Origin of the sequence: Parasphingomonas halimpatiens, from assembly GCF_036663795.1 — a bacterium.
In the GTDB taxonomy this organism is placed as follows: Bacteria; Pseudomonadota; Alphaproteobacteria; order Sphingomonadales; family Sphingomonadaceae; genus Sphingomonas.
Genome location: NZ_JAXOJP010000026.1, coordinates 1 through 55,180 on the forward strand (window position 1 = coordinate 1; position 55,180 = coordinate 55,180).

Consider the following 55,180-nt stretch of genomic DNA (forward strand, 5'->3'; position numbering starts at 1 on the left):
CTATGTTGCCGGCGGGCGGTATCAGTCCAGGCCATCTGCTTCTCCTATCGTCTCGACAACGACGGTGAATCACAACCTACTGATATCGCTCAACCACTTTCCGCTCGGGCTCTTAGACAATCAGGGGATTGCGCTAACGGCGAGAGCCGGCGCCGAGCTACCCGAGAAGAGCTTTGGCTACTTCTCAAACGGGCTGATGAAGCTGTTGGTGTAATATCATGCATTGGGGGCTTGCCGAGCGACCGCTATAGCAGACTGTGCACCGGGCCGACCAACCCGCACAGCTCGATTCAACATTCGCCGCATCGGCGCAAACCGTGGTGGTACCGTGCCTCGACTCGATGCATGGCCGCTCTTTCGCATGGTCCGGCCCGAAAAATATGACCCCTGCATTGCGGGCGGTATTCCCCTGGGAGGCGCGCTTTCCTCCCCTGCAAACGGCGCAATTCTACCCTGCTTTTTCGGAGCAGGGGAGCGGGTTCATAACCGTATGTAACGGAACGTAAAAATCGGCGCGAAAAATGGTAGGAGCAGGGGAGATTTTCCCCTGCTTCGGAATCGCTCGATGGCGACGACGCGGATCGCAACTGCGAGGCGCCAGGATTGGGGGGATCGCCATCTTCTCGTCACCCCGGACTTGTTCCGGGGTCCACCGGCCCACAAGCTCTGCAATCCGAGAGGTTCTCAAAACCCGGCCCGGTGGATCCCGGAATAAATCCGGGATGACGAAGGTGTTCGCAACCCCGCGCGCCGTACTTCGCTCGAACACGCCTAGCGAAAATGCTCCGACGGCCCGAGCACCAGCGCGAAGCCGGCCAGCACCACCGCGCCGGCAACGATCACCGGCCAGTTGCGCGCAATCACGAAAGGCTTCGTCTCCACACCCGACGGCACCGTGAAACCGACCGAGATCATCCCCGCATTGCCGCCGAATGACGACGCTGCGGCCGACATGATGGTAATGAACACGCCCAGCGGGTTGAGTAGGCCGACCAGCACCGCGGCGCAGCCGATCGTCGCATAATAGCCATGCGCGATGATGCGCCGCGCCGCCACCGTCGCGGGGGAATCGCCGAGCATCGCGGTCAGCGTGCGGATCGCGGCGCGCACCAGCAGCACATAGGCGGCGATGCCGATCGCCAGTTCTCCGGCGCGCCACAAATAGGGCAGGGGCAGCGGGCCGATTCCGCCGCCGTCGCCCGGCCCGAGGTCGCCGACCCCCGTCGCGCCCGAGAAGCAGAAATAGCCCGCCGCGACGAACGCCTTGGTCACCCAGATCAGCCACAGCACCAGCCGCGCGAGATCGCTCCGCGCGCCACGCCACAGCGCGAAGGCGAGGAGTGCCAGAACGCTATCGACGGCGACGCCGGCGATCGCCACGACGATGCGCGGCAAACCCTCGAGCCCTTCGCAGTCGACATAAAAGGCGCCGATCGTCACCACCTTGCCACCCTGGACGGCGCAGGCCGCCGCGTGCCCGCCAATCTCGTGCCACATCGTCAGCAGCGGCATCAGCAGCATACCCAGCCCGACAACCGTCGCGATATCGATGCGTTGCGTCTCGTTCGTCATGTGCTGCTCCCGCGCCGTGCGTCAGCCTATCGCGTCACGCCGGAGATGCGAAGCCGCCGCGTCACAGGGTCAGGTTTCCGCGCGCCCGCGATCGGCCTATGCTGCTGCATGCCGACTCGACGGGGGACGGCTGGGCGGAGGCGTTGCCATGGCCACCGGATGGAGAGTTGCAGCATTCTGGCTCGCTGTGGCCGGCAGCGTGGCGCCGGTTGCCGCGCAGATCGATCCGCTCGCCGAACTCGATTCGCTGTCGCAGGCCAGCGTGGATCCGGCCGCCGGACTGGTGCTGGCGCGGCAACAGGTTGCGCGCGGCGATCTCGTCGGCGCGGTCGCGACGACCGAGCGCATCATCGCGCTGCATCCCGAATCCGACGATGCGCTGCTGTTCCATGTCAGCCTGTTGTGTCGGCTCGACGATCCCGCCGGCGCGCGCGCCGAGCTCGCCGAATTGCCCGCCGGCCGCATGCGCGGCGACTGGTCGCCGGTCGTCGCGGCGTGCGGTCCCGGCATCCGGGGGAGGGGCTGACCATGGCACGAAGCTTGCGACTCGCGCTCGGTGCCGCCGTCGTGGCGACGGCATCGCTTGCGCTCGGCGGCGTCGCGATCGGCGCCGACAACGCCAATACGATCGGTATCAACGCCGTGGTCTACAACAATGTCCGGCTGAAGAGCGCGGGCGCGCCCCAGGCGCATGTCGCGGTGGTGCGCGAGCGGGTCGGCCTCGGTGACGAGGTGCAGACCGGCGGCCGCAGCCAGCTCCAGGTCCTGCTGCTCGACAAGACCGTCTTCACCGTCGGCTCGGGCGCGCGGGTGACGATCGACCGATTTGTCTATGACCCGGTGCGCGGCGCGCGGTCGATGAGCGCGTCGGTGGTGAAGGGGGCGTTCCGCTTCATGTCGGGCCGCACCGATCGGCCCGGCACGACCAGCATCAACACCCCAATCGCCTCGATCGGCGTGCGCGGCACGATCGTCGAGGGCGTGGTCGGCCAGGCCGCGGCGGAAATCGCCGCAGGCGAGGACGCGGTCGGCCCCAACGTGCGCAGCGACCCCGCAACCGCCTCGCTGATCCTGCTGCGTGGTCCGGGTGCTCGAACTCAGGGCCGGCTCGGCCCCGGCGCGATCGACGTGACCGCCGGCGGTCGTACCGTGGCGGTAACCCAGCCGATGCGCGCGGTGTTCGTCCCCGCCGCCGGCCAGCCGCCGATCGGGCCGTTCCTGCTGTCGGAGCGCGGCTATGGCCAGTTGCGCGCCTTGCTCTTCCCTTTGCTCGCCCAGCGACTCGGCATGCCGATCCCCGGCGAGCGCCCGTTCACCCCCTATGGCAATGGCGATCGCGACCACGGTCGCCTCCTGCCGCTGCCGCCGGGTGCAAATCCGGGCTATCCCAGTTTCGATCAGCCCGGTGGACCGTCCGTGCCCTTCGGGACACCCGGCATCCCCGACCGTTTCCCCGATCAGTCTGCCGGCTCGCCGGCCAAGCCGGCCCAGAGCCCCGCAGCCCAGAGTCCTGCGGCCCAAAGTCCCGCGGCAGGCTCCCCGCAACCCTCGCAGGATCCTGTGGCGCCGCCCCCCAAGGACCCGGGGAAACCCTGATCAGGTTGCCGCGGCGTTCGCGATCACCGAGCGCACTGCCTTATCCCACCCCGCCAATCGCGCGTCGCGCCGCACCGAATCATAGTCGGGCGTGAAGCGCTTGACCGCACCGCGCATCGCGCTCGCCGCCGCCAGGTCGTCGAACAGCCCGCAGCCGACGCCCGCCAGCATCGCCGCGCCGAGCGCGGTCGTCTCGGCCATGGCCGGCCGCTCGACCGCGACGTCGAGCATGTCGGCAAGGTCCTGTGCCATCCAGTCATTGGCGACCATCCCGCCGTCGATTCTGAGTGTCGTCCAGTCGACGCCGTCGGCGGCGAAGGCGGTCTTCAGGTCATGCGCCTGATGCGCCATCGCCTCCAGTGCTGCGCGCACGATATGCGCTCGCGAACTGGCAAAGCTCAGCCCCGATATCGCCGCACGCGCCTCGGCCTCCCACCACGGCGCGCCAAGGCCCGACAGCGCGGGCACGAGATAGACGCCGGCATTGTCCGCGACCGATCGCGCCAGCGCCTCGGTCTCGCCCGCCGTGCCGATCAGCCCGACCGCGTCGCGCAGCCACTTGATCAGGCTGCCGGCGACGAACACCGATCCTTCCAGCGCATAGGCGCGCCGCCCGCCGATCTGCCACACCACGGTCGACAGCAGCCGGTTGCGCGATACCGGCGGGGTCGCGCCGGCCTGGGTCAGCACGAACGCACCGGTGCCGAAGGTCGCCTTGGTCTCGCCGACCGCGAGGCACGACTGACCGATCGTCGCCGCCTGCTGGTCTCCGGCGATGCCGCAGATCGGGATCGCGTCGCCAAACAAGGTCGTCTCGCCGAACCGCCCGGCGCAATCGATGATTTCGGGCAGCGCGGCGCGCGGCGCGCCGAACAGCTCGATCAACCCGTCGTCCCAATGCCCGCTGCCGATTGCCATCAGCGCGGTGCGGCTGGCATTGGTCGCGTCGGTCACGTGCAGCCCGCCGGTCAGCTTCCAGATCAGCCAGCTGTCGATCGTGCCCACCGCCAGCCGTTCGCCGGCCTCGGCCAGTTGCGGCCAGTTGCTCATCGCCCAGCCGATCTTCGAGCCGGAGAAATAGGGGTCGAGCAACAGCCCGGTCTTGGCCTGTACCCCCGGCTCTTCGCCATCGTCCTTCAGCGCGCGGCAGATCGCGGCGGTGCGCCGGTCCTGCCAGACGATCGCCGGGGCGAGCGGTTCGCCGCTGACCTTGTCCCAGAACACCACCGTTTCGCGCTGGTTGGTGATGCCGATCGCGGCGATTCGTTCGGCGCCGCCGGCTGATTCGATCGCGGTGCGACAGCAGCCAAGCGTGCGGTCCCAGATTTCCGTCGCGTCATGCTCGACGCGGCCGGCCGCGGGATAATGCTGGGTAAGCTCCATGCCGTGCGTCGCACGGACGGCGCCGTCGGGGGCAAAGATCATTGCCCGTGTGGAGGTGGTGCCTTCGTCGATGACGAGAATGAGGTCGCGCATGAAACGAAGCTAGCGATCATTGCGCGCGAGGGGAATGCCGCTAGGACAGGAGACATGGTGGATCAGAACGACAATAGCGGTTCTTTCGGCTTGCCCCATGACGAGCAGGGCGCGGATGCCGAGCGCGTCGCCCAGCGCCGCGATCGCCTGTTCGCCGCGCTCACGCTGATCGCCGGGCTCGGTCTCGCCATCGCCATGCCCTTCGCGCTCAAGGAAGGCGCGGAATTCTTCCTGCCGACCACCGCTGCTTTGGTCATCGCCATCGCGCTGGTGCCGATTCTCGAATGGCTCGAGCGGCACCGCATCCCGTCGCCGATCGCCGCCTTCGCCTGTGTGCTGTTCTTCGTCGCGGCGGCGGTCCTGGCGGTCGTCGCCATCGTCATCCCCGCGACCGAATTCTTCCGCAAGCTTCCCGAGCGCATCGACCGCATCCAGATGAACCTCGCGCCACTGATCGAGCTCTACGCCTCGCTCGAAAAGAGCGTGAACCGCACGGTACGCCACCTTGCCGCGACCGGCCCGGTAAAGCCCTCGCCCACCGCGGCGGTGAGCCCGCCGGGCTCGATTCTGGAACTCGCCGCGACCACTGCGCCGGGCATTTTCATCCAGATCTTCTTCGGCATCCTCGTTGTCTATTTCTTCCTGTCGCACTGGACCAAGCTGCGGCGCCAGACGATCAACAACCGCGCCAGCTTCGGTGGAGCGATGGCCACCGCCCGCGTCATCCAGGACGTTGTCGACGATACCGCCGCCTATCTCGGCACCATCACGCTGATCAACGCCTCGCTCGGCGCGATCATCGCCTTCGCGCTGTGGCTGATCGGCATGCCCTATCCGGTGATGTGGGGTGGCATCGCTGCGCTGCTCAACTATGTGCCCTATTTCGGCCCGATCGCCGCTGCCATGCTGCTCGCGGTCGGCGGGCTGATGACCTTCAGCGACATCTGGGTGGCGGTGCTTCCCGCCGCGATCATGATCGGCTGTCACCTGCTGGAGGCCAATGCGATCACACCGCTGATCGTCGGCCACCGTCTGACCATCAACCCGGTGCTGATCCTCATCTCGATCAGCTTCTGGAGCTGGGTGTGGGGCACGCCTGGCGCGGTGCTCGCCGTACCGCTGCTGATCATCCTGCAGACCGTCATCGGTGCCGCCGGCAAGCCCGATATCGCCGGTTTCCTGTTCGAGCACGGCACGCTGACGCAACAGCGCCGCGCGCGTTTCGGGCGCAGGGACGATACGGATGACGGCAGCGGTTGACAGGGTATGGCGGCTCGCCTAGTTGCGCCGCCTCACGCTTTCCAAGCGGGTGTAGCTCAGTTGGTTAGAGCGCCGGCCTGTCACGCCGGAGGTCGCGGGTTCGAGCCCCGTCACTCGCGCCATTCCCCTTTCGGAATGAAGTTCACCGCTCGGTGCCGGCTTCCATCCACGCCAGGATGCGCCGCATCGGCAGCAGCCAGATCCACACGATCCCGGTGATCAGGTAGAAGCCGAGCTGCACCAGCGTCGGCCAGTTGCCGACGATCCGCGACAGGCTTGCCACGCCGATCACCCACAGCGCGATGATCAGCAGGATCAGCAGCATGCCAAAGGGTTTGCGCCAGCTCGGGGTCATCGTGTGATCCATTCCTGTTCGGTCGCGACCGCGTCGAGCGGCACGTCCCATGCTTCGGTGGCCAGCGCGTCGACGCGCTGGATCGACCAGGCGATACCGATTCGCCACGCCTGCGGGAAGGCGGCGAACGCCCGGTCATAATAGCCCGCGCCTTGGCCGAGTCGGTTGAGCGCTGCGTCGAACGCCACCAACGGCGTCAGCACGATGTCGGGCGCCAGCGCCGGTGCGTCGTGATGCGGCTGGTGCAGCCCGAACGGGCCGGGGACGAGATCGACCTCGCTGTCCCACGCCAGAAAGCGCAGCGGCGCGGCGCGCGTCGTCACGTGCGGCAGGGCGATCACGCACCCGGCATCGGCTGCTGCACGCGCCAGCGCGGCAGGATCGGCCTCGCCCGTCATCGGCACATAGGAGGCGACGGTCAGGCCGGGAGCGAGTCGAGAGAGAAAGGCGGGCGAGGGGACCGGCGCACGATCGGCGTGCGCGGCAAAGGCGATTCGCGCCGCCCGCATCCGCGCGCGTAGCGCCACCTTGTCCTCGATCATGGCGATATCCGTGAAGAAGCGGTGGCGGGACCGCCGTGGCCGTTTGCCGGGTTATCCTCTGACGCACGGTACGTCAGGTGGGGACCATGTGCTTCGGACCAGGATCCGGGCAGGGACAGCCCCCTTGGATGATGAATAGCCTCAGGGATAATAAAGGCTCGTACCGGGCAGTGCCCGCCACCTACCCATCTAGGGATTCGCGGCGCTTTTCTCAAGGGTCGCGACGAGCGCCTCGAGCTTCTCCGCAATGCGGACGGCAACGGCGCTTTCCGCGGCGCCGGGCGGGCGGCGCTCGGCCTCGTCGAGCGCGTCGGCGAGCATCAGCGCGACGAACAACATCGCGCGTTCGCCGCCGACATTGCCGGCCGCGCGCTGGGCCGTCGGCCAATGCGCGTCGAGCATCGTGCCCAGCCGGCGCAGCTGGTCTTCCTCGCCATCGCGGCAGGCGACGGTATGGCGGCGGTCGCCGATGGTCAGCGTGACATCGGCCATCAGGCGTCGGATCCCTGATCGATGAGCGTGTCGAGCGCGGCGATTGCCTGGCTCACACGATGGCGCAGTGTTTCATGGCGGCGCGATAGCGCGGCGTCAGCCTTCGCTTGCCCTTTGACGATCGATTCGATCCGCGTGATCGCGCGATCGATCCGGTCGAGCGCTGAAATATTATTGTCATCTGCCACGGCGGTCGGGATAGCATGGCTTTCAGGGCGGGCAAGATCGATTTGCCTCGTCGCGGTTGACGTGAGGCGCAGCCCACCGCAAAGACCGCGCGCTTTACAGAATCGCCGACCATCGTCGCGCCAGAACCCTTTTGCGCGCGACCCCGTCGGCATCGCCACGGCGAGGGGAGTCACGATGACGGTCAAGGTTGCAATCAACGGTTTCGGGCGCATCGGTCGCCTTGTGGCACGCGCGCTGCTCGAGCGCGGCGATACCGGGCTCGAACTGGTCGCGATCAACGACCTCGCCGACGCCAAGGCCAATGCCTGGCTGTTCTCGCGCGATAGCGTCCACGGCAAATATCCCGGCAAGGTCTCGGCCGAGGGCAATGACCTCGTCGTCGATGGCAAGCATATCCGCGTCACCGCCGAGCGCGACCCCGCGAACCTGCCGCACAAGGAACTGGGCATCGACATCGTGCTCGAATGCACCGGCTTCTTCACCGATCGCGAGAGCTGCCAGAAGCATCTCGACGCCGGCGCCAAGAAGGTGCTGATCTCCGCGCCGGGCAAGGGCGTCGACCTGACGGTCGTCTTCGGCGTCAACAACGACAAGCTCGAGGCCGGCCACACCATCGTCTCGAACGCCTCGTGCACCACCAACTGCCTCGCGCCCGTCGCCAAGGTGCTCAACGACGCGATCGGCATTGAGCGGGGGCTGATGACCACGGTGCATGCTTATACCAACGACCAGAAGATCCTCGACCAGATCCATCCCGATCTGCGCCGCGCCCGCGCCGCAGCGATGTCGATGATCCCGACCACCACCGGCGCCGCCCGCGCGGTCGGCGAGGTGCTGCCCGAACTCAAGGGCAAGCTCGACGGCTCGGCGATCCGCGTGCCGGTGCCCGATGTCAGCCTGATCGACCTGACCTTCACGCCCAAGCGCGACACGACGAAGGAAGAGGTCAACGCCATCCTCAAGGCGGCGTCCGAAAGCGGGCCGCTGGTCGGCATCCTCGATTACACCGACGAGCCGCTCGTCTCGATCGATCTGATGCACACCTCGGCCAGCTCGACCGTCGACAGCCTCGAGACCGCGGTGCTCGACGGCAAGCTGGTCCGCGTCGTCAGCTGGTACGACAATGAATGGGGCTTTTCGAACCGCATGGTCGATACCGCCGGGGCAATGGCAAAGTTCATCTGACGCGGTGCGCCGTCAGCTGATTCCGTCGCGCCCGCGAGAGCCGGCGTCTCCCGGGAACGGAGATAGTCCGGCTGTCGCCGGCGTCGCGGCGCAGCAACGATGACTGGCAGGCTGGCCGGGATCGCCCGCCATCCGCGTCCCAAGGCGGCGATGGAGTTGATCGATCATGCCGATGTCACGCTGGACGCCGGCATCGCTGGCGACTTCCGTGGCGCGGTCAAGCCCGGCGGCAGGGGCCGACGCCAGATCACGCTGATCGAACGGCGCCAGTGGGACGCTGCGATGGCGGAACTCGGGCGTGACATTCCGTGGCAGGAACGCCGCGCCAACCTCTTGGTCGAGGGCGTTTCCTTACCGAGGGAACGCGGTGCGCTGTTGCGTATCGGCGCAGACGTCGTCGTCCGGATCACCGGCGAATGCGACCCGTGCAGCCGCATGGAAAGCATCGCGCCTGGCCTCAAGGCCGTGCTTTTGCCCGACTGGCGTGGTGGCGTGACGGCCAAGGTGTTACATGGCGGCAGGATCGCCATCGACGATGAAATCAGGATCGAGGAAGTATGACCAAGGCCTTCAAGACGCTCGACGATATCGGCGATATTCGCGGCAAACGCGTGCTCGTCCGCGAAGATCTCAACGTGCCGATGGTCGATGGGGTGGTCAGCGACGATACCCGCCTTACAGCGACTTTGCCGACCGTTACCGAACTCGCCGACAAGGGCGCGATCGTGCTGATCCTCGCGCATTTCGGTCGACCCAAGGGCCAGCGCGTCCCGGAAATGTCGCTTGCTCCAGTCGTGCGTCCGTACAGTGAAGTAGTTGGACGTCCGGTCAGTTTCATCGATGACTGCCAGGGCGATACCGCCGCCGCGGCGGTCGCGAAGCTGCAACCCGGTGATATCGCGATCCTCGAAAACACCCGCTTCCACGCCGGCGAAGAGAAGAATGATCCTGCGTTCGTCGCGGCGATCTCCAAACTCGGCGATATCTACGTCAACGACGCCTTCTCCGCCGCGCACCGCGCCCATGCGTCGACCGAGGGGCTGGCGCATGTCTTGCCTGCTTATGCCGGCCGCGCGATGGAGGCCGAACTCGTTGCGCTCGACAAGGCGCTCGGCAACCCCGAACACCCCGTGGCAGCCGTCGTCGGCGGCGCGAAGGTGTCGAGCAAGCTCGACGTGCTCCAGCATCTCGTCACCAAAGTCGATCATCTGATCATCGGCGGCGGCATGGCCAATACCTTTCTCGCCGCGCGTGGAGTCGATGTCGGCACGTCATTGTGCGAGCATGACCTGACCGGCACCGCCGAGGCGATCTTCGACGCCGCCGAGCGCGCCAACTGCACCATCCATCTTCCCTATGATGTGGTCGTCGCGAAGGAATTCCGCGCCAACCCGCCGACGCGCACGGTCAATGTGCACGAGGTAGCGGCCGACGAGATGATCCTCGATATCGGCCCCGCCGCGACCGAAGCGCTCGCCGACGTGCTCAAAAACTGCCGCACGCTGGTTTGGAACGGTCCGCTCGGCGCGTTCGAGACTCCGCCCTTCGATACGGCGACGGTCGCGCTGGCCCGCACCGCAGCAGCCCTGACGCGCGATGGCTCGCTCGTCTCGGTCGCCGGCGGTGGCGACACGGTCGCGGCGCTCAACCAGGCGGGTGCGGCCGGCGACTTCACCTTCGTCTCGACCGCCGGCGGCGCGTTTCTCGAATGGATGGAGGGCAAGGATCTGCCCGGCGTAGCGGCGCTGACTCGGGGCTGAGCGTCGCGAGTCGCCATCCTCACACGCGCGCTGTATCGACGTCGCCATGGGGAGCGACGCGGCCGCAGGACCTGACATATCCGCGCGTAATGCGACGCTGTGCACGGCGTGCGGCCTTTGCTGCGACGGGTCGTTGTTCGAAGCGGTAAGGGTCGATGCCGTCGAGATTGCGCCGCTAGAACAACTCGGCCTGGCGATCGAGCGCGGCGACGAGCCCCGTTTCAGGCAACCATGCACGAAGCTCATTGATCGCTGCTGTTCGATCTATGCGGCGCGTCCGCGCATCTGCCGTAATTTTGCCTGCGCACTGCTGAAGCGGCTGCACAAGGGCGACGTCACCCTCGACCAGGCGCGCGGCGTCGTCGCGACGGCGCAAACGCTGCGGGCGAGAGTCGCTGGGGCAACGCCTCATGCAATCGGCATTGCCGCATCGCTGGCGGCCGCGCCCGACCAGGACTGGGTCGCGATTGTCGACCCTGCCATGCGGCGATCTGCCGCCCATAGGCACCTCGATCAAATGGTCTTGCGCGACTATCTCGCAACCCATTTCCGGCTGCCGGGAGACAAGCCCGGCGCAGGTGCCGGCGAGCCCTGACGCGGTAGCGGTCGTTGCGGCTACGCCACGGCTTGCGTCGAAAGTCCAAGTGACTGCGAAAACTTGCCTTGCTGTGCAGAGCGTCGACCTGACCTTCGCGCTGGCCGAGCGCGTTCTGGTGTCCCGCTGCCGATAACGCAGGAGCGCGTAGCGCAATCCCTGTCACGTAAAAGGGGCGGCCCTTTCGGACCGCCCCTCCCACATATCGTTCCTGGCCAGGCTGCGCCGGGCCGGTCGGAAATTCAGAACTTAAACGTCGCGCCCGCGCGGAACTGGCGGCCGATCAGGCCGGCATAGTGCCACGTGGTCAGGAAGTTCGGCGCACTGGCATAGGCTGCCGGCGCGATCGGGGCATGCGCGTCAAACAGGTTCTTCACGTTGAAGAAGAACGTGAAGTCGTCATGCACCCGTGCGGTGAAGTTCAGGTCGGTCGTGATGAACGGACGAACGTAGCAGAAGCTGTTGCCCGTCGCATCGCTCGGCGTCTTGTAGAGGTTTGCCGAGCAGTCGGTCGACAGGTTGCCCTGGTCGGTCCCGACTTCCTTGATCCGGCCAACATAATAGGCGGTCAGGCTGAGCGAGTACGGTCCGGCCGCAAGGGTGTTCTGCCAGTTGCCGCGCCAGCTCGGCGTGCCGTTGCCGGACGAAAGATCGTACGGCCCGAGTGTGCCGGCATAGTGCTGAACGTCGCCGCTGTTGGTGTGGAGATCGTATTTGAGGGTGTGCGTGACCTCGATCCGGCTGGTGAACTTCACGTCGCCGCCGAGCGGGATGCTCGCCGTTGCCGCGAAATCGATGCCCGACGTGATCGCGTAGTTTGCGTTCACATAGGGCACGTTGATGATCAGCACGCGGGGCAGCGCTGACGGGAACAACGGATCGGCACCATCAGCGGTATTGACCGAATAACCCGGGCCAACGGCAGCGACAGCTGCGGCAGCAGCGGCCGGATTGGCAGCGGCGAAGTATGCCGAGACGGCCTTGCCGATGTCCGGGCCAGCAACGATCAGGTTCGACTTCTTCACGTTGTAATAGTCGACCGTCAGGCTCAGCCACGGCACCGGCTGGATGATCGTGCCCAGCGTGAAGCTGCGCGAGGTTTCCGGCTTCAGGTTCGGGTTGCCCGCCACGCCGCGGCCCAGCGAATAGGCGTTGTTGTAGGGGTTGCCGTTGGCCGAGCAGCTGGCCAGCGTACCCGAACCGCCATGCGCCAGGATGAAGGCGCACGGCGGGGTCGTGGTCACGAAACCGGCATATTGGCTGCGCGGGCCGGATTCAGCGAAGGTCGGTGCGCGGAAGCCCTGCGAATAGGTGCCGCGGAACGCGATCTGCTTGATCGGGGTGAACTTCACGCCGACCTTGGGCGAGAAGTGGCCGAAGCCTTCCGAATAATGATCGTAGCGGCCCGACAGGTTGACGTCGAGTTGCTCGAACACCGGCGCGTCGAGTTCGAAATAGGCGGCGGCCACGGTGTGCTGGCCAAAGGCCGATGCCGTGGTCAGGCCATAGGTATCGAGATTGACGTTCTGGTTATTGTTCTCGAGCTTTTCGCGGCGGACCTGCCCACCCAGCGCCAACTGAAGCGGACCGCCCGGAAGGGTTGCCAGAACCTTGGTGATCGACGCATCGAGGCTGTACATCTCCGAGAAGGACGGCGTCGTCTTGTCCGGCGAGAGCGCCGCACGAACCGCAGCGCTGTTCAGCGACGGGTTGACGAAATTATACGAGCCCGTGTTGATCGCCTTTGCCAGCGCGGCGATGTTGATCAGGCCGTGCTGCGTGATGCTGAGATTGTCGCGCGCATAGACGGCATCGATCTGCCAGTTCCAGTCACCGGCAAAGCTACCCTTCAAGCCGCCCGTGAAGCGATAGACCGAGTTGGTCCGATCGCTACCCGCCGGGATGTCGCTGAACAGATAATAGATGCGTGCGGCGCCGTTGGACGGATTGGCGGCAAAAGCTGCGGCGTAGGGGTTGTTCGGGTTCAGCGTGCGATCGGCTGCGGTCGAGCAATTGACGCCGCTCGAGCAGATATAGACCGGAAGCACGATGCCCGGGTTCGACGATGCGACGAGCGGCGCGGCGCCGAACGGCTGCGTCTGGCGGATGGCCGAAGGCGGGCTGTGAATGCTGACATAGCTGCGGCTGTAGCTGCCGGTCACATAACCTTCGATATTGTCCGACAGCCGGAAGCTGATTCGACCATTGACCGAATAACGCTCCTGCAGCGGCTGCAACTCGCGATACAGGTCGGTGATGTCATATTTGCAGCCCGTGCCCTGCGCGCTGCCGCTGGTTACCGTATAGGTTTCGCGGGCGCAGTTGTTTAGCCCAAGCGCCGTGTATTGGTTGGTAAGCGGCGAGCCGACCATGCCACTCAGCGGATTGTTGAGGTCGCTCTGGGTGACGCGGGTGACATAAGCCGTTGGCGTGTTGACCACCAGGGATTGGTCGGCCGTGTTGTTGTCGGCGCCGCCAATCGAGGTCAGGTCCTGCGTGTTGTACGGGAAGCCGCGGCTGCTGCTGGTGACGCGGCCGTCGCGCTGATATTCGCCGTTGATATAGACGTTGAAGCCCTTCTCGGCATAATCGCCATAGCCGAGCGTCAGCTCGGCGCGCTGGTGCGCCGCATCGCCGCGCGAGGCAACACCGCCCTCGACCAAGCCGGACACACCGGTGAAGTGCTTCTGGAGCTTGATGTTGACCACGCCGCCGATCGCATCGGCACCATAGGTCGACGAGGCGCCGTCCTTCAGCACTTCGATGCGGTCAACCAGGCTGAACGGGATCGAGTTGAGATCGACATAGGCGTTGTGGCCGTCGTCGTTGATCGGGAAGTTGGTCGAGCGCAGGCCGTCCACCAGCACGAGCGTCGACGAAACGCCGAGGCCGCGCAGCGACACGGCGGAACCACCGGCGGAGAAGCCGGTCTGGAAGCCCGTGCCGATCGAACCGGCGCGGTCAGCCGAGATCGAGCGGATCGCGTCGGTCGCGGTCGTGATGCCGGCGCGCGAGAGGCTTTCCGACGTAAGAACCGTTACGGGTGAAGGAGTCTCGGTATTTGCGCGACGAAACAGCGAGCCGGTGACGACGACGTCAGCGGTGTTGTCGTCCGCGCTGGCCTTGGCCGCTGCCGGGGCCGGAGTCGCAGCCGTCTGGGCAAAGGCTGGTTGCGCTGCGATCGCAAGCACAAGCACAAGCGCGAGCGGCGCGACACCGCTGCGGAATCAAAGCGTGCGGTTCCTTTGCGAAAAATTCATCTGTATTGACTCCCCAAATGTACAATCTGTCGGCCCCTCGCCGACGACGTGTGGCGACAACGACGCCAGCCACATCATGGGTTGACGCTGCAACGCAGCGTAAGCCGTGTAAATGGCCGAAACGGAATTTTCTCGCGTGTTGCAGTAGGGCAACACACGTCGCGGCCGTTCATTTTATCAGGTCGGCGCCGCCGAACTGCGGTCGTCATGACAGCAGAATCGACCATCGCCGCAGTGATCGTCGTCTGCCCGCGACCTCTATCCGGCCGCCGGCGGAATGGGCACCGGCTCATTCAGCAGCGGCACGATCTCCCGATTGAGATCGTCAAGGTCGAACGCCGCTGCCTTGGCGTAGCGAATATGGCTCGATCGATCGATGACATAGTTGGTCGGCACGCCCTGCAGTACCGGATAATTGCCCTTGATCCGCTTTGCCGATGGCATGTGCATCATCGCGAACAGCTTTTTGAGCATATAGGGCGGCAACGAATCCTCGGTCGCGATGGCATAGACCTTCAGGCCATGATCCTTCTGGATGTCGTAATATTTGTCGAGCAGCGGCAATTCCGCCTTGCACGGCCCGCACCAGGTCGCCCAGAAATTCAGCACGACGACCTGGCCGCGTAGCTGGTCGAGCGTCACTTTCGAGCCGTCGATCAGCGTCAGTTCGAAAGGGGGGGCGACCGTGCCGACCTTGGGTGGTCCTGCGCCGATCGACAGCGCCGCGCCGATGACCAGCGCGAGCGCCCTGATACCCCTTGGCAGAAATCGTCTCATGTCACAGCCCCTTGTTTTGCCAAGGATTGCCGGTAGGCCGCCCGCGGTCAAGCGACATCGCAGTCATTCAGGACCTGATCGTGTCGTGGCATGATTCAAGCGTTGGCTCGCCACTCATATTCGTGTTGCGTGTTCGTATCCTGCCTCCGTTCGATGCTCGCCGGCGACGCGGTGCGCTCTGTTCCCGCCCGTGATCCTTCTGTTCCGGATCGCGCTATTCTCTGTTCGCGCTTCTGTTCTTCTCGACCGGCCGAATCGATTCAAGAGTTTGATCGAAAAGGAAAAGCTGGCTCATATCGGCATCGTCCAAGGGCCAAAAAATTCTCTCGCCCTGTTATCGCCCCTGTTATTCGCGCAAAACAGGCGAATTGCAGGGTTTTTCGCAGCCTGTTCCCGCCGGCTCGACAACGTTGCCCCGGCAGCAGGTCCCGGCTAACAGCCGCGCCAACCACCACGTTCGTCCTGCACAGGGGATCCCGATGACGCCGACGGTCAAAGCCATTCTCGACAAATATGAATCCGACAGCCCCGGCGTTAAGGCCAACCTCGCGCGCATCCTGATGCAGGGGCGGCTCGGCGGTACCGGCAAGCTGATCATCCTGCCGGTCGATCAGGGTTTCGAGCACGGCCCGGCGCGGAGCTTCGCGATCAACCCGGCGGCTTATGACCCGCATTACCACTATCAGCTGGCGATCGACGCCGGCCTGTCGGCCTATGCCGCACCGCTCGGCATGATCGAGGCCGGGGCCGAGACCTTTGCCGGCCAGATCCCGACGATCCTCAAGCTCAACAGCTCGAACAGCTGGGCGACCTCGATCGACCAGGCCGTCACCGGCGGCGTCGACGATGCACTGCGGCTCGGCTGCGCCGCGATCGGCTTCACCATCTATCCCGGCTCGGACAATATCTTCGAGATGCTCGAGGAATTCCGCGAGCTCTCGGCCGAAGCCAAGTCGGTCGGCATCGCCTCGGTGCTTTGGTCCTATCCGCGTGGCGGCGACCTGTCGAAGGATGGCGAGCTGGCGCTCGATGTCGGCGCCTATGCCGCGCACATGGCGGCGCTGATGGGGGCGCACATCATCAAGACCAAGCTGCCGACCGCGCATATCGAACAGAAGGAAGCCGTTGCGGCGTACAAGGACGGCGACTGGTCGACCCAGGCCAAGCGCGTCGCGCATGTCGTCCAGTCGAGCTTCGCCGGCCGACGCATCAACGTCTTTTCCGGCGGCGCGGCCAAGGGTGCCGACGCGGTCTATCAGGACGCGCGCGACATTCGCGACGGTGGCGGCAACGGCTCGATCATCGGCCGCAACACCTTCCAGCGCCCGCGCGACGAGGCGCTGGCGATGCTCGACAAGCTGGTGCGCATCTACAAGGGCGAGGAATAAGCCGATGGCCGTCGCCCGCCGTGTTCTGCTGGGTGGCGGCCTCGCGCTCGCCATGCTCGGCAAGGCAGCGGTGGCGGCGGCATCGACCGGCATTGAGACGCCGGCGATGTACGGCATGATCGGGAAAATGAAGGCCAAGCCGGGCCAGCGCGCCGCGCTTGCCGCGATCCTTGGTGAGGGCTCAGGCACGATGCCCGGCTGCCGCGCCTATATCATCGCCGAAGACCTCGCCGATGCCGACGCGCTGTGGATCGCCGAGATCTGGGACGACAAGGCCGCGCACGACGCGTCGCTCGCCCTGCCGCAGGTCAAGGACGCGATTCGTCGCGGACGCCCGCTGATCGCCGGTTTCGAACTCGGTGCCGAGCTTCGACCGCTCAGTGGGGTCGGGCGATGAGCGATCCGCGCTGGACCGCGGTCGACGACTATATCGTCGGCCATCTGCTCGGCGACGATCGGGTGCAGGAAGCGACGCTCGCCGCCAACGCGGCCGGCGGCCTGCCCGAGATCGACGTATCGGCAACGCAGGGCAAGATGCTTCACCTCTTCGCCCGCATGGCCGGCGCGCGGCGCATCCTCGAGGTCGGTACGCTCGGCGGCTATTCGACGATTTGGCTCGCCCGGGCGCTGCCGGACGACGGCGTGCTGGTGACGCTGGAACTGGAGCCGCACCATGCCGCCGTTGCCCGCGCCAACATCGCGCATGCCGGTTTTGACGAGCGCGTAGATGTCCGTGTTGGCGCGGCGGTCGATACGCTCCACGCGATGATCGCGGCCGGCGAGCCGCCGTTCGATCTGATCTTCATCGACGCCGACAAGCTGAGCAACGTCGCCTACCTCAACGCCGCGCTCGCCCTTTCGCGCCCCGGCACGACGATCGTCGTCGACAATGTCGTGCGCGAGGGCGGCATTCTCGATGCGTCCGGCACCGACGATCGCATCGAGGGTTCGCGTCGTCTGTTCGAAGCCGTCGCCGTCGAACCACGGCTATCGGCGACGGCGGTGCAGACGGTCGGCGCGAAGAAGTGGGATGGTTTCTTGCTCGCGCTGGTCGGCTCGTGACGGCTGCACAACCCTTCGCCTATCATCGCAGTATCGCGCCGCTGATGTGGGTGTTCGTCGCGATCGCCACGGTCGAACTGGTCGTGGTGCACCTGTTGTTGGTGCTGTGGCGGCCATGGGTCGCGCTGACCTTGTCGGCGATAAGTCTTGCAAGCATCGCGTGGCTGATCGCAGCCATCCGTTCGTTCCGCACCTTGCCGGTGCTGGTTGCCCCAGAACGCATCGTGTTGCGCGCCGGCCGGCTGCGCAGCGTCGAGATCGCTCCCGGCAACATCGCCGGGTTTCGCGGCCAGTGGGACCGCGCCGCGCTCAAGGCGCCAGGCGTCGTCAACCTCGCACTGCTCGCCTATCCCAATGTCGTGCTCGACCTGCGCGAGCCCATTGCCGGGCGTCGCCGTCCGGTGACCGCCGTGGCGCACCGACTCGACCACCCCGCCGCTTTTGCCGCCGCGATCGAGGCGCTAGGACAAGTTCATGATTGACGACGATCCCCTCGGCCCGCTCGACCCCGATTTCGCGCGCGCCTTCACGCGCGACCAGCGCCGGCCGCCGTGCCAGCTCTATCTCGTCTCGCCGCTCGATGTGGGTGGTAGCTTCCCCGATCGGTTGGCGCGCGCGCTCGATGCCGGCCCGGTCGCCGCGTTCCAGTTCCGCGTGAAGGACATCGACCAGCACGCTGCCGCCGCGCTTGCCGAACCGCTGCAACGCGTCTGCGCCGACCGTGAGGTCGCTTTCCTGATCAACGACAGCATCGCGCTCGCCAAGCGCCTCGGCGCCGACGGCGTTCATCTCGGCCAGGGCGACGGCGATCCGCGCGAGGCGCGTGCCATTCTCGGCCCGGAGGCGCAGATCGGCGTGACGTGCCACGACAGCCGCCACCTCGCGATGGAAGCAGGCGAGGCGGGTGCCGATTATGTCGCGTTCGGCAGCTTCTACTCGACCACCACCAAGGCCGTCGATCATCATGCCGATCCGGTGATCCTGAGCTGGTGGTCGACCGTGTTCGAACTGCCCTGCGTGGCGATCGGTGGCATCACCCCCGCCAACGCCGCGCCGCTCGTTGCCGCCGGTGCCGACTTTATTGCCGTGTCGCACGCGGTGTGGAGCGGCGACGAGGCGGCGGCGGTAAGGGCGTTTGGTGACGTGCTGGGGTGAGCGTCGCGGCCGTCGCTCCGCTAGAACCGCGTCCGGCCGGCGCGTATCTCGACCTTGGCGGTGAACAGCTTGCGCGCCTTCACCCCCGAATCGCGCATCAATACCAGCACCGCGTCGTCTGCCTGGATGATCTCGTCGCTCGCAGGGCGGGTGATGACCTCGCTGCCGCGCTTGATCTGCACGATGAAGAAGGCACCTGCCGCCTGGCGTTCGGCCTGGCCGACCGAGAGGTTGCACATTGCCGAACCGGCATGCGCGGGCACCAGTTCGAGATCGAGCCCCAGCTCGCCGAGGTCGCGCTGCACGCGCACCAGTTCCTCATGCGAGGAAAGGTCGGCGCTGGCCGGGAACAGGATCATCCGCGCGATCCGTTCGGCGCCGATATGGGTCGGCATGACGACCTGGTTGGCGCCGGCGCGTAGCAGCTTGCGTTCGGTCGTCGGCGCCTCGCCCCGCGCGATGATCTCGAGCCTGGGGCTGAGGTTGCGCGCGCTCAGGGTGATGAACACATTGGCGGCGTCGTCGGGCAGCACGGTTGCCAGGACGCGGGCGCGTGCGATCCCGGCGGCGTACAGCACCTCTTCCTCGGTCGCGTCGCCGGCGATGCAGAGATAGCCCGCCGCCTCGGCCTCGGCGAGACGCTCGGCGCCACGGTCGACGATGACCAGCGGCATGCCCGCCGCGGCGAGATCGCGCGCCAGCGTGACACCGATCCGGCCGAAGCCGCAGATGATGACATGGCCCGACAGCTTTTCGATGCGGCTCTGCATGCGGTTGGCTCCCAATATCTGCCTGAGTTGCATGGCGGTGAAGAACTGCACAAGCACGCCGGTGAGCAGGATCATGCCGGTGCAGCCGAACACCATCGTCGCCACGGTCACGCCGTGGAGATAGGGCGTATCGATCGGCCGCACCTCGCCATAGCCGACGGTGTAGACGGTGAGCAGAACCATGTAGCTGGCGTCGGCAAAGCTCCAGCCCGCCGCCATATAGCCGAGCGTCGCGAACACCATGACGGTGAGCACGAACGCCACGATCGCCGCGAGATTGCGGGCGGGAGAGGCAAGGACGCTCTCGGCGTCGGCATATATTCTGCGCACGGGTCGGGACTGTGACCGAGCGCCGTGTCACTGTCCAGTAAGGGAAAGGTTCAGATCGTCATCCGGTCCGCCGCGTGTCCGACTACCAGCGGCGCACGCGGCCGGTATCGACATGGACGAAGCCATCGCGCGGGTAATAGCCGACCCCGCCGCCGCCGAGCGACAGCGCGGCGGCGTGCAGCCGGTCGAGCGGCACGCCGGAGACCATGATGTCGGAGGCTTTGCCCAGCATGTGCTGGCTCTGGCTTGCGACGCCGGTGTGGCTGCCGCCGGCCGCGCGCAGCGCCGCATTGGTCTTGGGCGAACGATAGCCCGAGATCAGGTCGATCTTGCGGTTGCCCGGCAGATCGAGCCGCTCGCGCAGCGTGACGAGCAGTGCAAGCAGGCGGCGATCCATCGTCGTCGCCTCACCGGTGCGCCAGTCGCGCAGCCCGTGATTCAACTCGTCGATGCCCGCCGCTACGAACCGACCGTCGCGCGCGAACACGGTGTCGACGCTTTCGTTGGTGTGGACGTTGCGGATGGCGAGGCGCCATTCGCCGGTGGCGGCAAGGGCCGGGAAGGGGAGGGCAAGCGCAGCGCTGCCGGCGATCGCGCCGCCGATGAGCTGGCGGCGGGTCGGTGCGGCGGAAACAACCCGCCGGTGCATCGTTATGTCCATGTCTTCTATTTAGGAATTTGAATTGTCGAGAAAACTACTGCGTGGCGCGGCCTGCCTCGTTTTGGCCCCGCTTTGTCTTGGAGCCGCCAGCGCGCCGGGAACCAAAGTGTCGGTGGTCAATCTGCCGGTACTCCACGTCCAGGTCATTCTCGACCATCTCGGCTTTGCCCCGGGTGTCCTTGACGGGAAACGCGGCCAGTCGCTGACGGCAGCACTCAAGGGATTTCAGGAATCGCACGACCTGCCGGTGACGGGGCTGGTCGACGAAGCGACGCTGGTCGAGCTCGACAAGTATCAGGGCTTGCGCGCAACGCGCACCTTGCGGCTCACTGCGGAGGCGCTGTCAGGCCCCTTCGTCAATCCGTTGCCGAAATCACCGGCCGAGCAGGCGAAGCTGACGACGCTCGCTTATCGTTCGGCGATGGAGAAGCTGGCGGAGATGTTCCATACCACGCCAGCGGTGCTGGTCGCACTCAACGGCCCCGACACGCCGCTGCGCCCCGGTACCGCAGTGGTGTTTCCCAACGCGTTGCCGACCTCGCGCGACTATGACGCCAAGCTGCCGGCAGCGTGGCGCAAGACACTGGCCGATCTCAACGTCGATGCGCAGCAGCCGCACGGCACGCAGGTCGTCGTCGACAAGTCGGACCAAGTGTTGCGCGTGCTCGATGCGCAGGGCAAGCTCGTCGCGCAGTTCACCGCGACGATGGGGAGCGAGCATGATCCGTTGCCGCTCGGTCGCTGGAAGATTCAGGGGTTCACCTACAATCCGCCGTTCCACTATAATCCGGCCTTGTTCTGGGATGCGCGCAAGAGCGCCAAAGAGGCATTGCTGCCACCCGGCCCCAATGGTCCGGTCGGCGTGATCTGGCTTGACCTGTCCAAGCCGCATTACGGCATTCATGGCACGCCCGAGCCGAGCACGATCGGCCGCGCCGAGAGCCATGGCTGCATTCGCCTGACCAACTGGGATGCGGCGCGGCTGTCGCTGATGATCAAGCCCGGCACGCCGGCGATCTTCCAGGAATGAGCGCGTGCGCATCCTGATCGGCCTTGGTGGATTGGCGGTTACCGTGATCCTGTTGTGGATCGCGGCGCTGACCGTATTGCCCGATGCGCGGGTCGAAACCGCGCGCACGGTCGCGCGGTCATCGCCAACGGCGGCAGTACCACCGCGTGCATCGGTCACCGCGGCGACACTTTCAACGGCGTCCCCGCCTGCTGGTGGCGGTGCCGAACTGGCCATGCCGATCGCGGGACTTGCCCCCGCCGCGCTGGTCGACAGCTGGGGCGATCCGCGCGAGAACGGCATGCGCGCGCATCACGGCATCGACATCATGGCGCTGCAGATGACGCCGGTACGCGCGGCGGCGGCGGGCACGATCGAGAAGCTGTTCGAGAGCAAGGCGGGCGGTACGACGATCTACCTGCGCACCGTGCCGCGCGACTGGACGCTCTATTACGCCCATCTCGCCGGCTACGCGCCGGACCTGCATGAGGGCCAGGCGGTGCAGGTCGGTGACGTCATCGGTTATGTCGGCGACACCGGCGATGCGGGGCCGGGCAACTACCATCTCCATTTCGGCCTGACCCGCACCACGCCCGAGCAACATTGGTACCAGGGCGAGGATGTCGACCCTTACCCCTACCTTGCCCGAAGCCAGCCCCTTCGCTAAAGGCCCGCCTTCGCTCTTTCCAGCAGGTAGACCATGAAGATCAACGCGGTCGAGATTCGTCCCGGCAATATCCTTGAATATGAAGGCGGCATCTGGCGTGCGGTCAAGATCCAGCATACCCAGCCCGGCAAGGGCGGCGCCTATATGCAGGTCGAGATGAAGAACCTGATCGACGGCCGCAAGAATAATGTGCGCTTCCGCTCGGCCGAGTCGGTCGAGAAGGTCCGGCTCGACACCACCGACTTCCAGTTCCTGTTCCGCGAAGGCGACCAGCTGACCTTCATGGACAAGATCAACTACGAGCAGATCGTGCTCGACGCCGGCATCCTGGGAGATGCCGCGGCCTTCCTGCAGGATGGCATGGATGTGGTCATGGAGCTGTGGGAAGAGCGCCCGATCTCGGTGCAGCTGCCCGACACGATCGAGGCGCTGATCGTCGAGGCCGACGCGGTGGTGAAGGGGCAGACCGCCTCGTCGAGCTACAAGCCGGCACTGCTCGAAAACGGCGTGCGCGTGATGGTCCCGCCGCATATCGGCGCCGGCACGCGCATCGTCGTCGATGTGTACGAACAGACCTATGTGAAGCGCGCGGACTGACCTTCTTCTCCCCCTCCCGTATGCGGGAGGGGGCCGGGGGGTGGGCACCCGCCCTCCATGTTGCGCATCGTTGATAGCGCGAGCCCACCCCCGACCCCTCCCGCAAGCGGGAGGGGGGAGACTATAAAGATGCCATCCCATTCCGGCCTGATGACGATCATCGATCGCGCCGCGCGCAAGGCGGGGCCGCGGCTGCGTCGCGACTTCAACGAGGTTCAGCAGCTGCAGGTCAGCCGCAAGGGCCCGGCCGACTTCGTCACCATGGCCGATCAGCGCGCCGAGCAGACCCTGTTCGAGGAACTGAGCCGCGGGCGCCCCGATTGGGGTTTCCTGATGGAGGAGCGTGGCGAGGTCGCCGGTGATCCGAACAAGCCGCGCTTCATCGTCGATCCGCTCGATGGCACGACCAACTTCCTCCACGGCATCCCGCATTTCGCGATCTCGATCGCGGTCGAGGAGCCGATGCCCAACGGCAAGCGCGAAATCACCTCGGCGATGGTGTATCAGCCGCTGACCGACGAAGCGTTCTGGGCCGAAAAGGGCAGGGGCGCCTGGGTGCAGGAACAGCGTCTGCGCGTTTCGGCGCGGCGTGACCTGTCCGACGCGCTGATCGCGACCGGCATCCCGTTCCTTGGCCATGGCAACTTCGCGCAGTGGAGCCGCATCTTCGGTGCGATCGCGCCCGAGGTTGCCGGCATCCGCCGGCTCGGCTCGGCGGCGCTCGATCTCGCCTGGGTCGCGGCGGGCCGCTTCGACGGATTCTGGGAAGCCGATCTCAAGCCATGGGACGTCGCGGCCGGCCTGTTGCTGGTCAAGGAAGCGGGCGGCTTCGTCACCGACTTCCGCGGCGGCGACAAGATGATGGAACGCAGGGAATTCCTCGCCGCCAATGACGGGTTGCAGTCGCGACTGCACAAGCTGTTGGCGGGCGCGCTGCGCTAGGCCGGGCATAGCCAGGCAAGCTATTGTGACAACAATGGAATGAGTCTAGCCTTTGCTCATTCGGGAGGAACAGGCAGATGCATCCTATCACCGGACTCTTCGCGATTGTTGCCGTTGCCGCTTCAAGCCCCGCTGTCGCCAGTGCGCCGAAGATCGCTTTCGAGGTGCCGGCCCAGTATCGCCTGATCGACGGCATCGCCACCGACGGTTCCACCTTCTGGTTGAGCAGCGTGCAGGACCGCGTGATCGGCGTGCATCGGGGCGATGGTTTCCGGGCGATCAAGCTGCCGGCCGATGCCGGGCGCCCGCGCGGGCTGGACTTCGACCTGCGGCGCAACCTGCTCTGGATCGCGACGGACTGACCGGTCGGCATCGACGCCGGCGGTTGCACCACCGGCATGCTGCTGGTGATGGATCGCAACGGCATCATCAAGAAGCGACTCGTGCCCTCCAGCGGTAAGCCGGCCGATTTCGATCAGGTCGGCGTCAGTAGCTATGGCGATGTTTACAAGGTTGGCGACCAGACGACCGAGCAAGTGACCGTCACCGACATACGCAGCGGCATCACCTATGTCTGCCGCGACGAATGCACGTCGCTCGACGACATCGCGCAACTCATGGCGGCGGGTCAGTTCCGCAATCTCAAGGACAGCGGGGTCAAGGTCGCCCCCGCGCCGACGCCGCCAGTGCACGCCGCCGGCAACGACGTCGCCGGGATGGCCTTTGCCGGCAGTTATGTGATTGCAACGCAACGGCAGCCCGGCGGCGGTCGCGTCATCGCTTTTCAGCGTTACGAAGGGAGGGTCCACAATGCGCGACAGCTGGCTGACGCCAGCGTGGTTCCCGAGCCCGGTCAGGTCACCACCTTCGGCACGCGGGCATGGGTCGTCGCCGACTCGCAATGGTCCAGCTACGCCGGCGCGACGCCCGGCGTGCAACGACCAACCCCCGTCGTGGTGATGAGCGTTCCGCAATAGGCGGCGCCAGCGCGTGTTGGCGGGGCGAAGGCGAAGCCCCGCCCCGCAACCTCACTTGCCGATATGCTTCTCGAACGCGGCCATCGTCGCGACCCAGAACTGCAGATTGTCCTCGAACAGGCCGTAGCTCATGCCGCCATCGTCGAGATCGACGTCCATCTCGATCCGCGACGAACCCTTGTCGCTGATATAGGCGCGGCCGAAGCGATGGTCGGAGTTCCAGCCGTTGATGACGCTGAGCGAGGCGGTCTTGTCGGGATAGCCGGCAAAGAACTGGATCGTGCGGCAATCGGTGTGGTTGGTGCAATTGTAGAAGAACACCGTGAAGCTCGATCCGCTCGACGATGAGGTGATCATCGGGTCACCGCTCGTATCTTTGGTGAGCTGCGCAGCGTAACCGGCTTTCTGCATCGCAGCGGACACACTTGCCGGGTTCTGCGCGGTGATCTGGGCATGGGCGGTGGCGGGCACGACGGCCATGGCGAGTGCGGCGAGGTAATAACGGATCATAACAAGGTCCCCCAGGTGATGGCGCCCCGAGCTTATGCGCCCTGTGAGCGTTGCCAAGCCAAAAAGCGGCTGATTGCGATTCGCGACCGATATGGCGGCACTGCCCGACGTGCGGGCGCCTTGCATAGAAGGTATCGTCACTTTCGTGCGATCGGTCATTTCACCGCGGTCAGCATCGCAAGGCGAGGTCGGCCGGATTCGGTACATTCGCATGCTCCAATTGCGAATCATTCTCACGCCCTCCACGCCTTGCCCGACTCCCCGCTTGCTCCTAAAGCCGCCGCATCACTTCGCAGTTGCGAGATACCCTTGGTCGATCTGTCAGAATATCTCCCGATCCTGCTGTTCCTGGGGGTCGCGCTTGCCATCTCGGGCGTGTTCGTGTTCGCGCCGATCGTCGCGGCGCGCTTCACCGGTGCGCACAAGCCGTCGCCGGAGAAGCTCAGCGAATATGAATGCGGTTTCCCCGCCTTCGAGGACAGCCGCAGCCAATTCGACGTGCGCTTCTATCTCGTCGCGATCCTGTTCATCGTGTTCGATCTCGAAGCGGCGTTTCTCTACCCCTGGGCGGTCACCGTGTTCAAACTCGGCTGGGTGGCGTGGATCGCGATGATGGTGTTCATCGCCGAACTCGCGCTCGGCCTGATCTATGCGTGGAAGAAGGGAGCGCTCGAGTGGGAGTAGAACTCACCGCGGCACCCGGCGGCGCGATCATCCCGCCCGACCAGTCCTTTTTCGAGGGGCTGAACGGCGAGCTGGGCGACAAGGGTTTCCTCGTCACCTCGACCGAAGACCTGTTCCAATGGGCGCGCACCGGCAGCCTGTGGTGGATGACCTTCGGCCTGGCGTGCTGCGCGGTCGAGATGATCCACGTCAACATGCCGCGCTACGATCTCGAACGCTTCGGCGCCGCGCCGCGCGCGTCCCCGCGCCAGTCCGACGTTATGATCGTCGCGGGAACGCTGTGCAACAAGATGGCCCCGGCGCTGCGCCGCGTTTACGACCAGATGTCGGAGCCGAAATACGTCATCTCGATGGGCAGCTGCGCCAATGGCGGCGGCTATTATCACTATAGCTACAGCGTCGTGCGCGGCTGCGATCGGATCGTGCCGGTCGACATCTATGTGCCGGGCTGCCCGCCGACCGCCGAAGCGCTGCTCTATGGCATCATGCAGCTGCAGCGGAAAATCCGTCGCGTGGGGACGATTGAACGGTGAGGGCGCCTGCTCCGGCTTATGCCGCGAATGACGGCATCATCGACGCTGCGACCGCCGTGCTCGGCGGCCATCTGCTGTCGGGCGTCGACGCGGTCGGCGAGGTCGCGCTGCATGTCGATCGCGAGTCGCTCGTTGCGACGATGACCGCGCTGCGCGACACGCCCGGCCTCGAATATCAGCAGCTGATGGAAATCGCCGGGGTCGACTATCCCGACCGGCCCGACCGCTTCGAGGTGGTCTATTGCCTGCTCAGCCTGACGCGCAACCACCGCATCCGCGTCCATGTCGCGACCGACGAGGTCAAGCCGGTGCCGTCGGTGACGGGGATCTGGCCGGTCGCCGGCTGGCTCGAGCGCGAGGTGTACGACATGTACGGCGTGCTGTTCGCCGGCAATGCCGATCTGCGTCGCATCCTGACCGATTACGGCTTCCGCGGTCACCCGCAGCGCAAGGATTTCCCGCTCACCGGCTATGTCGAGCTGCGTTATTCCGAAGAGCAGAAGCGCGTGGTCTATGAGCCCGTCCAGCTGGCGCAGGATTTCCGCAGTTTCGACTTCATGAGCCCGTGGGAAGGCGCCGCCTATATCCTGCCCGGCGACGAGAAGGGCATGGTGCCCGAGGCCAAGGGCGCGCCGACGCCGCTCAAGGCCGACGAAATCGTCAAGGCCGATGCGGCGAAGTCCGCGCCGGCAGCGCCGGCCGCTACGCCAAAGGTGTCCGAGAGCACGGCGCAGACCGGCGCCGGCAAGGCTGGCCCCGAAGCCGGGCCGAAGCCGGCCGAACCCAATGTGGTGAAAAAGGCTGCCAAGCCGCGTGCGCCGCGCAAGCCGAAGGGTGCGGCATGATGGGCGAGATTAACCTTATTTCCTTCCCCGGCGAAGGCCGGGGCCCAGTTGGGAAAGCAGAAATAATGATGCGCGCCGCCAACCAATTCGCCGCTCCCAACTGGGCCCCGGCCTTCGCCGGGGAAGGTATGGTTGTTGTTGCTTGCGGTGGCGCAAATGGCTGACACGCTCGACAAGATCGAGGGCCTGTCCGACGCCGCCGACCCGACCACGGGCGACGTCGCGATCCAGAACTACACGATCAATTTCGGCCCGCAGCACCCAGCGGCACACGGCGTGCTGCGGCTCGTCATGGAGCTCGACGGCGAGATCGTCGAGCGGGTCGATCCGCATATCGGGCTGCTGCACCGCGGCACCGAGAAGCTGATCGAGTACAAGACCTATCTCCAGGCTTTGCCCTATTTCGACCGGCTCGATTACTGCTCGCCGCTGTGCATGGAGCATAGCTATGTACTCGCGGTCGAGAAGCTGCTCGACCTCGAAGTGCCGATCCGCGCGCAATATCTCCGCGTGTTCTTCGCCGAGCTGACGCGTATCTCGAACCACATGCTCAACCTCGGCAGCCATGTCATGGACGTCGGGGCGATGACGCCGAACCTGTGGCTGTTCGAGATCCGCGAGGATTGCCTCAATTTCTTCGAGCGTGTCTCGGGCGCGCGCATGCACAGCGCCTATTTCCGGCCCGGCGGCGTGCACCAGGATGCGCCGCTCAAGCTGCTGACCGACATCGCCGACTGGCTCGACACGCGCCTGCCGCGCCTGTTCGAGGATGCGATCAGCCTCGTCGCCGACAACCGCATCTTCAAGCAGCGCAATGTCGACATCGCCGTGGTCAGCCGCGACGATGCGGTGAAATGGGGCTTCTCCGGCCCGATGATCCGCGGCTCGGGCATTGCCTGGGATCTGCGCAAGTCGCAGCCCTATGACGTCTACGCCAAGATGGACTTCGACGTGCCGGTCGGCACGCGCGGCGACTGCTATGATCGCTTCATGGTGCGCGTCGAGGAAGTCCGCCAGTCGGTGCGGATCATGAAGCAGTGCCTCGCCGAAATGCCCGAAGGGCCGATCGCCAGCCTCGACCGCAAGGTCGTCCCGCCGAGCCGCGGCGAGATGAAGCGCTCGATGGAAGCGCTGATCCACCATTTCAAGCTCTACACCGAAGGCTATCACGTACCGGCCGGCGACGTCTATGTCGCGACCGAGAGCCCCAAGGGCGAGTTCGGGGTCTATCTGGTCTCGGATGGCAGCAACAAGCCGTACCGCTGCAAGATACGCCCGACCGCGTTCAGCCACCTCCAGGCGATGGACTTCATGTCGCGCGGACACATGCTCGCCGATACGACCGCCATCCTCGGCGCGCTCGATATCGTGTTTGGGGAGTGTGACCGGTGAGGGCCACAAATTCTATTTTTGGCGCTGGGCTTTTTTGTGCGGCCAGCGCCTCGTTCGGGCAGGCAGCCCCGCCAACTGCACCCGCAACGGCCACCTCCGTGTCACCGGTCCGGTCGTTCTTAGTTGCCGCCGATACCAATAACTTTGAAGCCATGTTGCCGCTGATCGTCGGTAAGGTTTTGGTAGGTGGCGCGCAAAATATCTCCGGTCAGGATTTCCTGAAGAAAATAGCACCCTGTTATTTGCGTCGCGTCTACAAGAATGATCAGTCGGGTGAGTTGCTCGCGACATGGATGTGCGCTGAAGGTCAGAGTAAATCGCGTGTTGTCATCGCCAAGGTCGCGGAGGCAACTGCCGGGGTCGCGCTGACCGTTGAACTGGAACAGCGCAATGCGCGACCCGCTCCAGCGCGCGTGGAATCCGCATTCGCTAATGAGCGCAACTGATGGCTGATGCACCCAATCCCCGGATCGACACCGCTCATCGCATGATCGCGCTCTACAATGCGCAGGATGCGGACGGTTATGTCGAACTGATGACCGACGCCGCCTGTGAGGCGACCTATCGTGGCGCCGTGCTGCGCGACGGCAAGGAAGGCGTTCGTTCCGGCCTGAAGGCGATGTTCGCACAGTTTCCAGAGAACAAGGCGGACATCCTCTCATCCTATGTGCTCGGTGAGACGGTGATGCTGCACGAGAAGGTCTCGCGGGCGCCCGACGGCGACCAGTTCGAGGTCATGTCCATCTATTCCTTCAGCGGCGACAAGGTCGATCGCGTGGAGTTCATTCGCTAATGGCCGACGCACCCCAAATCCCCGACGAGGCCGAGACCCGCGCGCGCTGGGGCGCGTTTGCGTGGTCAGTCGAGAACGCCGCCAAGGCGAAGGAAATCCTCGGTCGTTATCCGGCCGGACGGGCGCAATCGGCGTCGTTGCCGTTGCTCGATCTCGCCCAGCGCCAGGTCGGTGCCGAGACGCAGACGCAGGGCTGGTTGCCGGTGCCGGTGATCGAATTCGTCGCGCGCGAGATCGGCGTGCCGTACATGCGCGTCTATGAGGTCGCGACCTTCTACACGATGTTCAACATGGCGCCGGTCGGGCGCTATCATGTCCAGGTGTGCGGCACGACGCCGTGCATGCTCGCCGGATCGGACGATGTGTTCGCGGCGTGCCGGAATCACGGGCTGATCAAGGGCAAGACCACGCCCGACGGGCTGTTCACGCTGACCGAGGTCGAGTGCCTCGGCGTGTGCGCCAATGCGCCGATGGTACAGATCAACGACGACAATTTCGAGGACCTCGACTACGACCGCACCACCGCGATGCTCGAGGCGCTGGCGCAGGGCAAGACGCCGACGCCGGGCTCGACGGTCGGCCGGCGCGCGAGTTGCCCCGAGGGCGGCCCGACCAGCCTCAAGGACATGGTATCCGAGAACCACGATTACCGGGGGGAATGGGCATGAAGGACGTGAATCCGATTATCGCTGTGCTGGCCGTCATTGGCGGCCTGGTCGTGCTGGGTTGGCTGCTGCGCATCACTTTCACGCTGCTGCCGCTGCTCGTGCTGATCGCGATCGGCGTTGGGGTTTATCTGTTCTTCCAGCAGCAGGCGGGGCGGCGATAGTGGCCTTGCCTCTCATCCTGCGTCACCCTGAACTTGGTTCAGTGCGCGAGCTTTGGCTTGCCCCCGGCAAGCCAAGATTGTGTTCGGGGAACACAATCTCGCTCGCACACATGCGCGTTCGCTTCGGCACAAACGACGCTCCTGGGGCGACTGACCGCGCATGGATGCTGAAACAAGTTCAGCATGACGATATTAGAGAGGCGCGGGGTTGATGCTCGCTGACAAGGACCGGATCTTCACCAACGTCTACGGTTTTCAGTCCTGGGGGCTGAAGGCCGCGATGGCGCGTGGCGACTGGGACAATACCAAGAAGCTGATGGAAATCGGGCAGGACCCGATCATCGACACGATCAAGGCGTCGGGTCTGCGTGGGCGCGGCGGGGCAGGGTTCCCGACCGGCACCAAATGGTCGTTCATGCCCAAGGAACCCAAGCCCGACCGGCCGAACTTCCTGGTCATCAACGCCGATGAATCCGAGCCGGGCAGCTGCAAGGACCGCGAGATCATCCGCCACGATCCGCACAAGCTGATCGAGGGTGCGCTGATCGCGGGTTATGCGATGCGCGCCCGCGCGGCGTACATCTACATTCGCGGCGAATATATCCGCGAAGCCGAGGTGCTGTTCGCGGCGGTGGCCGAGGCCTATGCTGCCGGGCTGATCGGCAAGAATGCTTGCAAGTCGGGTTATGATTTCGACGTCTTCGTCCATCGCGGTGCGGGCGCATACATCTGCGGCGAAGAGACCGCGATGCTCGAAAGCCTCGAAGGCAAGAAGGGCCAGCCGCGATTGAAGCCGCCCTTCCCGGCGGGGGCGGGGCTCTATGGCTGCCCGACCACGGTCAACAATGTCGAATCGATCGCGGTCGCACCGACGATCCTGCGGCGCGGCGCGGCATGGTTTTCGAGCTTCGGCGCAGAGAATAATCGCGGCACCAAGCTGTTCCAGATCAGCGGCCATGTGAACAAGCCGTGCGTGGTCGAGGAAGCGATGAGCATCCCGTTCCGCCAGCTGATCGAGGAACATTGCGGCGGCATCCGCGGCGGGTGGGACAATCTGCTCGCGGTTATCCCGGGCGGGTCGTCGGTGCCGCTGGTGCCGGCGGCGCAGATCGTGGACTGCCCGATGGATTTCGACGGGCTGAAGGCGCTCGGCTCGGGGCTCGGCACCGCGGCGGTGATCGTGATGGACAAGTCGACCGACATCGTCCGCGCCATTTCGCGCCTGAGCTATTTCTACAAGCATGAGAGCTGCGGCCAGTGCACGCCGTGCCGCGAGGGCACCGGCTGGATGTGGCGCGTGATGGAGCGGCTGCGCACCGGCGACGCCGACATCTCCGAGATCGACACGCTGTTTCAGGTGACCAAGCAGGTCGAGGGCCACACGATCTGCGCGCTGGGCGACGCGGCGGCGTGGCCGATCCAGGGCCTGATCCGGCATTTCCGCCCCGAAATCGAGCGGCGGATCAACGAGCGCAACGGCGGTACCGGTGGGCTTGAGCCGATGATGGAGGCGGCGGAGTGATGGGGACGGCACCAATGACCGCTCTTCCGCCCTTCGTGCGTATGGCGCCTCCGTTTTTTTATGCCATTGGCGTGCTCGATTTCGCCAAGAACATCGTTCCGTTGTTCACCTATCTCACCTCGGGCACATACCGCTCGATCGACTATACGAGCGATCTTCGTCCACAGCTGTTCGCGATATTCCTATCTGCTGTGATCTATGCGTCGGGCTGGGTTGCCTATGGCGTGTTTGCGACGATTTTGCTTTCCATTCACGATCATATTCAGGGTTTGCGCCGGTCGGCCGATGCCGCAGCGACGGGCCAACAAGGTGGCACAGATGCCTAAACTCAAGGTCGACGGAATCGAAGTCGAGGTCCCCGCCGGCGCCACCGTGCTCCAGGCGTGCGAGGCCGCGGGCAAGGAGATTCCGCGCTTCTGTTATCACGAGCGGCTGTCGATCGCCGGCAATTGCCGCATGTGTCTGGTCGAGGTTAAGCCCGGGCCGCCCAAGCCGCAGGCGAGCTGCGCGCTGCCGGCCGCCGAGAACCAGGAAATCTTCACCAACACGCCGATGGTGAAGAACGCCCGCGAGGGCGTGATGGAATTCCTGCTGATCAACCATCCGCTCGACTGCCCGATCTGCGACCAGGGCGGCGAGTGCGACCTGCAGGACCAGAGCCTGGCCTATGGCCGTGGCCATTCGCGCTACACCGAGAACAAGCGCGCGGTGACCGAGAAATATATGGGGCCGATCGTCAAGACGGTGATGACGCGCTGCATCCAGTGCACGCGCTGCATCCGCTTTGCCGAGGAAGTCGCCGGGGTCGAGGAAATCGGCGCGCTGTATCGCGGCGAAGACATGCAGATCACCTCCTATCTCGAAGGCGCGGTGACCAGCGAGCTATCGGGCAATGTCGTCGATCTGTGCCCGGTCGGCGCGCTTACCTCCAAGCCCTATGCCTTTGAGGCGCGGCCGTGGGAGCTCAAGAAAACGCTGTCGATCGACGTGATGGATGCGGTCGGCACCAACATCCGGCTCGACAGCCGCGGTCGCCAGGTGCTGCGCGCGCTGCCGGTGATCAACGAGGACGTCAACGAGGAATGGGCCTCGGACAAGACGCGCCATGCCGTTGACGGCCTGGTGCGGCGGCGGCTCGACCGGCCGTTCGTGCGCAAGCATGGCAAGCTGGTCGAAGCGAGCTGGGACGAGGCATTCGCCGCGATCGCCGCGGTAAAGCCGGGCAACAGCGTCGCCGCGGTGCATGGCGACCTGCTCGACTGCGAGACGATGTATGCCGCCAAGGCGCTGCTCGCGTCGATGGGCTCGTCGCTGCTCGAAGGGCGGCAGACGGGGATGGCTTACGACACGTCGTCTTTGGCGGCGGTCAACTTCAACACCACCATCGCCGGCGCCGAAAAGGCCGATGCGATCCTGCTGGTCGGCACCAATCTGCGCTGGGAAGCGCCGCTGGTGAACACGCGGATCCGCAAGGCGATCAAGAAGGGCGCGAAGGTTTTCGCGATCGGGCCTGAGACCGACCTGACCTACAAGGTCGAGTGGCTCGGCAACGACCTGTCGATCCTCGCCAAGCTGCCCAAGCCGGCAATGGACGCGTTCAAGGCGGCCGAGCGGCCGATGGTGATCGTCGGCGGTGCGGCGCTGAAGGGCGGCCATGGCGCCGCGCTCAAGCTCGCCAAGACCTATAATGTCGTGCGCGAGGGCTGGAACGGCTTCAACGTGCTGCACATGGCGGCGAGCCGGATGGGCGGGCTGATGCTCGGCTGGGCGCAGCCCGGCGGCATTGCCGACCTGGTCGCCGCCAAGCCGAAGCTGGTCTTCTTCCTCGGCGCGGACGAGGTCGATTTCTCGAACTTCGCCGACAGCTTCAAGGTCTTTATCGGCCATCATGGCGACAAGGGCGCGGCCGTCGCCGATGTCGTGTTGCCGGGCGCGAGCTATGCCGAGAAGTCGGGCACCTGGGTGAATCTCGAAGGTCGCGTGCAGCGCGGCGAGCGCGCGGTATTCCCGCCGGGCGACGCGCGCGACGACTGGACGATCCTGCGCGCGCTGAGCGAAAAGTTCGGCACCGTGCTGCCGTTCGACACGATCGAGGAACTGCGCGCGGCGATGGCGGTCGATTGCCCCGAACTCGCAACGCCCGGTCTGACGACGTTCGCCTGGAACACCCCGGCGCTCGACGCCAAGGCGGAGGGCGAGGTGGGTTACCCGATCAAGGATTTCTACCTGACCAACGCGATCTGCCGCGCCAGCCCGACGATGCAACGCTGCTCGGCGGAACTGGTCCATGGCCAGGCCTTTGCGGAGGCGGCGGAGTGATGACTTTTGTTAAATCCTCCCCGGAACGGGGAGGGGGACCGGCGAAGCCGGTGGAGGGGGCTCGCCGCCGACCTCAGCGCTCGTGGAGGCCCCCCTCCACCAGCCTGCGGCTGGTCCCCCTCCCCGTGCCGGGGAGGAATTTTTGATGACCGCCTTCTTCGCCTCATTCGGCATGTCCTATGGCTGGGCGTGGTTCGTCGCCACCATCGTCGGCATCCTCGTTATCGCGCTGCCGCTGATGCTGGCGGTGGCGATGATCATCTATGCCGATCGCAAGATCTGGGCGGCGATGGCGCTGCGTCGCGGCCCCAATGTCGTCGGCCCGTTCGGGCTGCTGCAGAGCTTCGCCGACGGGTTGAAGGTGTTCCTGCAGGAAACGATCATCCCGTCCGCCGCCAACAAGGGGCTGTTCCTGCTCGCGCCGATCATCACCTTCACGGTGGCGCTGATCGTGTGGGCGGTGGTGCCGTTCCAGGCCGGCGTGGTGCTGTCGAACATCAATGTCGGGCTGCTCTACGTGCTCGCGGCGTCGTCGCTCGGCGTCTACGGCATCGTCATCGCCGGTTGGGCGTCGAATTCGAAATACCCCTTCTACTCGGCGATCCGCGCCGCGGCGCAGATGGTGAGCTACGAAGTCGCGATCGGCTTCGTGCTGATCTCGATCGTGATGTGGACCGGCAGCTTCAACCTGTCGAAGATCGTCGAGGCGCAGCAGGGCGCGTTCGGCCCGTTCAACTTCTTCGCCGCCAACCCGCTGCTGTTCCCGATGGCGGTGGTGTTCTTCATCTCCTCGCTGGCCGAGACGCAGCGCGCGCCGTTCGACCTGACCGAGGCGGAGAGCGAGCTCGTCGCCGGTTACCAGACCGAATATTCGTCGATGAGCTTCGCGCTCTACTGGCTGGGTGAGTATGCCAACGTCATCCTGATGTGCGTGCTCAACGCGACGTTGTTCTGGGGTGGCTACCTGCCGCCGCTCGATATCCCGATCCTCTATCACGTGCCCGGGATCCTCTGGCTGTTTCTAAAGTTCCTGACGTTCTTTTTCCTGTTCAGCTGGGTCAAGGCGACCGTCCCGCGCTACCGCTACGACCAGCTGATGCGGCTGGGCTGGAAAATCTTCCTGCCGCTGTCGCTGTTCTGGGTGTTCCTCGTTTCCGGCTTCCTGATGTGGCAGCGTGTGGGAGTTCCGGCATGACCGCGATCCTGATGATGCTCGCGGCGGCAGCAACGACGGTCAGCTACGACTGCGTGCTTGAGCCACCACAGACATTGATCACCGAGAGCGGTAAGCCGAGTCTGAACCCGCTCCAGCTTGGCGGTGTTACGGCGGATAACTGGAAGTTCACGGTCCAACTCGTTCCGAAAGGTATCGGGCGAGAAGCGAAAGTTCTTTGGGCGGGCGATCCGATCCAGATTGCCGGTGCTCATCCCGTCGTGCCTACCTCCGCAGGTTCGGTGGCGATCGTCGCCGCTGCGGCCGGTCCGTGCATGTTCACCGAAACCGGCTGTGTCACCGTGGTTCATCTGGTCGATGATGCAAATGGTGCAAAGGTAACGATCATGCCTACTGCGCTTGCATCGGATAGCGCCGCGCATACGCGCGCACCTTTTACCGTCATAATCGAGGGACGTTGCTCGCGCAGCGAAGGAAGCAAATGACCCCCGCGCAGATCATCAAGGCGTTCACCCTTTGGGAGTTCGTTAAGGCGCACGCCCTGACGTTGCGCTATTTCTTCCGCGCCAAGGCGACGATCAACTATCCGTTCGAGAAGAACCCGATCTCACCGCGCTTCCGCGGCGAGCATGCGCTGCGCCGTTATCCGAACGGCGAAGAGCGCTGCATCGCGTGTAAGCTGTGCGAGGCGGTGTGCCCGGCACAGGCGATCACGATCGAGGCCGAGCCGCGTGACGACGGCAGCCGCCGAACGACGCGCTACGACATCGACATGACCAAGTGCATCTATTGCGGGCTTTGCCAGGAAGCGTGCCCGGTCGATGCGATCGTCGAGGGGCCGAATTTCGAATTTTCGACCGAAACGCGCGAGGAACTGATCTACGACAAGGCAAAGCTGCTCGATAACGGCGATCGCTGGGAAAGTGCGATCGCCGCGAACCTTGCCGCCGATGCACCCTACCGTTAAGCGCCAGCCAGATTTCAGGGGCCCACTGATTCCGTGATCCAAGCCATCGCCTTTTATCTCTTCGCGAGCATCGTCATCGCCTCGGCGGCGCTGACGATCACGGCGCGCAACCCGGTGCATGCCGTGCTGTGGCTTATCCTCGCCTTCTTCAACGCCGCCGGGCTGATGGTGCTGGTCGGCGCCGAGTTCATCGCGATGCTGCTGGTGATCGTTTATGTCGGCGCGGTCGCGGTGCTGTTCCTGTTCGTCGTGATGATGCTCAACGTCGATTTCGCCGAGTTGCGCAGCGGCTTCGCACGCTACCTGCCGGTCGGCCTCGCGCTGGCGATCGCGCTGGCGGCCGAGGTGATCATCGCGATCGGCGCCTATGGCGCGGGTGCGGTCGAGCTGGGGCGCCGCGTCGCGGTGATCAAGGACGACGTGCCCAATATCGAGGCGATCGGCAACCTGCTCTACACGCGCTATCTCTTCGTGTTCGAAGGTGCGGGCCTCGTGCTGCTGGTGGCGATGATCGGCGCGATCGTGCTGACGCATCGCGAGCGCTCGGGCGTGCGGCCGCAGAACGTTTCGCGCCAGGTATCGCGGCGCCCGCAGGATGCGGTGCGCAAGACGCAACCCGGGGTCGGGCAGGGGGTCGAACTGTGATCGGGCTGACGCATTATCTCGTCGTCGCGGCGATCCTCTTCGCGCTTGGCGTGCTGGGGATCGTGGTGAACCGCAAGAACCTCATCGTCATGCTGATGGCGATCGAGCTGATCCTGCTCGCGGTGAACCTCAACTTCGTCGCCTTCTCGGCCTATCTCGACGATCTCGTGGGCCAGGTGTTCGCGATGTTCGTGCTGACCGTCGCGGCCGGCGAGGCGGCGATCGGGCTGGCCATATTGGTGATCTATTTCCGTGGGCGCGGGACGATTTCGGTCGACGACGTCAACCGGATGAAGGGCTGAACACGTGATCCTCTTCATCGTCTTCCTGCCGCTGCTCGCCGCGGCCATTGCCGGGTTGAGCAACAAGGCGTTCGGCAGCACCTTGCCCAAGCTGGTCACCACCGGCGCGCTGTTTCTGTCCTGCGCGATGAGCTGGCCGATCTTCATACATTATCTCGGCGGTGCCGAGCCGACGATCCAACCGGTGTTCGAATGGATGAAGTCGGGCGATCTCGACATCGCCTGGGCGCTGCGCGTCGACGCGCTGACCGCAGTGATGCTGGTCGTCGTCACCTCGGTCTCGGCGCTCGTCCACCTCTATAGCTGGGGCTATATGGAGGAGGATCCGGACCAGCCGCGCTTCTTCGCCTATCTCTCGCTGTTCACCTTCGCGATGCTGATGCTCGTCACCGCGAACAACCTGGTGCAGATGTTCTTCGGCTGGGAGGGCGTCGGTCTCGCCTCCTACCTGCTGATCGGTTTCTGGTTCCGCAAGCCCAGCGCCAATGCCGCCGCGATCAAGGCATTCGTCGTCAACCGCGTCGGCGATCTCGGCTTCATGCTCGGCATCTTCGGCATCTATCTGGTGTTCGGCACGGTTTCGATCCCCGAGATCCTCGCCGCCGCGCCGCACATGGCGGGTTCGACGATCGGTTTCCTCGGTTACCGTGTCGATACGCTGACCTTGCTCTGCCTGCTGCTGTTCGTCGGCGCGTGCGGCAAGTCGGCGCAGCTCGGCCTGCACACCTGGCTGCCCGACGCGATGGAAGGCCCGACCCCGGTGTCGGCGCTGATCCACGCCGCGACGATGGTCACCGCCGGCGTGTTCATGGTGTGCCGCATGTCGCCGCTGTTCGAGACCTCGATTGTGGCGCAGCACGTCGTGATGACCGTCGGCGCCGCGACCTGCTTTTTCGCCGCGACGATCGGGCTGGTGCAGACCGACATCAAGCGCGTCATCGCTTATTCGACCTGCTCGCAGCTCGGCTACATGTTCTTCGCCGCCGGCGTCGGCGCCTATGACGCGGCGATGTTCCACCTCTTCACCCATGCCTTTTTCAAGGCGCTGCTGTTCCTCGGTGCGGGCTCGGTGATCCATGCCATGCACCATGAGCAGGACATGCGTTTCTATGGCGGCCTGCGGAAGCACATCCCGATCACCTTCTGGGCGATGATGGCCGGCACGCTGGCGATCACCGGCGTCGGCATTCCGGCGGTGTTCGGCAACCCGCTCGCGATCGGCTTTGCCGGCTTCCATTCCAAGGACGCAATCATCGAGGCGGCCTGGGCGTCGGGACAGCAAGGGGCGTCGATCGTCGGCATCCTCGTCGCGCTGCTGACGAGCTTCTATTCGTGGCGGCTGATGTTCCTGACCTTCTGGGGCAAGCCGCGCTGGGCGCAGTCCGAGCATATCCAGCACGCGCTGCACGACGAGCATGGCCATGGCCATGGTGATCATGGACATGACGATCACGCGCATGATGCGCATCACGAGCATGATCACCACGCCGCGCATGACGGCACCGGCGGCTATCATCCGCATGAAAGCCCGCTGCCGATCCTTATCCCTCTGATCCTGCTGTCGGTCGGCGCGGTGTTGGCCGGTTTCGCCTTCCATCACTATTTTATCGATCCGAGCGCGGGCGAGGCCTATTGGAAGGGCTCGATCGCGTTCCGCGAGAAGCTGATGGAAGCGATGGAGGAGCTGCCGCTCGGCGTGAAGCTGTCGGCGACGATCGCCATGCTGCTCGGCCTGTTCACCGCGTGGCGGCTGTATATCAGCTCGCCCGATCTGCCGGCCAAGATCGCCGCGCAATTCTCGGTGGTGTACGATTTCCTGCTCCACAAATGGTATATCGACGAGCTCTACGACATCCTCTTCGTCCGCCCGGCCTTCGCCATCGGCCGGTTCTTCTGGAAGAAGGGTGATGAGGGCACGATCGACCGCTTCGGGCCGAACGGCTCGGCCTGGCTGGTGTCGCAGGGCACGCGCATCGCCGGCCGGCTGCAATCGGGCTATGTTTACACCTATGCTTTCGTCATGCTGATCGGCCTGACGGCGGCGCTGACCTGGGCGATCCGCGCGTGACCGGCTTTCCGATCCTTTCCGTCATGCTCGCGGTGCCGGCGATCGCCGCGATCGCCTGCCTGTTCCTCAGCGCCAGCGGCGCGCGCTGGCTCGCGCTCGCCGCGACCTTGGTCGATCTCGCGCTGGGCATCCTGCTCTGGGCGCAGTTCGATATCGGCGGCGCGCAGTGGCAATTCGTCGAGAATCACGAGCATCTGTTCGGCCCGCTCGGCTGGGCGCTCGGCATCGATGGCTTTGCGCTGCTGCTGATCATGCTCAGCGTGTTCCTGATGCCGATCTGCATCGGCGCCAGCTGGGTCGCGATCGAGAAGCGCGTGCAGGAATATATGTGCGCCTTCCTCGTCACCGAGATGCTGATGATCGGCACCTTCGCGGCGCAGGACCTGTTCCTGTTCTACATCTTCTTCGAGGCCGGCCTGATCCCGATGTACCTGATCATCGGCATCTGGGGCGGCGCGAACCGCATCTACGCGAGCTACAAATTCTTCCTCTACACGCTGCTCGGCTCGGTGGTGATGTTCATCGCGATGCTGTGGATGGCGCAATATGCCGGCACGACCAACATCCCGACGCTGCTCAACACCGATTTCCCGGTGCATGTGCAGACCTGGCTGTGGCTCGCGTTCTTCGCCTCGTTCGCGGTCAAGATGCCGATGTGGCCATTCCACACCTGGCTGCCCGACGCGCACGTCCAGGCGCCGACCGCCGGTTCTGTGATCCTTGCCGGCGTGCTGCTCAAGCTTGGCGGTTACGGGTTCCTGCGCTTCTCGCTGCCGATGTTCCCGGAAGCCTCGGCGCAGCTCGGCTGGATCATCTTCGGCCTGTCGGCGGTGGCGGTGATCTACACCTCGCTGGTCGCGCTGGTGCAGAGCGACATGAAGAAGCTGATCGCCTATTCCTCGGTCGCGCACATGGCGATCGTTACGGTCGGGCTGTTCGCCTTCAACCGTCAGGGCATCGAGGGCGCGATGATGGTCATGCTCGGGCACGGCCTCGTGTCGGGCGCCTTGTTCCTGTGCGTCGGCGTGATCTACGACCGGCTGCATACCCGCGAGATCGACCGTTACGGCGGCCTCGCGATCAACATGCCGCGCTACGCGCTGTTCTTCATGCTCTTCACCATGGCCTCGGTCGGCCTGCCGGGCACGAGCAACTTCGTCGGTGAGTTCCTCAGTCTTGCCGGCATCTACCAGGTGTCGACCACCATCACCCTGTTGTGCACCACGGGGATCATCCTCGGCGCGGCCTATATGCTGTATCTCTATCGCCGCGTGGTGTTCGGCGAGCTGACCAAGGACGATGTACGCGCGATGCCCGATCTCACTGTCCGCGAGATCGCCCTGCTCGCGCCGATCGCCGCCGCCGTGCTGTGGATGGGCGTGTACCCCGAAAGCTTCCTCGCCCCGATGCGCGGCGATGTCGGCACGCTGGTCGCGCGGATCGAGCGTGCCACGCCCAAGGGTGATTCGCTGCCGACGGCCGGCCATGGCCCCGTCGCCACGCTGGAGGCCGCGAAATGACCGCCTCGCTGTTGATGACGCTGCCCGAGGAAATCCTCGGCGCCGCCGCGCTGCTGCTGATGCTCGCTGCCGCATGGGGCGGTTCCGGCGCGACGCGCGCGATTTCCTGGGTGTCGGTCGCGGTGCTGGTCGGCGCCGGGATCGCGCTGTTCGGTGCCGCTTCGACCGGCGGTGAGGCCTATGGCGGCCTATACCGCGCCGATGCCTTTGCGGCCTTCTCCAAGGTGCTGATCTATATCGCGGCGGGCGTGTCGATCCTGCTCGCGCCCAATTTCTTCCAGCGCACAGCCGGCGACGATCTGCGCCCGGAATATCCGGTGCTGATCCTGCTCTCGGCGGCGGGCATGGGCATGATGGTGTCGGCGGGCGATTTGCTGACGCTCTATGTCGGGCTCGAACTCCAGAGCCTTGCCGCCTATGTGCTGGCGAGCTTCATGCGGCGCGACACGCGCTCGGCCGAGGCGGGCCTCAAATATTTCGTGCTCGGGGCGCTGGCCAGCGGCATCCTGCTCTACGGTATCTCGCTGGTTTACGGTTTCACCGGCACCACGCTCTTCTCCTCGATTGCCACGGCCTATGGCGCGGGTCATTCGATGGGCCTGACCTTCGGGCTGGTGTTCGTCTTTGCCGGGCTTGCCTTCAAAATCTCGGCGGTGCCGTTCCACATGTGGACGCCCGACGTGTACGAGGGCGCACCGACCCCGGTGACGGCCTTCTTCGCTACCGCGCCCAAGGTCGCGGCGATGGCGATGGCGGTGCGCGTCGCGGTCGAGGCGATGGGCCCGGCGACCGACCAGTGGCGCCAGATCGTGATCTTCGCCAGCCTCGCCTCGATCGTCTTCGGCGCGGTCGCGGCGATCGGTCAGACCAACATCAAGCGCCTGCTCGCCTATAGCTCGATCAACAATGTCGGCTTCGCGCTGGTCGGTCTGGCGGCGGGTACGCAGCAGGGCGTGTCGGCGGTGCTGATGTACCTGACGATCTATGTCGCCATGACGCTGGGCAGCTTCCTGATCGTGCTGCAGATGCGCGATGCCGATGGCCAGCCGGTTGAGACGATCGCCAGCCTGGCGGGCCTGTCCAAGACGCGGCCGATGCTGGCATTGGCCATGCTGGTGTTCATGCTCAGCCTTGCCGGCATCCCGCCGCTGTTCGGCTTCTACGCCAAGTTCGCGGTGTTCTGGGCGGCGGTGCAGGCCGGGTTGTACCCGTTCGCGGTGGTTGGCATCGTCGCTTCTACAATCGGCGCCTATTATTATCTGCGCGTCGTCAAGACGATGTACTTCGACGATCCCGCGCCCGCCTTCGCGCCATCCGACGATCGCGTCGAGGGCGGCATGATCGCGCTGGCCGCGCTGTTCGTCTCGCCGCTTGGCTATCTCGCCATTCCGCTGATCGGCGCCTGGAGCATGGCGGCGGCAAAGGCGCTGTTCTGACGACGATCCGCACCGTCGCCACGACAGGATCGACCAATGCCGATGTGATTGCGCTCGCCCGCGCCGGGGCCGAGGAAGGGCTCTGGCTACGTGCCGAACAGCAGAGCGGCGGGCGCGGGCGCCAGGGGCGCGACTGGGCCTCGCCGCCGGGCAATCTCTACGCCAGCACGCTCGTTCGCCTGCGCCCGAGCGATCCGTCTCCCGCAACGCTGGCGCTGGTCGCCGCGGTGGCACTCGACGAGGCGGCGCGTGTCTGGCTCGACGATAGTATTCCGCTCCGGATCAAATGGCCCAATGATCTGCTGATCGGCGCCGCCAAGCTGTCGGGCATCCTGCTCGAACGTGCCGACGACGCGGTGGTGATCGGCTTCGGCGTCAACCTCGCCTTTCATCCCGAATTGCCCGATCGCCCGACGACGAGTCTTGCCGCGCACGGTGCGATCGTCGGCGCGGGAGATTTTCTCGAAGCGCTCGCCGAGAGTTTCTCGCGCTGGCTCGGCAAATGGCGGGGCGAGGGGCTCGCGCCGATACGGTTGCGCTGGATGGAGCGCGCCCATGCCCCGGGCACCGCGCTCAACGTTCGCCTGCCAGATGGCAGCGCGATTGATGGCCTGTTCGACCGGCTCGATGCCGATGGCGCGCTCATCCTGCGCTTGGCGGACGGCACCACCCGTGTCATTCACGCCGCCGACGTCTTCCTGCTCTAAAAGGGTTTCGCGATGCTGCTCGCCATCGATGCCGGCAACACCAATGTGGTCTTCGCGCTGGTCGACGACAGCCGCGTCATCAAGGCGCGCTGGCGCATCGCCACCGACCCGCGCCGCACCGCCGACGAATATGCCGTCTGGCTCAGCCAGTTGCTCAGCCTGGAGGGGTATGACCGCAAGCAGGTGACCGGCGTGATCATCGCCACCGTAGTGCCGCGCGCGCTCCACAACCTCCAGGTCCTGGCGAGCAAATATTTCGGCAGCGAGGCGCTGATCGCCGGCCAGGCGCCGGTCGAATGGGGCATGCAGCTCGACGTCGAGGAACCGCATGCGGTCGGCGCCGACCGCGCGGTAACGATGATCGCGGCGCATGCGCTTTATCCCGGCGACCTGATCACGATCGATTTCGGCACCGCGACGACCTTCGACTTTTCCGATTTCAAGGGCGCCTATAAGGGCGGCATCATCGCGCCGGGCATCAACCTGTCGCTCGATGCGCTGGTGACGGCGGCAGCCAAGCTGCCGCGCATTGCGATCGAGGCGCCGAGTTCGGCCAGCGTGATCGGGCGCGACACCGTCAGCCAGATGCATATCGGCATCTATTGGGGCTATGTCGCGATGATCGAGGGCCTTGTCGCGCGGATGAAGGCCGAGGTCGGCCGCCCGGTGACGGTGATCGCGACCGGCGGGCTGGCGACCCTGTTCGAGAAACAGACCGATGTGTTCGACCATGTCGAGCCCGATCTCACCATCCAGGGCCTCGCGTTGATGTGGGAACGCGCCAGGCGCTGATAGGTGAGTGGCCCGAAGCCACTTCGGTTGCCGATCGAACCGACACCCCCCGTTCGTTTCGAGCGAAGTCGAGAAACCTGGCGGAGCGCTTGTTGCTGTTTCTCGACTTCGCTCGAAACGAACGGGTTTAGCTAAAGCCATCCCGCCTATGCACTTCAATCGTCACGGAAGTAACTTTATGTGGGCAACTGGTCGTTGGCTGCGAGCACCGCGCCGGCCAGATAGAGTGATCCCAAAACCAGCACGGTAAGCGGCCCGTCGGCGCGCGCGGCCAGCGCCGCCAGTGCCGCGCGGACGTCATCGGCCGTCCCGGTTGCGGGGATGCCAAGCGCTGCCGCGCTTTCCACCAGGGTGGCGGGCGCATGATGCTCGTGGTCAGGCACCGGCACGGCGGTCAGGCTCGCGGCGAGCGGCGCGATCGGACCCAGCAAGCCGGCGGCGTCCTTGTTCGACAGCATGCCGAGAATGAGGTGTAGCGGCACGTGGCCCGTTGCGGCGAGGCTGCGCGCGATCGCGGCGCCGGCCGCCGGATTGTGTCCGCCATCAAGCCATAAGGTGCTGCCACCGGGCAACAGGTCGGTCAGCGGTCCCGGTGCCAGAAGCTGCATCCGCGCCGGCCACTGCGCACTGACCGCTGCAGCGGCAAAGGCTTCGGGTGGTATCGTCAGCAGCGACTGGTGGCGCAGCATCGCGATGGCGAGCGCGAGATTTTCCGGCTGATGCGTGCCGGCCAGCGTCGGCAACGGGGTCGAGATCTTGTCGGCAGCGTCCTTGTAGACGAGATGATCGGGTTCGACCGAAAATAGCCACTTTCCCCCGGCAGCCGCGACCGGCGCTCCTGCGGCGCGCGCTGCCAGCGTGATGCGCTTCTCGACATTGGGCGGATAGCGCATCGTGACCAGCGGCACGCCGGGCTTGGCAATGCCGGCTTTCTCCCCGGCGATCTCCTCGATCGTTTCGCCGAGGAACGACTGGTGATCGACGCCGAGTTGCGCGATGCCGGTAACCAGCGGCCGGGGAATGACATTGGTCGCATCGAGTCTTCCACCAAGTCCGACCTCGATGATGCAGGCGTCGGCAGGCGTGTCTGCGAAGGCGAGGAAGGCGGCGGCGGTCGTCACCTCGAAGAAACTCGCACCGATCCCTTCGGCTTGATCGAGAACACTCTCGAGCAATTGGGCAAGGCGCTCGTCGGCGATCAGCTGCCCGCCGATGCGGATGCGCTCGTTGAAACGCACGAGATGCGGGCTGGTGTAGCTGTGGCACGTCAGCCCCGCCGCTTCGATCGCGGCGCGCAGGAACGCGCAGGTCGATCCCTTGCCGTTGGTGCCCGCGACATGCAGCACCGGCGGCAAGCGCTCCTGCGGGTTGCCGAGCCGGTCGAGCAGGGCGGTGATGCGCTCGAGCCCGAGAATGTCGGCGCCCGGCGACAGCGCCCAGAGCCGGTCGAGCTGCGCCTGGACGGCGGGGTGTGAGGAAGAAGCGGAGTCGGCCAAGTTAATCTCCCCTCCCGCCTGCTGGAGGGGCAGGGGGTGGGCTCGCGCTCGCCGCGAGCGTTGCGCTGGGTATAGACCGGGTGCCCACCCCCCGGCCCCCTCCCGCAAGCGAGAGGGGGAGAATCATCACGCCGCCTGCTTTACGCACAGATAGTCGATCAGCTTCGCCAGCGTGTCGCGCAGGTCGCGGCGATGCTTCACCATGTCGAGCATGCCATGTTCGAGCAGATATTCGGCGCGCTGGAAGCCTTCGGGCAGTTTCTCGCGGATCGTCTGCTCGATCACGCGCTGGCCGGCAAAACCGATCAGCGCGCCGGGTTCGGCGATCTGAACGTCGCCGAGCATCGCATAGCTGGCGGTCACCCCGCCGGTGGTCGGGTCAGTCAGCACTACGATATAGGGCAGGCCGGCATCGTGGAGCATCTGGATCGCAACCGTCGCGCGCGGCATCTGCATCAGCGACAGGATGCCTTCCTGCATGCGCGCACCGCCGGCAGCGGTGAAGATGATATAGGGGCAGCCATCGCTGATCGCGTTCTCGACGCCGCGCACGAACGCCTCGCCGACCGCCATGCCCATCGAGCCGCCCATGAAGGCGAAATCCTGCCCGCCGACGATCGCACGGCGCCCGTCGATCGCGCCGCGTGCGGTGATCAGTGCGTCGCCCTCAGCGGTAGCCGCGCGCGCCGCCTTGATGCGGTCGACATAACGCTTGGTGTCGCGAAACTTAAGCGGATCGTCCTGCACCGTGGGCAGGGGCACGATCGTGAAGCCGGGATCGAAGATCTGCCGGAACCGCACCAGCGGACCGATGCGCTCATGATGCTCGCAATGCGGGCAGACATGGAGATTTTCCTCCAGTTCCTTGACGAACACCATCTGCCCGCATCCCTTGCACTTGTGCCAGAGATTGTCGGGCGTTTCCTTCTTGGCGACGAACGCGAGCGCGTTGCGGACGTTGGTGAGCCAGCTCATGCGATTTCCTTGCTGGTGTCGCGGATCGCGACGGCGAGCGATTCGATATAGGCACGCACCGGCCCGGGCGCATCCTCGCCGTGCTGGCCGACCAGTTCGACGATCGCCGAGCCGACCACCACCCCGTCAGCGACGCGCGCGATCTGCGCGGCCTGTTGCGGCGTGCGGATGCCGAAGCCGACCGCGACAGGCAGGTCGGTCGCCGCCTTCAACGCCGCGACGGCATTGTCGATCGAGCCTTGCGCGGCCTGTTGCAGCCCGGTGATCCCGGCGACCGAGACATAATAGAGGAACCCGCTCGCGCCATCGAGGACGGTGGGCAGGCGTGCCGCATCGGTGGTCGGGGTGGCGAGGCGGATCAGGTCGATTCCGGCCGCGCGCAGTTCAGGGCCGAGCGCATCATCTTCCTCGGGCGGAATGTCGACGCAGATCACGCCGTCGACCCCGGCCTTGGCGGCATGCTCGGCAAACCAGGCGGGGCCGCGCCGCGTCATCGGGTTGGCATAGCCCATCAGCACCAGCGGCGTGTCGGGGTGCCGCGCGCGAAACGCCGTGGCGATGGCGAGAATGTCGGCGGTGGTCGTACCGGACGCAAGGCTGCGCAGATTTGCCGCCTGGATCGCCGGGCCATCGGCCATTGGATCGGTGAAAGGCATGCCCAGCTCGATCACATCGGCGCCGCCGGCGACGATCGCGTCGAGGATGGCGCCGGTCGCACCGCGATGCGGGTCACCCGCCGTGACGAAGGCGACGAGGGCTGGGTGGCCCTTGGCGAAGGCGGCGGAGAGGCGGGTCATCTAGCCCTCTCCCCTTCAGGGGAGTTCGGCTGCGCGACAAGGTGCGGCATGCTCCCAGCATGCCGCAGATCGTGCCGGGGGCCCGATCGACCTTGTCGCGCTGCCGAACTGGTTGGGAGAGGGGGAGTGGCGATAAGACTCTCCAAGTGAGTCAGCACGCCCTCCAAATTCTCCATCACGTCCGAATTGGCAAAACGAACCACACGATATCCTTGAGCTTCGAGGAAGCGTGATCGATTCGCATCCTCATGTTCCCGACCGGCGTGCGTGTCGCCGTCGATCTCTACGACCAACATCGGATCGCGCGATGCGAAATCGACGATGTAGGGGCCGATCACCTTTTGGTTGTGAAATTTTACGCCGCCGAAGCGCTTGGCGCGAAGAGCGAGCCACATGCGAAGTTCGGGCTCTGACGGCTCGCTGCGCATCGCCTTGGCGCGCTTGATCAACTCGGGGTCACGCACGGAACTGCCCCTCTCCCAACCCTCTCCCCTGAAGGGGAGAGGGCTTTTTGGCCCGCGCTCATATCTTCGTCCCCAACGCCTCGGCCACGGTGAAGATGTCCTTGTCGCCGCGGCCGCACAGATTGGCGAGGATCACCTGGTCGCGGTCCATCGTGCGCGCGACCTTGGCGACGGCGGCGATGGCGTGGCTCGGTTCGAGCGCGGGGATGATGCCCTCGGTGCGGCACAGCAGCTGGAAGGCGTCGAGCGCCTCGACATCGGTCGCACTGGTATAATCGACACGGCCGATCTCGCGCAGCCAGGCGTGTTCGGGTCCGATGCCGGGATAGTCGAGCCCGGCCGAGATCGAATGCGCCTCGGTGATCTGGCCGTCCTCGTCCTGCAGCAGGAAGGTCTTGTTGCCATGAAGGATGCCGGGTGCCCCGCCGGCGAGGCTCGCGGCATGTTCCTTGTCGAGCCCGTGCCCGGCCGCTTCGACGCCGAGCATCCTGACGCCCGGATCGTCGAGAAAGGGGTGGAACAGGCCGATCGCGTTCGATCCGCCGCCGATCGCCGCGACCAGCAGGTCGGGCAGCTTGCCGGTGCGCTTGAGCATCTGCTCGCGCGCCTCGCGGCCGATCACGCTCTGAAAGTCGCGCACCAGCTCGGGATAGGGGTGCGGGCCGGCCGCGGTGCCGATGATGTAAAAGGTGTCGTGGACATTGGCGACCCAGTCGCGCAGCGCCTCGTTCATCGCGTCCTTGAGCGTGTTGGCGCCCGAGGTCACCGGGATCACCTCCGCGCCGAGCAGCTTCATGCGGAACACGTTGGGCTGCTGCCGCTCGACGTCCTTGGCGCCCATATAGATGACGCAGGGCAGGCCGAAGCGCGCGCATACCGTCGCGGTGGCGACGCCGTGCTGGCCGGCACCGGTCTCGGCGATGATCCGCGTCTTGCCCATGCGCATGGCAAGCAGGATCTGGCCGACGCAATTGTTGATCTTGTGCGCGCCGGTATGGTTGAGTTCGTCGCGCTTGAACCAGATCTCGGCACCCTTGCCGGCGGGCGCGCCGTCGCGCAGCGCCTCGGTCAGCCGTTCGGCATAATAAAGCGGCGAGGGCCGGCCGACATAATGTTCGAGCAGATCGTCGAACTGGGCGTGGAAGCCGGGATCTTCCTTCGCCGCGCGATAGGCGGCTTCCAGTTCGAGGATCAGCGGCATCAGCGTCTCGGCGACATAGCGGCCGCCGAAATCGCCGAAATGCCCGCGATCGTCGGGCTGGGCGCGATATGAGTTGGGGGTGTTCATGACGCGGTCGCTTTAGCAGGTGCGCGGCGTGCGCCAACCCTGTTCGATCGGGGTGCCCGCCGGGCGCCAATCAGCGCGCGGCGACGGCCTCAAGAAAGGCCGCGATCTTGCCGCTGTCCTTGATCCCGGGTTCGCGCTCGACGCCCGACGACACGTCGACCAGCGTCGCGCCGGTCTGGCGGATCGCATCGCCGACGTTGAGCGGATCGAGCCCGCCCGACAGCGCCCAGGGCAGGGGATGACGAAAGCCTTCGAGCAGTGTCCAGTCGAAGCGCACGCCCATGCCGCCGGGCAATGCGGCGCCGGGCGGGGTCTTGGCATCGTACAGGATGCGATCGACCGCACCGCCAAAGCCCCGCGCCGCGTCGAGGTCGGTTCGGGTCTTGACCGCGACAGCGCCCCATATCTCCAGTCCGGTCTTCGCCCGGATCGCCGAAGCGCGCGGTGGTGTGACCTTGTGAAGTTGCAGAACTTCGAGCTGGCCAGCGGCAGTTGCCGCCTCGATCGTCGCATCATCGGGATCGACGAAAACACCGACGCGGCTGACATGGCCCGGCACGCGCGCCGCGAGTTGCGCGGCGCGCTCGCGGCTAAGATGGCGCGGCGAGGCGAGGTGGAAGACGAAGCCGACATGGCTCGCCCCGCCACGAATCGCGGCGTCGACCGTCTCGGGTGTCGAGAGGCCGCAGATCTTTGCGCTGGTCATTAGAGAGCCCGTAGACGGTTGGCGCGCGTGGGCAAAGCCCGAGTCGGTCGCCTACAGCGTCGCTTCGATCTCGCGTGCGGCGTGATCCGGGTCCGCTGCCTGGGTGATCGGCCGGCCGACGACGATGATCGATGCGCCGGCATCGAGCGCGGCGCGTGGGGTGACGACGCGCTTCTGGTCGCCGCCAAACTGGCTCAAGGCACTGCCGTTGGCGGGCCGCACGCCGGGGACGACGAAGAACCCCTTGGGCCACAGCTTGCGCGCCGCGGCGACCTCCTCGCCCGAGCAGACGATGCCATCGACGCCCGAATCCATCGCCAGCTCGGCCAGTCGCACGACCTGGTCGTGCGCGCTGCCGCGGATGCCGGTGGTGGCGAGATCGCTATCGTCGAGGCTGGTCAGCATCGTCACCGCGACGACCTTGGTGCCGGTCGGCGCAGCGGCCTTGGCGTCTTCCATCATCGCCCGCCCACCGGCGGCGTGGACGGTGAGGATCGCCGGGGCGAGCGGGCGCAGTGCCTGGATCGCCTTGGCAACGGTGTTGGGAATGTCGTGCAGCTTGAGGTCGAGGAAGATCGGCAGGCCGAGTTCGGCCATGTCGTGCACGCCCGTACGGCCATTGGCCATGAAGAATTCGAGCCCGAGCTTGATGCCGCCGACATGATGGCGGACCTTGGTCGCGAGCATCCGCGCTTTTTCCAGATCCGGCGTGTCGAGCGCGACGAAGATGCGGTTGCTCATCAGAGCAACGCCCCGGGTGGCGGCGCTGGCGTCGCGACGACGATCGGCATCGCTTCAGGCGCCCCGTCGGGGACCAGCGCCGGGGCGGGCGCGGACAGCGTGCTGCGCAGATCGTTGATCGCACGCTCGGTCGTCGACAGGCGGTTGCGCAGCCGCCAGCGGACCGTGCTGTAATAGAGCATGGTCGGCAGCAAGCCGGCGAGAAAGGTGAGCAGCAGCAGCAGCGGCAGGTTCACGTCGGCGATCAGGCCGCCCCATAGATGGATCGGCACATTGGTCCAGTTGCCGATCGTGAAGATCGCCGCGACGAACGCGAGCAGGCACCAGAACAGGATCTTGAGGAACTGCATAACCCGACGCTAACCGGGTTGCGCCCGATATGCCAGCCTCAGCCGATCTCGCGCCTGATCGTCTCGATCAATTCCGGGACGGCGGTAAGTTTCGGCGCTTCCTCGTCGAGGATCGCGAGGAAGGCGGCGCGCTTGATCGCGGCGACGCGCGCGGCGGGCAGCATCGCAGCGGCGTCGAGCGTCGAGAGCGTGATGTCGATCATCCGTTCGGCGCCGTGCAGCCGGCCCCACAGATAGTCGTTCTCGCGATAGGCGCGGCTGAAGAAGGCGCCGAAGGTGTTGAACTGGATACCCTTCAGTGTCGCCGCGGCACCGCCGGCGCGGATCGACCGGGCATCGTCGGGCGCGATGCGGTCGACCTTGATCGGGTCGAACTCGTCGAGTCCTTCGCCCTGCAGCATCGGCAGCGTCGCGACATCATAATAGGGAAAGCCGAGATAGGTCAGCAGGATCGGGCGCTTGACGTCGCGCGCCAGCCCGTCGAGCGCGGTGGCGAAGCGCGCTTCGGTCGCGCGGTCGATGCCGTTCATGTTGAGCGACAGCGCGATCTTGTCGAGCAGCGGCCCGGCATCGCCGCGCATCAGGCGGACATCGCGGCGCAGATGGGCGTGGCGCTCGGTCCGCTTGCACTCGAGATAATCGGCCAGCGACAGATAGATCGCCTCACGGATCGGTTCGAGATCGGCCTCCTCATGCTCGGATTCGAGTTCCGACAGGCGCCGCGCGAGCAGGCGCATGCGACGGATGCGGAATCCGAGGTCGTAGGACAGCAGGAAATCGATCGCCTCCTTGCTGCCGCCGCCCGAAAAACTCGACGTCATCTGGTCGAATCCGCGCGCCGCGACCGCCGCGTCGACCGCACTGCGGATCTGCTGCCAGCGCTCCGGGCCGAGTTCGCCGCCGGCGTGGTAGAGCAACTGCGCGATACCCTCGACCACGCCGGACAGTTTGAGTCGGCCATAGGCGGCATAGCTGTAGCCGGCGGCCTTGGCGGCGGCATGCTGCGCCTTGTTGCGCCACGCGGCGAGCCGCGACGGGGTCGGCGAATCGAGGAACAGGGTATAGTCGAACAGTGATTCTACCGCGCTTTCGACCTCGCTGCGGATGCCGGCGATGATCGAGCGCATGCTTTCGATGCGGCGCGATTTTTCGGCGATCGCCTCGAGATTGTCGCGGATCGGCTGCTGGCGCGGCAGCTCGGAGATCGCGCCGATGATCGTCTGGAAGAAGCCGGGCGATTCGGCCGAGGTGTCGCCGAGATGGATCTTCACCCCCGGCTGCGGGTCGATATAGACGAAGCGCCGGTCGATTTCGCGGCGCGCCGGACGCTCGCGCAGCGCGTCGATCGCCGGGCGAAACGGCGCGTTGGCGAGCACCGAACCGTCGATCAGCACCGTCGATTCGGCCGCCTGAGCGGCGCTGTGCTGCGGCAGGATCCGTTCGAGAAACGCCATGCGCCCGGGCCATTCGACCTTGCGCTTGCGCAGCACGGCATCGAGTTCGGCGATGGTGAAAGGGGGGAATGCACCGGGAAAGCTCGACGTCGCCCGCGCGGCATAGGCGAGCTCGGCCGGGTGGGCGAGCGTGTCGCGCCGCTCGCCGCGATCGCCATAGGATGCGATGAGCCGGTGCTCGGTTTCGATCACCTCGGGCGGGGAGTTGAGCTTGAGCCGTTCGGGGTGCCCGCGAAAATCGGTCATCGTCACGAACAGGTCGAGCGGCTGGCCGGGCGGCAGCAGCCGCGCGCCGCGCTCGCTCGCCGCCATCGCGTCGAGCGCGTCGAGCAACAGGCCGGTGAACAATTCGCCGCCGAACGGCGGCTCGAACCAGCGCGAGCGGATGAAGTGCGACAGCTTCGCATGCACCTCGGCGCGCGTGCCGGGTTCGACCAGTGCATCGACGCTGGTGCCGCTGCGCCGCGCCGCCATCCAGGTCAACGGCATCGCCCAGGCCTTGGAGAAGCGCGACTTGGGCGCCTGGGTCGGGTCGACCAGCGCCTCGACATCGGCCGAATCGAGCCATAATTTTGTCAGGGGTTCAAGCGACTGGCCGGTCGATATCGCCTGGGCGAGAAACACCCCGTTGATGCCGCCGGCGCTGGCCCCGGCGACGATGTCGATGAGCACGCGCAGGCGCAGATTGCTGTGCTGCTCGATCTCCTGGAGCAGCGCGTGGTAGACGGCCTGACTGCCCGATTGCGGGGTTTCGTCGCCGTGAAACGCCTGGCTGGCGCGCGCGAGCCGCCAGATCTCCTTGGTGATGCCGTGCATGTAGACGGCCAGGCTGATGCCGCCGTAGCAGACCAAAGCGAGGCGGAGTTCCTTCTCGCGCATCAGTGACTTTCCAGCTCGGCCCAGATCGGCAGATGGTCGGAGGCGCGCCGTGATATCGCGCTGCTGTGCACGCCGCAATCGACGACCCGCAGGTCGGGCGTGTGCATGATGCGGTCGAGCGCGGCGACCGGGCGGCGGACGTGGAAGCTCGGCCCCGTAGCGGCGAAACGGAAATGATGGGCGAAGTCGCGCAGGCATCCGGCGTGCGCGCTCCATTCGTTGAGGTCGCCCATCATCACGGTCGGGTGTCGCAGACCGTCGGCCTGGACATGGGTGATGATCGAATGCGCCTGGCGCCGCCGCCGCAGGCCCGACAGGTCGAGGTGCATACCAACGACACGGACGACCGCGCCGCCGCTGTCGATATCCGCCGATACCGCGCCGCGCGGTTCGAGCGCGGGCAGGTGGATGACGTTGGTGGCGATGACGCGCGCTTCCTTGCGCACCAGCAGCGCATTGCCGTGCCAGCCCATGCTCGCCGGCCGATCGCCCACTGCGATCGCTTTCCACGGGCTGTGCTCGGCGAGCAATTGCGGGTCGATGACGCAAAGCCTGGGACCGAAACGGCGGTCGGCTTCCTGCAGCGCGATGATATCGGCATCGATCTCGCGCAGCACGTCGAGAATGCGCCGCGGGTCGCGACGACGGTCGAGGCCGATGCCCTTGTGGATATTGTAGCTGGCGACCTTGATCATCGGCTGTCGTTAAATCCCGGTCGAGCGTTGCGGTTCCTATCGGGCCGTTTCGATGGGGAGGCAATCGCGCCGCGCGATTTGCGGATTCGGTGCGACGCGCTAGAGCGCACGGCACGCGGGGAGTTAATCGTGACGCTAACCATTCCAGACCATGTCTCGTGGCAAAATGTGCCCGGCGAGCTTGCCTTGTTCGACGTGCGCGACGGTCGTTATCATGTGCTCAACGGCACTGCCGCCGATATCTGGCGCGGCATCGCTTCGGGCGGAGACGTGTCGGCGATCGTCGCGACGCTGAGCGCGCGGCATGGCGTATCGGAGGGCGAGGTCGCGGCGGCGGTGGCGGATTTCATCGCGACGGCGCGCGACAAGGGGATCCTGGCCTGACGGCTCAGACCAGGCTGGCAAGCAGATCGGTCACGGCGGGTAGCGCGCCGTATCCGCTGGGATAGGTCAGCTTGACGGGGCGTGCCCCGGCCAGCATCTGAACCAGCCGATGGACCGCATTGGTACGTGGCGCTGTCGGGTCGAGCGCGATGAGTTGGCGTGTCGCACGTCGCACCGCGTCGCGGATCGGCATCGGCTCGAGGCGCGGCGCCATGGCCTCGTTACTGCGCTCGAGGAACACCACCGCGTGAAGTCGCGCGGGGTCCGCGTCCGGGCGATCTTCGGGTTCGAAGCGAAGCTTGTCGTCATAACCCGGCATCGCCAGGCAGCGCGCGGGCTCGAGATCGAGCGCCGCGCGTGTGTCGGGCCACAGGCAGACGCCGGTCGCGCCGGGGTAGACCACGGGCGTGGCATCGTCGAAGCGGATGATCGTCATGTCGTCGCTGGCGATCGACCAGCCGGCCTGCGCGAGCGCGGCGGTGAGGGTCGATTTGCCGGCGCCGGATTCGCCGAACAACAAGATCGCGCCGCCGTCGCGGATCAAGGCGGCGCCATGCACCGTGAGCGCGCCGGTTTCGATCGCCAGCCGCGGCAATATGCGGCGGGTGAGCACATCGATCGCGGCCGGTGTCGGCGCCTCGTCGCCAGCGTAAACGTCGAGTCGGGAGATAGCGGGGTCGATGATGAAGGTGCCGTCGAACCGCGAGCTGAAATGCCAGGCATCGCCAATCCGTCCGAGCTTCAGCGAATAGCGCCCCGTCCAGGTGAACACATCGCGATCGGCGCGCGGCGCGCTACCCTGATGGAACAGAAGGTCGAGATGATGTCCCTCGCCGATGTGGTCGACGCGCCGCGCGCCGGCGAGCGCGATCGTGGAGTCGATCGCCAGGCCGCCGAACCGATAGCGATAGGTCAGGCGATGCACGCGATCTCGGTGAATTTGTCTTCGACGGGATAGCCCGTCACCTCGACGCCGGCGGCATCGACCCACGCATGGGCGGCGAGCGTCAGCGCTTCGCCCCGTCGCGTGCCGAAATGAATCACGCTGGCAATGCCACGGCGCGCCAGCATCGCCTTGGCCGCCATCGCCTGCGGCAGGCACACAGCCTTGAATGGCACGTGCCGTGCGGCCCGGGTTACCGCCCAGCCAACCATGGCCGCAATCGCCTCTTCATCGGGGCGGGCCGGCTTGAAGTTAGCGCGGGCCTGGCCAGGCGCCACGAAGCCGCCGAGCCGCCGCGCGATCTGCGGAAAGGGCTGGGTGGCGAGCTGTAAACGCGCTGCCGCGAGATTCCA

Annotated in this window: 65 protein-coding genes, 1 tRNA gene and 1 other RNA gene (1 of these 67 cut by a window edge); 43 read left to right on the forward strand and 24 right to left on the reverse strand. The window is 65.6% G+C overall.

All coding sequences use genetic code 11. The annotated features are described in order from the left end of the window. On the forward strand, positions 1-214 hold a 214-nt coding region (locus U1839_RS19870), incomplete at its 5' end, for a hypothetical protein (RefSeq protein WP_332805320.1). A 557-nt stretch (positions 215-771) separates the two neighbouring features. Here U1839_RS19870 and U1839_RS19875 read toward each other — a convergent pair. After that, the gene (locus U1839_RS19875) at positions 772-1,572 is read right to left on the reverse strand and encodes a hypothetical protein (RefSeq protein ID WP_332805321.1); all 801 of its coding nucleotides are present in this window, start codon (positions 1,570-1,572) and stop codon (positions 772-774) included. 148 nt (positions 1,573-1,720) lie between these two features. Between U1839_RS19875 and U1839_RS19880 the strand changes: the two genes are divergently transcribed. Then, positions 1,721-2,098 (forward strand): hypothetical protein, encoded by a 378-nt coding sequence (locus U1839_RS19880; RefSeq protein WP_332805322.1) that lies wholly within the window; start codon positions 1,721-1,723, stop codon positions 2,096-2,098. 2 nt (positions 2,099-2,100) lie between these two features. Continuing rightward, on the forward strand, positions 2,101-3,168 hold the full coding sequence (locus tag U1839_RS19885; RefSeq protein ID WP_332805323.1) for a FecR family protein: 1,068 nt from the start codon (positions 2,101-2,103) through the stop codon (positions 3,166-3,168). Here U1839_RS19885 and U1839_RS19890 read toward each other — a convergent pair whose 3' ends face one another. Beyond that, a complete protein-coding gene (locus U1839_RS19890; protein ID WP_332805324.1) occupies positions 3,169-4,644 on the reverse strand; it encodes an FGGY family carbohydrate kinase in 1,476 nt (491 codons plus the stop codon). A gap of 54 nt (positions 4,645-4,698) precedes the next feature. Here U1839_RS19890 and U1839_RS19895 point away from each other — a divergent pair, with 54 nt between their 5' ends. Beyond that, complete coding sequence (locus U1839_RS19895; protein ID WP_332805325.1) at positions 4,699-5,904, forward strand: AI-2E family transporter; 1,206 nt, start codon at positions 4,699-4,701, stop codon at positions 5,902-5,904. Between the two features lie 45 nt (positions 5,905-5,949). Next, positions 5,950-6,026, forward strand: a tRNA-Asp gene (locus U1839_RS19900). Between the two features lie 20 nt (positions 6,027-6,046). Here U1839_RS19900 and U1839_RS19905 read toward each other — a convergent pair. The 5 genes from U1839_RS19905 to U1839_RS19920 form a co-directional block, all read right to left on the reverse strand. After that, entirely contained in the window at positions 6,047-6,259 is a 213-nt protein-coding gene (locus U1839_RS19905) for a DUF2842 domain-containing protein (RefSeq protein WP_332805326.1), read from the reverse strand. Further along, entirely contained in the window at positions 6,256-6,801 is a 546-nt protein-coding gene (locus U1839_RS19910) for a 5-formyltetrahydrofolate cyclo-ligase (protein ID WP_332805327.1), read from the reverse strand. Before U1839_RS19910 ends, U1839_RS19905 begins: the two co-directional genes overlap by 4 nt. 23 nt (positions 6,802-6,824) lie before the next feature. Further along, positions 6,825-6,978: non-coding RNA, 6S RNA (ssrS, locus tag U1839_RS26825), on the reverse strand. Between the two features lie 12 nt (positions 6,979-6,990). Continuing rightward, entirely contained in the window at positions 6,991-7,293 is a 303-nt protein-coding gene (locus tag U1839_RS19915; RefSeq protein ID WP_332805328.1) for a cell division protein ZapA, read from the reverse strand. Further along, positions 7,293-7,640 (reverse strand): hypothetical protein, encoded by a 348-nt coding sequence (locus U1839_RS19920; protein ID WP_332805329.1) that lies wholly within the window; start codon positions 7,638-7,640, stop codon positions 7,293-7,295. Before U1839_RS19920 ends, U1839_RS19915 begins: the two co-directional genes overlap by 1 nt. A gap of 16 nt (positions 7,641-7,656) precedes the next feature. Between U1839_RS19920 and gap the strand changes: the two genes are divergently transcribed. The 4 genes from gap to U1839_RS19940 all read left to right on the forward strand — a co-directional run bounded on the left by gap (position 7,657) and on the right by U1839_RS19940 (position 11,022). Then, entirely contained in the window at positions 7,657-8,667 is a 1,011-nt protein-coding gene (gap, locus tag U1839_RS19925) for a type I glyceraldehyde-3-phosphate dehydrogenase (protein WP_332805330.1), read from the forward strand. A gap of 99 nt (positions 8,668-8,766) precedes the next feature. Beyond that, positions 8,767-9,228, forward strand: coding sequence for an MOSC domain-containing protein (locus tag U1839_RS19930; protein WP_332805331.1), 462 nt, complete (start codon positions 8,767-8,769; stop codon positions 9,226-9,228). Then, positions 9,225-10,427, forward strand: coding sequence for a phosphoglycerate kinase (locus U1839_RS19935; RefSeq protein ID WP_332805332.1), 1,203 nt, complete (start codon positions 9,225-9,227; stop codon positions 10,425-10,427). The genes U1839_RS19930 and U1839_RS19935 overlap by 4 nt, the downstream gene beginning before the upstream one ends. Positions 10,428-10,473: 46 nt before the next feature. After that, on the forward strand, positions 10,474-11,022 hold the full coding sequence (locus U1839_RS19940) for a YkgJ family cysteine cluster protein (RefSeq protein WP_332805333.1): 549 nt from the start codon (positions 10,474-10,476) through the stop codon (positions 11,020-11,022). 242 nt (positions 11,023-11,264) lie between these two features. Here the strand turns inward: U1839_RS19940 and U1839_RS19945 are convergent, their stop codons facing one another. Together U1839_RS19945 and U1839_RS19950 are read right to left on the reverse strand one after the other, a co-directional pair. Continuing rightward, positions 11,265-14,213 (reverse strand): TonB-dependent receptor domain-containing protein, encoded by a 2,949-nt coding sequence (locus tag U1839_RS19945; RefSeq protein ID WP_332805334.1) that lies wholly within the window; start codon positions 14,211-14,213, stop codon positions 11,265-11,267. Between the two features lie 327 nt (positions 14,214-14,540). Further along, a complete protein-coding gene (locus tag U1839_RS19950) occupies positions 14,541-15,059 on the reverse strand; it encodes a TlpA family protein disulfide reductase (protein ID WP_332805335.1) in 519 nt (172 codons plus the stop codon). 190 nt (positions 15,060-15,249) lie between these two features. Here U1839_RS19950 and U1839_RS19955 point away from each other — a divergent pair, with 190 nt between their 5' ends. The 6 genes from U1839_RS19955 to thiE are packed head-to-tail and all read left to right on the forward strand — an operon-like array spanning position 15,250 to position 18,664. Continuing rightward, the gene (locus U1839_RS19955; RefSeq protein WP_332805336.1) at positions 15,250-15,495 is read left to right on the forward strand and encodes a hypothetical protein; all 246 of its coding nucleotides are present in this window, start codon (positions 15,250-15,252) and stop codon (positions 15,493-15,495) included. A gap of 43 nt (positions 15,496-15,538) precedes the next feature. After that, positions 15,539-16,447, forward strand: coding sequence for a class I fructose-bisphosphate aldolase (locus U1839_RS19960; protein WP_332805337.1), 909 nt, complete (start codon positions 15,539-15,541; stop codon positions 16,445-16,447). A gap of 4 nt (positions 16,448-16,451) precedes the next feature. After that, entirely contained in the window at positions 16,452-16,844 is a 393-nt protein-coding gene (locus U1839_RS19965; RefSeq protein ID WP_332805338.1) for a putative quinol monooxygenase, read from the forward strand. Then, a complete protein-coding gene (locus U1839_RS19970) occupies positions 16,841-17,509 on the forward strand; it encodes an O-methyltransferase (RefSeq protein ID WP_332805339.1) in 669 nt (222 codons plus the stop codon). The genes U1839_RS19965 and U1839_RS19970 overlap by 4 nt, the downstream gene beginning before the upstream one ends. Further along, positions 17,506-17,991: a hypothetical protein gene (locus U1839_RS19975; protein ID WP_332805340.1), complete on the forward strand. Its 486-nt coding sequence runs from the start codon at positions 17,506-17,508 to the stop codon at positions 17,989-17,991. Before U1839_RS19970 ends, U1839_RS19975 begins: the two co-directional genes overlap by 4 nt. After that, a complete protein-coding gene (gene thiE, locus U1839_RS19980; protein WP_332805341.1) occupies positions 17,984-18,664 on the forward strand; it encodes a thiamine phosphate synthase in 681 nt (226 codons plus the stop codon). Before U1839_RS19975 ends, thiE begins: the two co-directional genes overlap by 8 nt. Before the next feature lie 20 nt (positions 18,665-18,684). Here the strand turns inward: thiE and U1839_RS19985 are convergent, their stop codons facing one another. Both U1839_RS19985 and U1839_RS19990 read right to left on the reverse strand, forming a co-directional pair. Continuing rightward, positions 18,685-19,764 carry a potassium channel family protein gene (locus U1839_RS19985; RefSeq protein ID WP_332805342.1) on the reverse strand — a complete coding sequence of 360 codons (1,080 nt, stop codon included), beginning with the start codon at positions 19,762-19,764 and terminating at the stop codon, positions 18,685-18,687. Between the two features lie 82 nt (positions 19,765-19,846). Next, positions 19,847-20,413: a YcbK family protein gene (locus U1839_RS19990; protein WP_332805343.1), complete on the reverse strand. Its 567-nt coding sequence runs from the start codon at positions 20,411-20,413 to the stop codon at positions 19,847-19,849. 124 nt (positions 20,414-20,537) lie between these two features. On the opposite strand from U1839_RS19990, the gene U1839_RS19995 reads away from it, so the two are divergent. The 6 genes from U1839_RS19995 to U1839_RS20020 all read left to right on the forward strand — a co-directional run bounded on the left by U1839_RS19995 (position 20,538) and on the right by U1839_RS20020 (position 24,617). After that, entirely contained in the window at positions 20,538-21,455 is a 918-nt protein-coding gene (locus tag U1839_RS19995) for a L,D-transpeptidase family protein (RefSeq protein ID WP_443030646.1), read from the forward strand. A 4-nt stretch (positions 21,456-21,459) separates the two neighbouring features. Then, entirely contained in the window at positions 21,460-22,101 is a 642-nt protein-coding gene (locus tag U1839_RS20000; RefSeq protein WP_332805345.1) for a M23 family metallopeptidase, read from the forward strand. 33 nt (positions 22,102-22,134) lie between these two features. Beyond that, the gene (gene efp, locus U1839_RS20005; protein ID WP_281124102.1) at positions 22,135-22,698 is read left to right on the forward strand and encodes an elongation factor P; all 564 of its coding nucleotides are present in this window, start codon (positions 22,135-22,137) and stop codon (positions 22,696-22,698) included. 129 nt (positions 22,699-22,827) lie between these two features. Further along, the gene (locus U1839_RS20010; RefSeq protein WP_281124101.1) at positions 22,828-23,640 is read left to right on the forward strand and encodes an inositol monophosphatase family protein; all 813 of its coding nucleotides are present in this window, start codon (positions 22,828-22,830) and stop codon (positions 23,638-23,640) included. Between the two features lie 77 nt (positions 23,641-23,717). Next, positions 23,718-24,002 carry a hypothetical protein gene (locus U1839_RS20015; protein WP_332805346.1) on the forward strand — a complete coding sequence of 95 codons (285 nt, stop codon included), beginning with the start codon at positions 23,718-23,720 and terminating at the stop codon, positions 24,000-24,002. Positions 24,003-24,038: 36 nt separating this feature from the next. After that, on the forward strand, positions 24,039-24,617 hold the full coding sequence (locus U1839_RS20020) for a hypothetical protein (protein ID WP_332805347.1): 579 nt from the start codon (positions 24,039-24,041) through the stop codon (positions 24,615-24,617). Between the two features lie 51 nt (positions 24,618-24,668). Here the strand turns inward: U1839_RS20020 and U1839_RS20025 are convergent, their stop codons facing one another. Further along, positions 24,669-25,127, reverse strand: a complete 459-nt coding sequence (locus U1839_RS20025; RefSeq protein WP_281124099.1) for a YbjN domain-containing protein — start codon at positions 25,125-25,127, stop codon at positions 24,669-24,671. A 309-nt stretch (positions 25,128-25,436) separates the two neighbouring features. Here U1839_RS20025 and ndhC point away from each other — a divergent pair, with 309 nt between their 5' ends. From ndhC to U1839_RS20130, 21 genes are all read left to right on the forward strand, one after another. Continuing rightward, a complete protein-coding gene (ndhC, locus tag U1839_RS20030; protein WP_332805348.1) occupies positions 25,437-25,811 on the forward strand; it encodes an NADH-quinone oxidoreductase subunit A in 375 nt (124 codons plus the stop codon). Continuing rightward, positions 25,802-26,344 (forward strand): NuoB/complex I 20 kDa subunit family protein, encoded by a 543-nt coding sequence (locus U1839_RS20035; RefSeq protein ID WP_281124097.1) that lies wholly within the window; start codon positions 25,802-25,804, stop codon positions 26,342-26,344. The genes ndhC and U1839_RS20035 overlap by 10 nt, the downstream gene beginning before the upstream one ends. Next, positions 26,341-27,189 (forward strand): NADH-quinone oxidoreductase subunit C, encoded by an 849-nt coding sequence (locus U1839_RS20040; RefSeq protein ID WP_332805349.1) that lies wholly within the window; start codon positions 26,341-26,343, stop codon positions 27,187-27,189. The genes U1839_RS20035 and U1839_RS20040 overlap by 4 nt, the downstream gene beginning before the upstream one ends. Before the next feature lie 156 nt (positions 27,190-27,345). Then, the gene (locus U1839_RS20045) at positions 27,346-28,581 is read left to right on the forward strand and encodes an NADH-quinone oxidoreductase subunit D (RefSeq protein ID WP_332805350.1); all 1,236 of its coding nucleotides are present in this window, start codon (positions 27,346-27,348) and stop codon (positions 28,579-28,581) included. Next, the gene (locus tag U1839_RS20050) at positions 28,578-29,027 is read left to right on the forward strand and encodes a hypothetical protein (RefSeq protein ID WP_332805351.1); all 450 of its coding nucleotides are present in this window, start codon (positions 28,578-28,580) and stop codon (positions 29,025-29,027) included. Before U1839_RS20045 ends, U1839_RS20050 begins: the two co-directional genes overlap by 4 nt. After that, entirely contained in the window at positions 29,027-29,374 is a 348-nt protein-coding gene (locus U1839_RS20055; RefSeq protein WP_281124092.1) for a nuclear transport factor 2 family protein, read from the forward strand. The genes U1839_RS20050 and U1839_RS20055 overlap by 1 nt, the downstream gene beginning before the upstream one ends. After that, positions 29,374-30,042: a complex I 24 kDa subunit family protein gene (locus tag U1839_RS20060; protein ID WP_332805352.1), complete on the forward strand. Its 669-nt coding sequence runs from the start codon at positions 29,374-29,376 to the stop codon at positions 30,040-30,042. Before U1839_RS20055 ends, U1839_RS20060 begins: the two co-directional genes overlap by 1 nt. Continuing rightward, entirely contained in the window at positions 30,039-30,203 is a 165-nt protein-coding gene (locus U1839_RS20065; protein ID WP_332805353.1) for a hypothetical protein, read from the forward strand. The genes U1839_RS20060 and U1839_RS20065 overlap by 4 nt, the downstream gene beginning before the upstream one ends. Before the next feature lie 211 nt (positions 30,204-30,414). Beyond that, complete coding sequence (gene nuoF, locus U1839_RS20070) at positions 30,415-31,725, forward strand: NADH-quinone oxidoreductase subunit NuoF (protein ID WP_332805354.1); 1,311 nt, start codon at positions 30,415-30,417, stop codon at positions 31,723-31,725. Positions 31,726-31,739: 14 nt separating this feature from the next. Beyond that, positions 31,740-32,051, forward strand: coding sequence for a hypothetical protein (locus U1839_RS20075; RefSeq protein WP_332805355.1), 312 nt, complete (start codon positions 31,740-31,742; stop codon positions 32,049-32,051). Further along, the gene (nuoG, locus tag U1839_RS20080) at positions 32,044-34,044 is read left to right on the forward strand and encodes an NADH-quinone oxidoreductase subunit NuoG (protein WP_332805356.1); all 2,001 of its coding nucleotides are present in this window, start codon (positions 32,044-32,046) and stop codon (positions 34,042-34,044) included. Before U1839_RS20075 ends, nuoG begins: the two co-directional genes overlap by 8 nt. 145 nt (positions 34,045-34,189) lie before the next feature. Next, the gene (gene nuoH, locus U1839_RS20085; RefSeq protein ID WP_332805357.1) at positions 34,190-35,239 is read left to right on the forward strand and encodes an NADH-quinone oxidoreductase subunit NuoH; all 1,050 of its coding nucleotides are present in this window, start codon (positions 34,190-34,192) and stop codon (positions 35,237-35,239) included. Continuing rightward, positions 35,236-35,703: a hypothetical protein gene (locus tag U1839_RS20090; protein ID WP_332805358.1), complete on the forward strand. Its 468-nt coding sequence runs from the start codon at positions 35,236-35,238 to the stop codon at positions 35,701-35,703. The genes nuoH and U1839_RS20090 overlap by 4 nt, the downstream gene beginning before the upstream one ends. After that, positions 35,700-36,185 (forward strand): NADH-quinone oxidoreductase subunit NuoI, encoded by a 486-nt coding sequence (nuoI, locus tag U1839_RS20095; RefSeq protein WP_332805359.1) that lies wholly within the window; start codon positions 35,700-35,702, stop codon positions 36,183-36,185. Before U1839_RS20090 ends, nuoI begins: the two co-directional genes overlap by 4 nt. Before the next feature lie 33 nt (positions 36,186-36,218). Next, the gene (locus tag U1839_RS20100) at positions 36,219-36,830 is read left to right on the forward strand and encodes an NADH-quinone oxidoreductase subunit J (protein ID WP_332805360.1); all 612 of its coding nucleotides are present in this window, start codon (positions 36,219-36,221) and stop codon (positions 36,828-36,830) included. Beyond that, positions 36,827-37,132: an NADH-quinone oxidoreductase subunit NuoK gene (gene nuoK, locus U1839_RS20105; protein WP_332805361.1), complete on the forward strand. Its 306-nt coding sequence runs from the start codon at positions 36,827-36,829 to the stop codon at positions 37,130-37,132. The genes U1839_RS20100 and nuoK overlap by 4 nt, the downstream gene beginning before the upstream one ends. 4 nt (positions 37,133-37,136) lie before the next feature. Next, positions 37,137-39,200, forward strand: coding sequence for an NADH-quinone oxidoreductase subunit L (gene nuoL / locus U1839_RS20110; RefSeq protein ID WP_332805362.1), 2,064 nt, complete (start codon positions 37,137-37,139; stop codon positions 39,198-39,200). After that, positions 39,197-40,720, forward strand: coding sequence for an NADH-quinone oxidoreductase subunit M (locus tag U1839_RS20115; protein ID WP_332805363.1), 1,524 nt, complete (start codon positions 39,197-39,199; stop codon positions 40,718-40,720). The genes nuoL and U1839_RS20115 overlap by 4 nt, the downstream gene beginning before the upstream one ends. Next, positions 40,717-42,156 carry an NADH-quinone oxidoreductase subunit NuoN gene (gene nuoN / locus U1839_RS20120; protein ID WP_332805364.1) on the forward strand — a complete coding sequence of 480 codons (1,440 nt, stop codon included), beginning with the start codon at positions 40,717-40,719 and terminating at the stop codon, positions 42,154-42,156. The genes U1839_RS20115 and nuoN overlap by 4 nt, the downstream gene beginning before the upstream one ends. A gap of 44 nt (positions 42,157-42,200) precedes the next feature. Next, positions 42,201-42,863, forward strand: coding sequence for a biotin--[acetyl-CoA-carboxylase] ligase (locus U1839_RS20125; RefSeq protein ID WP_443030645.1), 663 nt, complete (start codon positions 42,201-42,203; stop codon positions 42,861-42,863). 12 nt (positions 42,864-42,875) lie between these two features. Further along, on the forward strand, positions 42,876-43,655 hold the full coding sequence (locus U1839_RS20130; protein WP_332805365.1) for a type III pantothenate kinase: 780 nt from the start codon (positions 42,876-42,878) through the stop codon (positions 43,653-43,655). Between the two features lie 176 nt (positions 43,656-43,831). On the opposite strand, the gene U1839_RS20135 is transcribed toward U1839_RS20130, so the two are convergent. The 10 genes from U1839_RS20135 to U1839_RS20180 form a co-directional block, all read right to left on the reverse strand. Continuing rightward, entirely contained in the window at positions 43,832-45,151 is a 1,320-nt protein-coding gene (locus U1839_RS20135) for a bifunctional folylpolyglutamate synthase/dihydrofolate synthase (protein WP_332805366.1), read from the reverse strand. Between the two features lie 126 nt (positions 45,152-45,277). Continuing rightward, positions 45,278-46,126, reverse strand: coding sequence for an acetyl-CoA carboxylase, carboxyltransferase subunit beta (gene accD / locus U1839_RS20140; protein ID WP_332805367.1), 849 nt, complete (start codon positions 46,124-46,126; stop codon positions 45,278-45,280). Beyond that, positions 46,123-46,923: a tryptophan synthase subunit alpha gene (trpA, locus tag U1839_RS20145; protein ID WP_332805368.1), complete on the reverse strand. Its 801-nt coding sequence runs from the start codon at positions 46,921-46,923 to the stop codon at positions 46,123-46,125. The genes accD and trpA overlap by 4 nt, the downstream gene beginning before the upstream one ends. Beyond that, positions 46,920-47,387, reverse strand: coding sequence for an endonuclease domain-containing protein (locus U1839_RS20150; protein WP_332805369.1), 468 nt, complete (start codon positions 47,385-47,387; stop codon positions 46,920-46,922). The genes trpA and U1839_RS20150 overlap by 4 nt, the downstream gene beginning before the upstream one ends. A gap of 58 nt (positions 47,388-47,445) precedes the next feature. Beyond that, positions 47,446-48,675: a tryptophan synthase subunit beta gene (gene trpB, locus U1839_RS20155; RefSeq protein WP_332805370.1), complete on the reverse strand. Its 1,230-nt coding sequence runs from the start codon at positions 48,673-48,675 to the stop codon at positions 47,446-47,448. A gap of 70 nt (positions 48,676-48,745) precedes the next feature. Then, entirely contained in the window at positions 48,746-49,381 is a 636-nt protein-coding gene (locus U1839_RS20160) for a phosphoribosylanthranilate isomerase (protein ID WP_332805371.1), read from the reverse strand. A 51-nt stretch (positions 49,382-49,432) separates the two neighbouring features. Further along, positions 49,433-50,122 (reverse strand): orotidine-5'-phosphate decarboxylase, encoded by a 690-nt coding sequence (pyrF, locus tag U1839_RS20165; protein WP_332805372.1) that lies wholly within the window; start codon positions 50,120-50,122, stop codon positions 49,433-49,435. Next, a complete protein-coding gene (locus U1839_RS20170) occupies positions 50,122-50,472 on the reverse strand; it encodes a lipopolysaccharide assembly protein LapA domain-containing protein (protein WP_332805373.1) in 351 nt (116 codons plus the stop codon). Before U1839_RS20170 ends, pyrF begins: the two co-directional genes overlap by 1 nt. 38 nt (positions 50,473-50,510) lie before the next feature. Continuing rightward, positions 50,511-52,805 carry a patatin-like protein gene (locus tag U1839_RS20175; protein WP_332805374.1) on the reverse strand — a complete coding sequence of 765 codons (2,295 nt, stop codon included), beginning with the start codon at positions 52,803-52,805 and terminating at the stop codon, positions 50,511-50,513. After that, positions 52,805-53,500 carry an endonuclease/exonuclease/phosphatase family protein gene (locus U1839_RS20180; protein WP_332805375.1) on the reverse strand — a complete coding sequence of 232 codons (696 nt, stop codon included), beginning with the start codon at positions 53,498-53,500 and terminating at the stop codon, positions 52,805-52,807. The genes U1839_RS20175 and U1839_RS20180 overlap by 1 nt, the downstream gene beginning before the upstream one ends. Before the next feature lie 129 nt (positions 53,501-53,629). Here U1839_RS20180 and U1839_RS20185 point away from each other — a divergent pair, with 129 nt between their 5' ends. After that, positions 53,630-53,884 (forward strand): PqqD family protein, encoded by a 255-nt coding sequence (locus U1839_RS20185; protein ID WP_332805376.1) that lies wholly within the window; start codon positions 53,630-53,632, stop codon positions 53,882-53,884. Between the two features lie 4 nt (positions 53,885-53,888). Here the strand turns inward: U1839_RS20185 and U1839_RS20190 are convergent, their stop codons facing one another. Then, on the reverse strand, positions 53,889-54,809 hold the full coding sequence (locus U1839_RS20190) for a hypothetical protein (protein ID WP_332805377.1): 921 nt from the start codon (positions 54,807-54,809) through the stop codon (positions 53,889-53,891). After that, positions 54,797-55,180, reverse strand: the 3' portion of a protein-coding gene (locus U1839_RS20195; protein ID WP_332805378.1) for a lasso peptide biosynthesis B2 protein. 102 nt of this gene lie beyond the right edge of the window; only the last 384 of its 486 coding nucleotides appear in the window; its start codon lies beyond the right edge, outside the window — the gene reads right to left on this strand; its stop codon occupies positions 54,797-54,799. The genes U1839_RS20190 and U1839_RS20195 overlap by 13 nt, the downstream gene beginning before the upstream one ends.

Bases quoted from the DNA above. Each gene is read 5' to 3' on its own strand.
- nuoN (WP_332805364.1), top strand. From the start codon at position 40,717: ATGACCGCCTCGCTGTTGATGACGCTGCCCGAGGAAATCCTCGGCGCC.
- pyrF (WP_332805372.1), bottom strand. From the start codon at position 50,122: ATGAGCAACCGCATCTTCGTCGCGCTCGACACGCCGGATCTGGAAAAA.
- gap (WP_332805330.1), top strand. From the start codon at position 7,657: ATGACGGTCAAGGTTGCAATCAACGGTTTCGGGCGCATCGGTCGCCTT.
- U1839_RS19890 (WP_332805324.1), bottom strand. From the start codon at position 4,644: ATGCGCGACCTCATTCTCGTCATCGACGAAGGCACCACCTCCACACGG.
- U1839_RS20020 (WP_332805347.1), top strand. From the start codon at position 24,039: ATGCTGCTGGTGATGGATCGCAACGGCATCATCAAGAAGCGACTCGTG.
- U1839_RS19875 (WP_332805321.1), bottom strand. From the start codon at position 1,572: ATGACGAACGAGACGCAACGCATCGATATCGCGACGGTTGTCGGGCTG.
- U1839_RS20160 (WP_332805371.1), bottom strand. From the start codon at position 49,381: ATGACCAGCGCAAAGATCTGCGGCCTCTCGACACCCGAGACGGTCGAC.
- U1839_RS20170 (WP_332805373.1), bottom strand. From the start codon at position 50,472: ATGCAGTTCCTCAAGATCCTGTTCTGGTGCCTGCTCGCGTTCGTCGCG.
- accD (WP_332805367.1), bottom strand. From the start codon at position 46,126: ATGAGCTGGCTCACCAACGTCCGCAACGCGCTCGCGTTCGTCGCCAAG.
- U1839_RS19915 (WP_332805328.1), bottom strand. From the start codon at position 7,293: ATGGCCGATGTCACGCTGACCATCGGCGACCGCCGCCATACCGTCGCC.
- U1839_RS20180 (WP_332805375.1), bottom strand. From the start codon at position 53,500: ATGATCAAGGTCGCCAGCTACAATATCCACAAGGGCATCGGCCTCGAC.
- nuoI (WP_332805359.1), top strand. From the start codon at position 35,700: ATGACCCCCGCGCAGATCATCAAGGCGTTCACCCTTTGGGAGTTCGTT.
- nuoH (WP_332805357.1), top strand. From the start codon at position 34,190: ATGACCGCCTTCTTCGCCTCATTCGGCATGTCCTATGGCTGGGCGTGG.
- trpB (WP_332805370.1), bottom strand. From the start codon at position 48,675: ATGAACACCCCCAACTCATATCGCGCCCAGCCCGACGATCGCGGGCAT.
- U1839_RS20060 (WP_332805352.1), top strand. From the start codon at position 29,374: ATGGCCGACGCACCCCAAATCCCCGACGAGGCCGAGACCCGCGCGCGC.
- U1839_RS20175 (WP_332805374.1), bottom strand. From the start codon at position 52,805: ATGCGCGAGAAGGAACTCCGCCTCGCTTTGGTCTGCTACGGCGGCATC.
- U1839_RS20010 (WP_281124101.1), top strand. From the start codon at position 22,828: ATGCCATCCCATTCCGGCCTGATGACGATCATCGATCGCGCCGCGCGC.
- U1839_RS20065 (WP_332805353.1), top strand. From the start codon at position 30,039: ATGAAGGACGTGAATCCGATTATCGCTGTGCTGGCCGTCATTGGCGGC.
- U1839_RS19930 (WP_332805331.1), top strand. From the start codon at position 8,767: ATGACTGGCAGGCTGGCCGGGATCGCCCGCCATCCGCGTCCCAAGGCG.
- U1839_RS19895 (WP_332805325.1), top strand. From the start codon at position 4,699: ATGGTGGATCAGAACGACAATAGCGGTTCTTTCGGCTTGCCCCATGAC.
- U1839_RS19940 (WP_332805333.1), top strand. From the start codon at position 10,474: ATGGGGAGCGACGCGGCCGCAGGACCTGACATATCCGCGCGTAATGCG.
- U1839_RS20090 (WP_332805358.1), top strand. From the start codon at position 35,236: ATGACCGCGATCCTGATGATGCTCGCGGCGGCAGCAACGACGGTCAGC.
- U1839_RS19885 (WP_332805323.1), top strand. From the start codon at position 2,101: ATGGCACGAAGCTTGCGACTCGCGCTCGGTGCCGCCGTCGTGGCGACG.
- U1839_RS19880 (WP_332805322.1), top strand. From the start codon at position 1,721: ATGGCCACCGGATGGAGAGTTGCAGCATTCTGGCTCGCTGTGGCCGGC.
- nuoF (WP_332805354.1), top strand. From the start codon at position 30,415: ATGCTCGCTGACAAGGACCGGATCTTCACCAACGTCTACGGTTTTCAG.
- U1839_RS20055 (WP_281124092.1), top strand. From the start codon at position 29,027: ATGGCTGATGCACCCAATCCCCGGATCGACACCGCTCATCGCATGATC.
- U1839_RS20130 (WP_332805365.1), top strand. From the start codon at position 42,876: ATGCTGCTCGCCATCGATGCCGGCAACACCAATGTGGTCTTCGCGCTG.
- U1839_RS19990 (WP_332805343.1), bottom strand. From the start codon at position 20,413: ATGCACCGGCGGGTTGTTTCCGCCGCACCGACCCGCCGCCAGCTCATC.
- U1839_RS19910 (WP_332805327.1), bottom strand. From the start codon at position 6,801: ATGATCGAGGACAAGGTGGCGCTACGCGCGCGGATGCGGGCGGCGCGA.
- U1839_RS20075 (WP_332805355.1), top strand. From the start codon at position 31,740: ATGACCGCTCTTCCGCCCTTCGTGCGTATGGCGCCTCCGTTTTTTTAT.
- U1839_RS20045 (WP_332805350.1), top strand. From the start codon at position 27,346: ATGGCTGACACGCTCGACAAGATCGAGGGCCTGTCCGACGCCGCCGAC.
- U1839_RS20015 (WP_332805346.1), top strand. From the start codon at position 23,718: ATGCATCCTATCACCGGACTCTTCGCGATTGTTGCCGTTGCCGCTTCA.
- U1839_RS20025 (WP_281124099.1), bottom strand. From the start codon at position 25,127: ATGATCCGTTATTACCTCGCCGCACTCGCCATGGCCGTCGTGCCCGCC.
- trpA (WP_332805368.1), bottom strand. From the start codon at position 46,923: ATGACCCGCCTCTCCGCCGCCTTCGCCAAGGGCCACCCAGCCCTCGTC.
- U1839_RS19950 (WP_332805335.1), bottom strand. From the start codon at position 15,059: ATGAGACGATTTCTGCCAAGGGGTATCAGGGCGCTCGCGCTGGTCATC.
- efp (WP_281124102.1), top strand. From the start codon at position 22,135: ATGAAGATCAACGCGGTCGAGATTCGTCCCGGCAATATCCTTGAATAT.
- U1839_RS19970 (WP_332805339.1), top strand. From the start codon at position 16,841: ATGAGCGATCCGCGCTGGACCGCGGTCGACGACTATATCGTCGGCCAT.
- thiE (WP_332805341.1), top strand. From the start codon at position 17,984: ATGATTGACGACGATCCCCTCGGCCCGCTCGACCCCGATTTCGCGCGC.
- U1839_RS19960 (WP_332805337.1), top strand. From the start codon at position 15,539: ATGACGCCGACGGTCAAAGCCATTCTCGACAAATATGAATCCGACAGC.
- U1839_RS19905 (WP_332805326.1), bottom strand. From the start codon at position 6,259: ATGACCCCGAGCTGGCGCAAACCCTTTGGCATGCTGCTGATCCTGCTG.
- U1839_RS19965 (WP_332805338.1), top strand. From the start codon at position 16,452: ATGGCCGTCGCCCGCCGTGTTCTGCTGGGTGGCGGCCTCGCGCTCGCC.
- nuoG (WP_332805356.1), top strand. From the start codon at position 32,044: ATGCCTAAACTCAAGGTCGACGGAATCGAAGTCGAGGTCCCCGCCGGC.
- U1839_RS19935 (WP_332805332.1), top strand. From the start codon at position 9,225: ATGACCAAGGCCTTCAAGACGCTCGACGATATCGGCGATATTCGCGGC.